This window comes from Marinobacter daqiaonensis (genome assembly GCF_900115285.1).
Lineage (GTDB): Bacteria > Pseudomonadota > Gammaproteobacteria > Pseudomonadales > Oleiphilaceae > Marinobacter > Marinobacter daqiaonensis.
In genome coordinates this window covers 171469-229139 of sequence record NZ_FOYW01000002.1, presented here as the reverse complement: position 1 = coordinate 229139, position 57671 = coordinate 171469, and the positions used below count along the sequence as shown (strand labels likewise).

The window sequence follows — 57671 nt, the reverse complement described above, 5'->3', positions numbered from 1 at the left end:
CGAGGAGATGGATATCGCGCCTGCGGCGATCTACAACGGTGATGCGGGTACGCGAAAGCTAACTGTCGCCGTCGTGCGGGAGATTCTGGCCCGGGACCTGCATCCCCCTGTCACGGCAGGGCTGTCTGACGAGGTGGTACGGCGGCAGATTCACGAAATCAACAACCCTCTTACGGTGGTAAGGCAATACCTATTCCGGCTTCGGGCACGACTCAGGGAGGGCGGCGATGACGATGATATCGATGTCATCGAGGAAGAGTTGGGGCGCGCCAGTGAATTGCTGGCTGAACTGGGACGCTCCGGGACAGAAAACCCGTACCCGGGCAGGGACCCCGGTCGCAGGGCAATCCTCAATTACGAGGTGACCGCCCTGGGCGAACTGCTGGATGAGGGGCTGTTCGCCGAACAGCAAGCCACCTGCGCCCTGGAACTGTGCGAGGAAGACACGGCTGTCCGGGTTCCGGCGGCCCAGGTTCGCCAGGTGGTGCTCAACCTGCTGCGCAATGCGGCAGAAAGCCGACCGGAGGGCGGGGTTCACATCGACGTACAGACCGCAGCTCCGGTATGGCAAGACGGGGAGCAGTGGGTGGAGCTGGTCATCCGGGATGATGGACCGGGACTGCCGGCCGCCGTCATGGCGCGCCTGTTTGAACCGGCCAGCTCCGGCAAGGGCGAGGGTCACAGCGGCCTCGGCCTGAGTATAGTCAAGCAGTTAATGGATGACATGGAGGCCATCATCAGTTGCCAGAGCACTCACTCCGGAACCCGGTTCCGGTTATTGTTTCCGGCAGATAAAAAAAACGAAGACCGGTAACGGTGCAGCTCCCATCGGGAGGCTGTATGCAGGAGGCCGGTGTTGGGCAACAGGTAGCGGGCGATGATCCAGGCATACACATCGGAACAGTTCCCGAGCCATCAGCGCATCCTGGTGGCAGATGACAATCCAAGGCTACTGGAAAGCCTCTCCGCCCTCCTGCGCCAGCAGGGCTACGAGACGTCGACCGCTGCCGATGGCAACGAAGCCTGCCGCCTGCTAAGGGAGCAGGACTTCACTCTCGCCATGCTGGACCTGAACATGCCTGGCCGTGATGGCTTCCAGGTGATGGACCTGGCCAGTCGCCTGCAACCGGACTGCGCCCTGATCGTGGTCAGCGGCGAAACCTCGTTCCGATCCGTCAGCCGGGCCCTGCGTCGGGGAGCCGCTGATTACATCCGCAAGCCCTTCGATCCCGACGAGGTGCTGGCAACCCTTGCTAATGTGCTGGGCAAGCAGTCGCTGTTGCGGGCCCATGAAGACATTCAGCGTCAGCTTCAGAAGTCTGAATCCCTGCACCGGTATATCGTCAACAACTCGCCGGACATCGTTTTCATGCTCGACGGTCAGGGCCGTTTCTGTTTCCTCAACAGCAAGGTGACCAATCTGCTCGGCCATGACCCGGCTGAACTGATCGGCCAGCACTTTCGATACCTGCTCAATGACGAGGAGGCCTCTCGCGGTACGGAAGCCCTCAAGGATCCCGACATCAGCGCCGACCGCCCGGTGACCTTTGAGGTCAGCCTGCGCACCAAGGGAACACTGAAAGCCACCCGACACTTCGAGATCACCGCTTTCCCCGTCGATCAGGCAGCCTGGCATGAATCCGGTGGCCCGGACGAACGCTACCTCAGCCGGCATGCCCACTATTATGGTATTGCCCGGGATATTACCGAGCGTAAGGAAGCCGAGGCCTTTATCAGCTTCCAGGCCTACCATGACCTGCTGACCCGACTCCCCAACCGGGCGCTGTTCAGGGACCGGCTGAACGTTGCCATGAGCCAGGCCCGGCGCAATCAGCACAAACTGGCGGTGATGTTCCTGGACCTGGACCGCTTCAAGATTATCAACGACACCCTGGGTCACGCCATGGGAGACCGGTTGCTGCAGGCGGTCACGCAACGTTTGGAGAAATGCCTGCGCAAAGGGGATACCCTGTCCCGCTTCGGTGGCGACGAGTTCACCCTGCTACTGCCGGCGGTGCCGGGCCGGGAAGAGGCCGCCGCCATCGCCGACAAGCTCATCGACACCCTCAAGGCGCCTTTCAGGCTGGAGAACCAGGAAATCTTCATCGGTGTCAGCATCGGCATCGCCATCTTCCCCGATGCGGGCCAGCACCTGGAGCAGCTGATTCGCAACGCGGACCTGGCCATGTACCAGGTAAAGTCCCGTGGCAAGGACGGCTACTGCTTCTTCGACAGCAGCATGACCGTGGACACCAGCAATCGCCTCGGTCTCGAACGCGACCTGCGCCGTGCCCTGGCCTGTGATGAGCTCGAGGTACATTATCAGCCCCAGATATGCCTTCGCAGCGGCCGCATGACCAGTGTCGAGGCCCTGGTTCGCTGGCGGCATCCGGAACGGGGCCTGCTGCTGCCGGGTGAGTTTCTGCCCCTCGCGTCCGAGACCAACCTGATGGCGGACATCAGCGACAAAGTGCTGACCACGGCCTGCCGGGAAGTGGGCCGATGGATTGCTGCGGGGCATCGGGACCTGAGACTGGCGGTCAACCTTTCACCCGCTCAGGTGGAGCACCCCGAGTTCGTCGAACGTCTTGTCGCACAACTGCGACTTCTCCATTTTCCCGCCCGTAACCTCGAGATCGAGATCACCGAAAATGTGATCATGAATGACCTGGCCCAGGTCAGCCAGACACTTCGGGAACTGGCCCGTCACGGAGTGAAGATCGCCGTGGACGACTTCGGAACGGGCTACTCCTCACTCAACTATCTTCATCACCTGCCCATTCATATTCTCAAGGTGGACCGCTCCTTTGTTCAGGGCGTTCGTGCCGGCAACGACGGCGCGTGCATCGTCAATGCCATCGTCGCCATGGCCCATGGTCTCAAACTTGAGATTGTGGCGGAGGGTGTCGAAAACCAGGACCAGCTGGACTACCTGTCGGAAATCGGCTGTCAACGTGTGCAGGGGTTCTTCTGTGGTCGCCCCCAGTCCGGGGCCGATATCGGGGCGCTTCTCGACCAGCCCCCCATCCATCTGGCAGTCTGATCACCTAGTGTCTCGTCCGGGTACTGACCTGCTGCTTGCTCTCAAGGCTTTCAGGGGCTCAGCAGGTCAGCGAATTACCCGGACGGGACACTAGTCCGGCGAAAGCCCTGGGAGGCAAGAAACCGGTCAATCTCCCCACCGACCGGCCCCGAGAACCGGCAGCCGTGCCCCGTTGCCTCATCTCCGGCGAGTTCGTGGTGGTCGAACCCGGCCTGCTGCAGCAGTGAGAGGGTGCGCCGGGCTATTGCCTCGCCGGAGTCCACCCAGAACAGGACGTCCGGTAACAGCCGGCGAAGTACAGGAGTGATCAACGGGTAGTGAGTGCACCCCAGAACAACGGTATCCACACCCGCGTCCCTGAAGGGCCTGAGGGCAATGGCCAGCGCCGGTTCCGGGAGGGGCCTCCCTCTGGCCCACTGTTCGATCCAGGTCACCAGTTCCGGATGGCCTATCCGCTCAATAACGCAGTCGCTGGCGAAGTCGGCGATCAGGGTTTCGAGGTAGGGCCGGCGAACCGTCGCGGGGGTCGCCAATAGGCCGATACGGCGATTGCCAGACTGTGCCGCCGCCGGCTTTATCGCCGGCACCACCCCCACCACCGGCACTGGCACCGCCGCTCTCAGGTCAGGCAGTGCGACGGTACTGGCCGTGTTGCAGGCAACCACCACCACGTCGTAGGACTGCCTGGCCAGCTGCTCTCGCACCAGCCCGATCGTTCTCTCGATCACCGTGGTTTCCGGCTGGTTTCCATAGGGAAAGCCGGCATTGTCTGCAAGGTGGGTAAGCCGTGCGCCCGGAATCTGCCTGTGTATGCAGCCGGCGATGCTCAGCCCGCCGATACCCGAATCAAACACGAGTATCTCCGGCGCTCGCCCCCTGCCCTCCTCGGCAGACCTGTGACTCAAGCCTTCAGCTCCGCCTTGACCCTGGCTATCAGCCGGCCGGCAATGGTGGTTTCCGGGGGTATCGGTGGATGGTCGTCCGCACTGAACCAGTCCGCTTCAGCCAGCTCGTCCTCCTGGAGCACCAGCTCACCGGATTCATAGTCCGCGAAGAATCCCAGCATCAGCTGGTGGGGAAAAGGCCAGGGCTGGGAGGTCCAGTAGCGGACGTTGCCGACCCGCAGCCCGGTTTCCTCCATGACTTCCCGGGCCACCGCTTCCTCGGCACTTTCGCCGGGCTCGACGAAGCCGGCGATAAGGCTGAAGAAATAACTTCTTGCCCGGCTTGAGCGGGCGAGCAGAAATCTTTCTCCGCGGCGGATAATGACGATCACGCAGGGGGCCAGCCGGGGGTAGAAGGGAATGCCGCAGGGCTCGCACCAGCGGGCACGCTCATCCGGATGAAAGCCGGTTTCCTGACCGCAGCGGCCGCAGAAGCGATGATCGATGAACCATTGCTGTACCTGGGCGGCGGTACCCAGTATCGCTGCCGGCGCATCGGGCGTGTTGAGCAGGGCTTCACGCAGGTGCACGGGAGAGCTCCGGTAGAGCAGCATGCCGGGATCGAGAGACGCGACATAGACCCGGCGACTGTTGAATTCGCCCACATGGACAGGTTCGGAGCCATCTACAAGAGCGCCCTCGGCGCTGCCCCATCGGTGAAACCAGTCATCGTCCGGCCGCCAGATCTCCTGGCCATTCAGTGCGATCAGAAGGTCGTCGGCCTGAGGCACTTTGCGGGTCCAGCCTGCGTTCCAGTTTTCCATGCTCTTCCCCACGTCGTGATAAAGGCAGAAATGTACCATACCCTGGGAACCGACGAGTATAAGGGAGTCGCCATCGCTGCGCGGACGAGTGGCAGGACGGCAACTCAATGCATTAGCCAGACAGCATTGTAAGCAGTAAACTTGTGCCCCTCCCCGCCTGTCCGGAGTGTACTGAATGCGACTGATCCCGGCCCTACACGGCGCCCTGACAACGCTGCTGCGAAAGATTCTCTACCTTTGGGTACGCACCGATGTGATCGGCGCCAGCGAAAAGGAACTCGGCCTGGATCCCGGCAAGCCGGTCTGCTATGTCATGCAGTACAGCTCCCTGTCGGCAAGACTGGTGCTGGAACAGGAGGTGGCCCGCGCAGGCCTGCCGTCCGCCCGGGCCCCCATGGCAATCCACGAAGGCCCGAAGCAGTCCTTCTGCTTTCTCTACCGACGCATCAGCAACCCCTTCAGTCCACGCAGGACGCCGGTCCTGACGCCTCAACTGGAACAGCTTGTCGCCCTGTCGGTGGAGGATCCCACACTCGATATCCAGCTGGTGCCGGTGTCCCTGTTCTGGGGTCGCTCCCCTGACAAGGAAAGATCCCTGCTGAAGCTGCTGCTTTCGGATACCTGGTCGGTGGCTGGCCGGTTTCAGAAGTTCCTGATCATCCTGCTCCACGGCCGCAGCACGTTTGTGCGTTTTGGTGAGCCGCTGTCACTGGCGGAAATCGTGCAGGAACACCGTAAAAGCCGCGCCCGTGCCAGCCGCAAGACCGCGCGCCTGCTGCGCACCCATTTCCGCAGGGTACGTCAGGCGGTGCTGGGCCCGGACCTGTCCCACCGCCGGACCCTGGTCGCTGACCTGATCCGCACGCCTGCGGTGCGGGACGCCATCCGGGAAACCGCCCGCAAGGAGGACCTGCCCCCTGACAAGGTCCGGGCGAAGGCCTACCGGTACGCCAACGAGATTGCCTCCAGCATGTCCATTGCCACCATCCGGATCCTGGAAGTGCTGCTGAGCTGGCTCTGGAACCGGATCTATAACGGTATCAAGATCAACAATATTCGCGAAGTGCAGGAAGTCGCCGAGAAAAACGCCGTGGTCTATGTGCCCTGCCACCGCTCCCACATCGACTACATGCTGCTGTCCTACGTGCTATACCGCAACGGCCTGATGCCGCCCCACATAGCGGCCGGCATCAACCTCAACATGCCGATGGTGGGGCCGATACTGCGCCGCGGCGGCGCCTTCTTCATGCGTCGCAGTTTCAAGGACAACCCCCTGTACGCCACCGTCTTCAATGAGTACCTGCATGTCATGTTCACCCGGGGCTATTCCGTGGAATACTTCGTGGAGGGCGGTCGCAGCCGCACCGGTCGCACCCTGCAGCCGCGCCCCGGGATGCTGTCCATGACAGTGCGCAGTTTCCTGCGGGATCACCAGAAACCGATCGTGCTGGTGCCGGTCTACATCGGCTATGAGAAAGTCATGGAGGGACGATCCTACCTGGGTGAACTCCGGGGCAAGAAAAAGAAACAGGAGAGCGTGGTGGGTCTGGCCAAGTCCGCCCGCAAGCTCCGTAGTTCCTTTGGCAAGGTATCGGTTAACTTCGGCACCGCGATTCCTCTGGCTGACGTGCTCGAGCAGGCCCGTCCGGGCTGGAAGATCGAAGCCGTCGGCCAAGATGCCCGCCCTCACTGGCTACCTGCGGCAGTGGACCGGCTGGCGGAGGAAGTGGCCACCGGCATCAATGCGGCAGCAGCGGTCAACCCCGTCACCATTGTCGCAACGGTACTGCTGGCCACCGAGCGTCTGGCCATGGATGAGCGCCAGCTGGCACGGATGATGGACGGCTATCTCGACCTGCTCAGAACGCATCCCTACGCAGACACCATCACCCTGCCCGAGGGCGACGGTCGCGAGTTCATCCACTACTGCGAGGGCATGGGCCTGGTGGGCCGCTATCCTCAGAAACTCGGCGATATCATTGCCCTTGACGGCACCAACGCCACCCTGATGACCTATTACAGGAACAATATCCAGCACCTGTTCGCCCTGCCTTCACTGATCGCCTGTCTGCTGGAGAACTGCACCTCCATGGCCCGGAGCAAGGTGGTCTTTCTCGCAGGCGCCATATACCCCTATCTGAAATCGGAACTCTTCCTGCGCTACAGCACTGACGGGGTGGACGCGGAGATCGACCGCTGGATCGACACGCTGGTCGAGAAAGGCATCCTGCGGATCGAGGGTGACCGGGTCATGGGAGCGGATGAGGGTACGGAGGCTCGTCTTCAGCTGCATACCCTGTCGCGCTTTATCATCCAGACCCTGGAGCGCTACTACATCGTCATCGCAACCCTTCGCAAGCATGGCCCCGGCATGCTCTCCGCCAGGGACCTGGAGGAAGAGAGCACGATGATGGCAGAACGGATGTCCATTCTTTTCGGCCTGAACGCGCCGGAATTTTTCGACAAGGCACTGTTCCGCAACTTCATTGGCAACCTTCAGAAGAATGAGGTGATCAGCCAGGATGAGACCGACCGGCTCAGTTACACCCGTGAGCTTGAGGATGTTGCCGAGGACGCCCGTCTGGTGCTGAACGTGGAAAAACGCCAGGCCATCGCCCAGGTGACCGGCGGAACGTCATAGGCATGCTCAGTTCCGGCTGGTGGGCAGCGCCCTGAGCGGATAGATGTCATAGCGACTGCTTTTGCCTTCCAGCTGGAGGGAAGGGGCGGGACCCGGTATCACCGGCGCCCGCCGCGACCGTTTCACAACCACCCGGTAGCGGGCACAGGCAAGGGCTGCCTCCAGCAGATTCGCCGCATCAGGGTCGTCTCCGACGATGGGTCTGAACAGCTGCATTTCCTTCTTGACCGCCGCGGACTTGTCCCGGTGAGGGAACATGGGGTCCAGGTGAATCACATCCGCAACCGGCTCTCCCCCAGCCCGGGCCCCCAGCCAGTCTATGCTGTCCGCCCGGATCAGGGTGATCCGCGCCGCCACGGCTGCGGTGGCCTCGTCCCCGGCGGCGCGAGCCAGGCCATCCGCCAGCAACGCATGAATCACTGGCGAACGCTCAAGCATCGTTATCCGCTGACCGAGACCGGCCAGAACGAAACCGTCCTGGCCCAGGCCCGCCGTGGCGTCCAGAACATGCAATGATTCACTGGTGCGCTTGAGACCCACCGCCTTGGCGATCATCTGGCCAGTGCCGCCGCCATGGGCAAGGCGATAACCGGCCTTGCCGGTGACAAATTCGGCCCTTACCGGCCCCGGTGCCCTTCGGCCTGTCACCTGGAGGGAGAGCCCCTGCCGGTCAAGATGGAGAACCAGGTCGGAATTACGGATATCGCGGGGCTCAACCACCCCCAGGCAGGCGCTGCCCAGACTGGTGGCCAGGGCTTGCGCCGGGGCCAGCAGCTCATTGGAGGCGGCAGCCACCGGGGGTATGGGAGACGAACAGGATTCGTTCAAAGCATCGGGCGTGAAGGTCATTAGGGGGGACGGGTCACACGCGGATGCTGATGCCCGTCAGCTCGGCGTCGTAGCCATCGAGGCCCTCACGCTGATTGGCGATTGCGGCAAAGGTCTGCACGGCTCTGGCGTTGGCAAGGGGAATATCGTCGGAGCGAAACGGCTCGAGACGCACATCCTCAAGGGCCGCACGGGCCTGCACCCGGCGCAGATAGGCCTGGGTATCCTGACCCTCGGGATTCTGGTCGCCCGCCGGCCTGGCGCGGGTATCGTTGCGGGCATCAACCAGCAGCTCGGGACGTGCCGCTGGCGCACGGTTGGCATCGGTGCGCTCCCGGGCAGGTGCACCATTGCCGATATAGGGATTGCCGGAATTGACGCCACCAATCATGGGAACAGGTCCAAACTGTCAGTCAATCAGTCAACGCCCCGGAAGTTTCTTCCAGGTCACTTCATCCCGCAGGTAAACCGGCTGGGCCTCCGAGGCGGAAACTCCAACCCCCCTCGCCCGTGCCTCCATTGCAAGGCGCGCCACATAGCGGGCATCGGGCACCCGATCCGGATCCGGCTGGCTCATCCTGCCGGTGACCTCCCGGGGCATACGATCAGCATAGCGCCATCCACTGCCACCTGCCACCCACCGAGTCACCCCTTCTGGCAGGGTCACGGCCTCAGGCGGGCAGACACGCTCGCTCTCCAGAAGCACAGGCATCCCCTGCTCCAGCTGGAAGCAGCCCCAGTATACTTCGTCCATCCGGGCATCAAAGGCAACAGCAATACCATCGCCCTCCCGGGCCTCCTGTCGTTCCGCCAGCTCCAGGGCTACAGCCTGAAGAGAGGATACCGGCACGACCGGCAGGTCCAGGCCCCAGGCCAGGCCCTGGATCACGCCGGTGGCGATCCTGAGTCCGGTGAAGGAACCGGGGCCGGCGGCAAAAGCCAGCCCATCAAGCTCCTTCATGGTGACACCCCGCTCCGCCAGAAGTTCACGGACCATGGGCATGATCAGCCGCGTATGACCACGGGGCTCTACCCGGCAGTGTCCGCTCAGCTGGCCATCCAGCAGCAGAGCGACGGAACAGGCGTCAGTCGAGGTATCAAGGGCTAGCAGGTTCAAGGTGTCGACTATCCGCCAAGCTTGGAAAGAATTTCACTGCGGATGTCATCGAGCGAACCCACACCATTCACACGAACATACTTCGGGGCCTTTTCCGGCTCCTTTTCAGCCCAGTCCTGATAGTAGCCGATCAGGGGCTCGGTCTGGGAATGATAGACTTCAAGGCGTTTGCGGACGGTCTCTTCCTTGTCATCTTCACGCTGCACCAGGGGCTCCCCCGTGACGTCATCCTTGCCTTCTTCCTTGGGCGGATCGTATTTCACGTGATAGATACGGCCACTGCCGGGATGAACACGGCGGCCAGACAGGCGGCGGACGATTTCCTCATCATCCACTGCGATTTCCACCACGTAGTCGATATCGATACCCTGATCCCTGAGGGCCTCGGCCTGGGGAATGGTGCGGGGAAAGCCGTCCAGGAGGAAGCCGTTCCGGCAGTCTTCCTGCTGCACCCGCTCCTCAATGAGGGCAATGATGATGTCGTCAGAAACCAGGGAACCGGAGTCCATGACCGCCTGCACTTTCTTTCCCAGTTCGGACCCGGATTTCACCGCAGCACGGAGCATGTCGCCCGTGGAAATCTGGGGGATTCCAAACCGTTCCGAGATGAACTGCGCCTGGGTGCCCTTACCGGCCCCCGGCGCACCCAACATGATGATTCGCATACGTTGTGCTCCCATTTCCTGGTTATTTGTTTGAAAAGCTGTTGCCAAACCCCGCCAACACGGCCGGTTCCCAAGGCTTGGCGACAGCCTCTCATGCCCCGAGACAGGGCAGAAAAGCAGGCATTATACGAAGTCGGAACCGCAAGAGAAAGTCGACGTCCGTCGCAGTCGCCGGACATGCATTGCCTTCCGCCAGCGGCAGACAGCCGCTCAGGATGACAGAGCCTGGGCCAGACTGTCCAGATCGTCGGCCACCTCGTCAACCTCGGCGCGAAGCCTCTCGAGCCGGGCGCCGTCCAGGCCGAGCTCCGCTGCCAGGGCATCGACATTGTCAGGGTTGAATTCGTCACCAACACCCTTGTCCTTGAGAAGGCCATTGGCAAGCTGGACCATCCTCACATAGACCTTGTGATCACCCTCGTAGTCGAGCTGCTGATGGACTCCCGCCGACTTGACCACCTCATCCGGCATCTGCCAGAGCTTGTGCAGGATGCCGCCGATCACTCCGTGACCCACCGTCAGCATTTCCCTCTCGCCGCCGCCACCGAACACCTTCTGCTCCAGTGTCCGCATGCTGACCTCGGGGTTGGCGGCCCGCAAGCGGTTAAGCTCGCTGAATTCCGTGGGAAACAGATGCCCCACCAGCAGGAGACCGAAATTGTGGAGGAGCCCGCACAGGTACGCCAGGGAGGTATCGGCATCACACAGGGGCGCCATGCGCTGACAGACGAACGCACAGTATAGGGAGTGGCGCCAGAACTGATCCATGCCCAGGGGGCCCGAGCGGGGGATATCGAACGCGCGGACCGAGGCGATGCCCAGGGCGATGTGGGCAACCCGCTCAAAACCGAGCACCCGTGTCACCGCTTCCTGTACCGACTGGATCTGGCCGGGATAATTGAACAGGGCTGAACGCGCGTAGCGGATAATCTGGGCCGTCAGGCTCGGGTCGAATTCGATCAGCTCCGCCAGGTCTTTGGCAGACGCTTCGGAGTCGCTGGTAAGCCTGAGAATCCGCAGTGCCAGTGCCGGCATAGGCGGCAGACGATAGAGTTTCTGCAGTTTCCCGGCCACCTCCTCAAGGGTTACTCCACTTGCGATATCGCCGCTGTGGCGGATGGTCACATGCCCCTTGCCCGCGTCCCCCAAGGCCAGACGGAAATCGCGACCGTCCAGCACCATGAGGCGGGAGGATGAGCCACAGGCCATGATCACCCGGGCGGCACTGTACAGCGACTGCTCCACAACGACAGGAATGCCGTAGGCGGAGCCGAAGGGCGGTAGAAAACCCGGCGCGCAGTCGGAGAACAGCCGCCCTGCCTGAGTCGCCGTCAGGGGCTGGAAACGACGGCCCACGAGGGCTTCGATGGCATCGAGATCCGGCGAACTGTCGAACGGATGGACCACCAGCAGAACACCCTTGAGATCAATCAGCGCCGTGCTCCGGATGACCTGTCGGCGGTCCACCGCGGCACCAAGCACGGCGGATTCCAGTCCGCCCCGGGAACTGGGGGTGACGGGCACCAGCTCGAAGGCCAGACCCTTGCGATTGAGATACTGCTCGACTCTGGCTGCCGCTGCCACGGACATCTCCTTGAAGATCAATTACTGCGCCGGGTAGGGCGACAGAGGGTACCACATCCACTGGGATGATACCCCCTGCCGATGGCGCCGTCAGCCAGTGTTGCGCATCCCGGCCGCGATGCCCGCCATGGTGACCTTCAGGGCCTGTTCCACCAGTTCAGGCATGGGCACGACTTCTGCGTCCGCGCCCTCGGCGGCAACATTCGCCTCCGCCTCGCGATTGCGTCGAAGAAGTTCCGCCTGGAGGTAGTGCAAGGGGTCCGTGTAGGGGGTGCGGACTTTCATGGAGTGGGCAAACACAGGCTCCTCCTCCAGCAGGACCTTCTGGTTTTTGAGAGCCTTGACCTGCCTGATACAGCCGGCAAGACGCTCCCGCAACTCCTTGCCCAGCGGGCGTAGTTCTGGTTGCACCAGGGTTTCGTCATAATAACTGGCAATCTGCAGGTCAGCCTTTGCCAGCACCATTTCCAGCATGTCGATGTAGGTGCGAAAGAAAGGCCAGTTCTGGCGCATCTCCTGCAATACCGGCATCTGACCGGCCTTTTCGGCTTCCGCCAGGGCGACATCACTGCCCAACCAGCTGGGCAGCATGAGCCGCATCTGGGTCCAGGCGAAAATCCAGGGAATCGCCCGCAGGCTTTCCACGCCTCCGCTGGGCTTGCGCTTTGCCGGCCGGCTGCCCAGGGCGAGTTTGCCCAATGCCTGCTCGGGGGTGGCCTGGCGGAAATAGGGCACGAAATCCGGGTCCTCGCGGACCACCGCCCGATAGGCCTTCAGGGAACGTTCCGTGAGCCAGTCCATGGCTTCCCGCCACTCTGGCTCCGGTGCCCGCGGGGGCGCCAGAGTGGCCTCGACAACCGCCGTGGTGTAGAGGGTCAGGCTCTGTTCCGCCAGCCGCGGCAGACCAAACTTGAAGCGGATCATTTCACCCTGCTCGGTGATCCTGAAACTGCCGTTCACGGAACCGGGAGGCTGCGACAGGATGGCCCGGTTCGCCGGTCCGCCGCCACGACCCACGGTGCCCCCCCGGCCATGGAAAAGGGTCAGGTGCATATCGAAGCGGCCGGCGACCTCGGTCAGTTTCTCCTGGGCCTGGTACTGGGCCCAGGCGGCCATCATCTGGCCTGCGTCCTTGGAGGAATCGGAATAGCCGATCATTACTTCCTGGGCGCCATTGCAATAGTCCCGGTACCAGTCCACGGAATAGAGCGCCTCCATGGCCGCGGGAGCGCCCTGCAGGTCACTCAGGGTCTCGAACAGGGGTACGATGCGCATCGGATGCTTCATGCCGGCTTCCCTCAGCAGCAGGATCACACTGAGTACATCCGAAGGTTTGCTGGCCATGGAGATGACGTAGGAGCCCAGTGCCTCAGGGGTTTGCGCCGCCACCACTTCGCAGGTATCGAGAACCTCACGGACAGGGTCGGAAGGCTCCCAGTTCCGTGGTACCAGTGGACGCCGGCCCTTGAGCTCATCCACCAGGAACGCCTGACGCTCCTCCTCGCTCCAGCTGAGGTAATTACCCAGGCCCAGGTAGTCGACCATTTCCGCAACCGCTTCGGCATGGCGGGTGGACTCCTGGCGGATGTCGAGGCGGATCAGCGGCAGGCCGAAGGTATGGGCCCGTCGGAGAGTGTCGAGCAGAGGACCGTTGGCGATGGTCTCCAGCCCGCATTCCACCAGTGAGCGGTAGCAAAGTTCCAGGGGCCCGGTCAGATCCTCGTTTTCGAAGAGGATATCGGCACTGTCCGCCGACTCACCGTTCACCCGGGCCTCCGCCCAGTCCCTGGTACGGATCAGGCGTTCCCGCAGCCGGCCCAGCAGCTCCCGGTAGGGCTCCCGACAGTCGCCCACCCGGGCACGAAGCTCTTCACTGGCCTGCCACATGGACAGCTCGCCGCGCAGTGACTGGATATCTCTCAGGTACAGGTCGGCAGCCATCCAGCGGCCGAGCAGGAACACCTGTCGGGTGACCTGGTGAGTCACATTGGGGTTGCCGTCCCTGTCGCCACCCATCCAGGAGGCAATGCGGACAGGAGTTGCGTCCAGGGGCAGGCCGGTCCCGGTGCAGTTTTCCAGGGCCTGATCGAGACTTCTCAGAAAACGGGGTAACGCCTCCCAGAGGCTGTTCTCGATGACCGCGAAGCCCCATTTCGCCTCATCCACCGCCGTCGGGCGCTCGTGACGAATTTCATCGGTATGCCAGGCCTCTGCAACCAGCAGGCGCAAACGATCGAGAATCTCGTCCCGCTCGGCCGGTAGCAGATCATCATGATCAAGGGCGGCAAGAGCCGCCGACATCTCGTCGTATTTCATGATCAGGGTCCGGCGGGCCACCTCAGTGGGATGAGCGGTAAGCACGAACTCCAGCCGCATGTCGGAAACCCGTTGGTGAATCTCGCCGGCAGCCACACCGCTGTCCCTGAGCCGGCTGAACGCCGCATCCAGGGACTCCACCATCAGGTCGGACTGATGACCCCGCTTGCGTCGCACGCTATGGTACTGCTCGGCAAGATTGGCCAGGTTCAGGAACTGATTGAAGGCTCGGGTGACCGGCAGCAGCTGGTCGTCCCGCAGGTTACGGAGAAGCCGGATCAGACGCTGGCCGGAGCCGCTCTCCTGGCGCCGGTCGGCCTTGGCGGCGGCACGAATTTCCTCTATCAGCTGGTAGATTTCCTCGCCAGGGTAGTTACGGATGTTCTCACCCAGCAACTCACCCAGCAGCCGCACGTTCTCTCGCAATTCGGGATGCAGTTCTGCCACAACGGGGTCCTTATTGGTTGGTGTCAGGATTGACGAACACTCAAGGCTATACTGATACTAATAACGACGTCGCGTCACATCCGCAAGGGTGTTTGTTCAAGAGCAAGGAGATTCCATGAAAGTAACCGACCTACCCAGCCACTGGCAGGAAGCGAAAAAGCCCACCGACCGGACCCGGGACTACAACCTGCGGCTGCCGCTGGAGGACGCGGCCCGGGTAGCAGCCCTGGCGGAAATGTACCCTGATCGTTCGGAAGCGGACATTCTCAATGACATGATTGCCGCGGCCCTGGACGACCTCGCCGAGAGCTCACCGCTGAAGGAGCGACTGAAGAAGAAATAGCGGAAGGGGTTCCGGCGGCGCTGTCCGCCTGAAGAATGGCGTCACCCCTTCCCCGAGCGGGGATGGGGTGAGCTTCAGGGCAGAACCGGACAATCGCTTTGCCCGGGCGACCGTCCGTCGGGCGTGGATCTCGAGGTCAGGCCACTGAAACCAGCTGCTGCTCCTTGAGCTCCTCCATATGCTTCTGGCTCAAGGCAACAAATTTGGGTGTCATGCCAATGTCTTCATAAATCTCGAAGCCATCCTCATCGTAAGCAACGACCCGATCGCCTTCGACATAGGGAAAGGAGGTTTCAATCTCATCAAGGGCGGCCGAGATCAGATCCCGCATCAGATCCTGCGGCGACTTCATGGGATACAGTGCCGCCAGTCGCGACAATTCCTCATGATGCTTCTCTGCAAGGGCAACAAAATACGCATCTCGGGCGAGACGGCCCTGCGCATGCTTGTCCCAGTGAGCGACGAGATCGCGGATCTTCATAAAACACTTCTCCTGCCTGTAACCAGTGCCCGATTCTTTTGCATGGGAGACTACGAAGGTAACACAACAGCCCGTTGTACCCTTCCCCCTATTAACCGCAGTGTAGATGAATCGTGCAGAATACAAGGCTGGAAATCGGTAACGAATTGTACTTATTTGTGATTTCCGGAACCGCTTATCAGCGCTGCCGTGACCGTTCCACCCCTTTGACGCTGTTCCAGATCTCGTCCAGCTGCTCCAGTGACTCGTCTTCCATCTGTCGCCCCTGCTCCTCCAAGACGTCTTCAATGGCCCGGAAACGGGCTTCAAACTTGCGATTGGTTCGCCGAAGGGCCTGCTCCGGATTCACCTTGAGAAAACGGGCCAGATTGATGCAGACGAACAGCAGATCGCCCAGCTCATCCTCCACGTCATCCTGGGCGGCGGGATCCTGTCGCGCGTTCTGCCAGGCCTCCTTGAGCTCGCCAATCTCCTCCTCCAGCTTGTCGAACACGGGTCCGATCTCATGCCAGTCGAAGCCGTAGCGGCCTGCCCGGCGCTGTAGCTTGTCGGCGCGCGCCATGGCCGGCAGGGAGGCCGGGATATCATCCAGCCGACTGCCTCCCGCGGTTCTGGTACCGCCCTTCCGGGCCCGCTCCTCAGCCTTGATCCTCTCCCAGCTGGCGGCGATCCACTCGTCGTCCGGCCGGTTATCCGGGTCGACCCGGCTTTCCAGTGCTCCGTCGGGAAACACGTGGGGGTGCCGCCGCAGCAACTTGCGAACCAGCGTGTCGACCACACCGTCGAAGTCGAAGAGATCCTGTTCCCTTCCCATCTGGCTGTAAAAGATCACCTGGAACAGCAGATCCCCCAGCTCTTCCTTCAGATGCGGATAGTCTTCCCGCTCGATGGCGTCCGCCACTTCATGGGCTTCCTCCAGGGTATGGGGCACGATGGTCCGGAAGGTCTGCCTGGTATCCCAGGGGCAGCCGGTCCGGGGGTCCCTCAGCCGGGCCATCAGTGTCTTCAGGTCCTCAACGGAATAGCTCATGACCGCTTGCGCCTCACGTCGAGAATGTTCGACAGGTTGCGTATCTGGGCCAGCAGCCTGGCAAGTTGCTCAAGGCTCGAGATTTCCACGGTCACCATCATGGTGGCGGTGTTGTCATCGGGGTTGGTCTGGGTGTTCAGGGACAGCACGTTGCTGCGGGAGGCTGTCAGCACCTGGGTGATATCCCGCAGCAGGCCGGGCCGGTCGTAGGCCTGGATTTCGATATCCACCGGATAGGTCGCCTCGGGCCGTCCACCCCAGCTCACCTCGATAATCCTGTTGGGCTCGTACTCCTTGTGATGGAGGAAGGTCAGGCAATCCTGCTGATGCACGGTGACGCCCCGCCCCACCGTAATATAGCCGCCAATGGCATCACCTGGCAGGGGCTTGCAGCACTTGGCCACCTGGGTCTTGAGCTTGCCGACGCCACGAATCTGGATGTCGGACTCCGTGTCATACTTGCGGTTGCGGCTGCCCAGAAGCTTCAGATCAAGCTGTTTTTCCTGGGGCTCGATCATCTCCTGAGCCACATTGGCGACATGGGCGGGGCGAAGATCACCGGCACCTATGGCAGCGAACATGTCGTCCGCCGCCGGATAATTGACCTTCCGCGCCAGGTCATTGAGATCCACGTCGTAAAGGGAAAGCCGTTTGAACTCATCCTCAAGAATCGCCCGACCGTCCACAATATTCCGGTCCCGGTTCTGCTGCTTGAACCAGTGGACCACCTTGGCGCGGGCCCGGGATGTCTGGATATAACCGAGGCTGGGGTTGAGCCAGTCGCGACTGGGCGCCTGGTTGTTCGAGGTTAGGATATAGACCTGATCTCCGGTCTTCAGGGGGTAGGTCATGGGCACGATACGCCCGTTAACGCGGGCCCCACGGCAGGCATGACCCACCTCGGTGTGCACCCGGTAGGCGAAATCGACGGGCGTGGCCCCCTGGGGCAGGTCGACGACATGGCCCTCGGGAGTGAACACATAAACCCGGTCGGATGCGATGTCACCGGTCAGATGGTCGGCCAGACCCGACAGGTCACCCAGTTCGTCCTGCCACTCCAGCACCTGACGGAGCCAGTTGATCTTGGCTTCATAACCGGTGGAACGGTTACCGCAGTCAGTGCCCTTGTACAGCCAGTGGGCACACACCCCCAGCTCCGCCTCCTCGTGCATCTTGCGGGTGCGGATCTGAACCTCCATGACCTTGCCTTCCGGACCGATTACCGCCGTATGCAGCGACTGGTAGCCGTTCTCCTTGGGATTGGCGATGTAGTCATCGAATTCATTGGGAATGTGGCGCCAGAGGCTGTGAACAATACCCAGGGCGGCATAGCAGTCGCGCACCTCCGGCACCAGAATCCTGACCGCCCGCACGTCGTAGACCTGGGAAAAGTCGATTCCCTTGCGACGCATCTTTCGCCAGATGCTGTAGATATGCTTGGCCCGTCCGGCCAGCTCGGCCTCGATACCGGCCCCCCTGAGCTCATCGCCCATCTCTTTCAGTACTTTCTGGATGTAACCTTCCCGGTCCAGCCGCTTCTCGTCCAGCTGCCTGGCGATTTTCTTATAGGCGGTTTCATGCAGGTACCGGAAGGACAGGTCCTCCAGCTCCCATTTGATATGGCCGATGCCCAGCCGGTGCGCGAGCGGCGCGTAGATATCGAAGACTTCCCGGGCCACCCGCATGCGTTTCTCGTAAGCCGCGTTTTTCACGGCCCGCAGGGCACAGGTCCGCTCCGCCAGCTTGATCAGGGCCACCCGGACGTCGTCCACCATGGTTACCAGCATCTTGCGGACATTGTCGATCTGGCCTTCGCTCTGACCGAGCACATTGCCCTTGAGGGGATGGTGAATGGCGGATATGGCAGCCATCTGGGCCACACCCTGAATAAGATCAGCCACCTCGTTACCGAAATCCTTGCGGATTTCCTCCAGGGTGACACGGCCTTCCCGGACCGCACGGTAGAGGATGGCCGCCACAAGACTGGTCTGGTCAAGGTGAAGCTCCACCAGCACCTGGGCCATCTCTATGCCAGTGCGGAAACTGCTGGCCCCGGGTGCCCACAGGCGGTCCTCCTCAACTGCCCGGCGGTCGATCTGGGCACTGACCTCACAGGCACGGCGAAACTGATCCACGTTCTCCAGCCGGGTCTGCGCGGCGATGTGCCGGACCCAGCTTTCGATATCCACCTGCCCGTCCGCGGTAACCGCGTAGTCTTCCCGAACTTTTACCATGTCCTTCCCGCTGTCTCTGATCGATTCAAGGCGCTGCTGGCCGCCGGACCGGTTTCACACCCGCTCAAACAGGGCAATGGATTCCACATGGGTGGTGTGGGGAAACATATCCATCACTCCGGCCTGCTTCAGGCGATAGCCCTTGCTGACAATCACTCCGGCATCCCTTGCCAATGTGGCGGGATTGCAGGAAACATACACGATACGCTTGGCTCCGAATGCCGTCAGGTGCTCGCAGATCTCTTCCGCACCGGAGCGGGGCGGGTCGATGAGCACGCGATCGAAGCCTTCCGAAGCCCAGCTCTCCCGGGTGAAATCACCCTGAAGGTTGGCGCCATGGAAAGTGACGTTGTCGAGGCCATTTAGTTCCGCATTTTCACGACCCCGGACCACCATGGCCTCGTCCCCTTCCACACCCACCACCTGGCCGGCCTGGCGGGCCAGCGGCAGGGTAAAGTTACCGAGGCCACAAAACAGATCCAGCACCCGGTCACCCGGCTGAACATCCAGCCATTCCAGAGCACGTTCTACCATGCGCTGGTTGATGTCGGCATTGACCTGGGTAAAGTCCATGGGATGAAACTTCATGGTCAGGTCAAAGGCCGGCAGCCGGTAGCTCAGGCGCTCTTCTCCCCTCTCCTCTGGCCAGATCCGGTGAACGGTTTCCGGGCCCTTGGGCTGAAGATAGATATGCAGGTCATGTGCCTTGCCGAACTCCAGAAGGGCGGCGTAGTCCCCCGGGCTCAGGGGCATCATGTTGCGGAACACCATCGCGGCCTCGTCATCGCCGCAGGCCACTTCCACCTGGGCGATATGCTGGTAGGCGTCGAGCCGGTAGATCAGCGCGCGCAGGTCGTCAATCCGCTCGCCGATGCGGGGATCCAGGACCACGCAGCGGTCGATGTCCGCCAGGAAACTGTTCCGCTTTTCACGGAAACCCACCAGCACCGAGTCCCGCTTATTCACGAAGCGCACACCCAATCGGGCCTTGCGGCGATAACCCAGAGGCGGAGACCGCATGGGTTCGATCCACCGGTCGGGCTCGATGCCTCCGAAGTGGGCAAAGTGGTCCCGCAGGGTGTTCTCCTTGAACCGGATCTGGGCGTCCGGTTCCATGTGCTGCAGACTACAGCCGCCGCAGAGGTCGGCAAAATCGCAGGGTGGCCGGACCCGCTCCGGCGATGCCTCCAGCACCTCCTCTGCGCGCAGTTCGTCGAACCTGCTGCGGGTATTGATCATCTTTGCCATGACCCGTTCCCCTGGCAGGGCGCCATCCACGAAACGGGTCTTGCCCTCTTCCCGGGCGATGCCCCGGCCGTCGTGGCTCAGGGTCTCGATAGCGCACAGAAGCGGCTCTTTGGGCAGGGGTTTCCTGCGTCTTCGACTCATATAGCAAGATCTCTGGAGGAATATCAGGGTCAGGCGCCGGGGAACACCCCGGTGGAGAGGTAACGGTCGCCCCGGTCACAGATAATGGCCACAATCACCGCGTTTTCAACCTGGTCCGAAAGCGACAGCGCGGCGGCAATGGAGCCACCGGAGGAGACACCGCAGAAAATACCCTCTTCCCGGGCAAGGGCCCGCATGGTGTTTTCGGCATCCTCCTGACTGACATCCAGCACCTGATCCACCCGGGTGGCATCATAGATCTTTGGCAGGTATTCCTGCGGCCAGCGACGGATGCCAGGAATCGAGGAGCCCTCTTTCGGCTGAAGGCCAATAATCCGGATGTCCGGATTGCGCTCCTTGAGATAGCGGGAAACCCCCATGATTGTGCCGGTCGTGCCCATGGAACTGACAAAATGGGTCACCCGGCCCTGGGTCTGCTCCCAGATTTCGGGCCCGGTGGTGCGATAATGCGCGAGGGGGTTGTCCGGATTGGCGAACTGGTCAAGCACCACGCCCGCGCCCTCGGCCTGCAGGCGTGTGGCCATGTCGCGGGCCCCTTCCATGCCCTCTTCCTTTGACACGGTAATGATCTCGGCGCCATAGGCCCTCATGGACGCACGACGCTCTTCGCTCATGTTGGCTGGCATGATGAGTTTCATGCGATAGCCCTTGATGGCCGCAGCCATCGCCAGGGCAATGCCGGTGTTGCCGCTGGTGGCCTCGATCAGAGTGTCGCCGGGCCTGATTTCGCCCCGTTTCTCGGCTTCCTGGATCATGCTGACGGCCGGACGGTCCTTCACGGAACCGGCGGGATTGTTGCCTTCCAGCTTGGCCAGAATGACATTACTGGTCTTGCCGGGCATGCGCTGCAGCCGCACCAGGGGGGTGTGACCTACATGGTCCTCGATGGTCGGGAATTGCATGGTATGTCTCGCTCCTCATCCAGATGCGCTGCCACTGACCTGTTCACAGCTTTTTATACCGCCTGTGTTACACTTCATAAGCCTCTCGGCAGGGCTTGCGGCCCACCCGGAGGCTCCTTAGCTGCGCATGATACGCATAATGGGTGTGATCGCCCAATAGAGGAACCCGCTATTTCCATTGCCAATGGCTATAAGGGCGTATAATGCGGTGCGAGAACAGTGCAGGAACGCGGGCAGGCCACTGACGAAGGCAAACGGTCAGCGGGCTCCGGAACCAACCAGGGAAACGGACAGAGGGAATGGCGAGGCCTATGCGTCGTTGGGGTATTCGCAAGAAAGTACTGGTGGTTACGCTTGTTCCCACCCTGGTGACCACCGTACTGCTGGGGCTGTTCTTTACCTGGAGCTGGGTCCAGAACATCAATCAGCTGCTGGACGACCGGGGCGATTCCCTGTCCCGGCAACTGGCGGCAGCGGCGGAGTACGGCATGTTCACCGCCAACCGCAGCCTGCTCAGCAGCCTTTCCAATGCGCTGCTCGAAGAGCAGGACGTTCGCTCCATCACCTTCTATGACGCCAGCCGGGAGCGACTGCTTCATACCGGGCCCGCAAGCACTTTTAAGCGGCCAGAGGGCTTTCCGGAAGGCTCCTCCATATTCCGCCGGCCCTCCGCCGGCAACACGGTATTCATGGCACCGGTCTACCTTCAGGACCTGATGCTTGAAAACCTGCTTGACCTGCAGGCCCGGGACTCTTCCGCCAACGCCATGGAACCCATCGGCTGGGCAGCGGTGGAAATGTCCCACGTGCGCACCGAGAAGGAAACCTGGAAAGCGCTGTTCATCTCGCTGCTGGTGATTGTCACCGGTGTACTGCTCAGTCTCGTCATCGCCCTGCGCCTGAGCCGGTCCTTCACCGACCCTGTGTTCGAGCTGAACCGGGCGGTTGCCAAGCTCAAGGAAGGCCACCTGGATACCCGCGTTCACACCGGTGCCGGCCCCGAGTTCGAGCAACTGGAGTCCGGTCTCAATGCCATGGCCGAAGAACTGAGCCAGGCCCAGGCGGAAATGCAGCAGAACATCGATCAGGCCACGGAAGACCTCAGGGAAACCCTCGAGACCATCGAAATCCAGAATATCGAACTGGATTTCGCCCGCAAGGAAGCCCTGGAAGCCAGCCGTATCAAGTCAGAGTTCCTGGCCAACATGTCCCACGAAATCCGCACGCCTCTCAACGGCATCATCGGCTTCACCGAACTGCTGCTCAAGAGCCCGATGCAGAAGCAGCAGGCGGAGCACCTGAACACCATCCGCAAATCCTCGGAAATCCTGCTGACCATCATCAACGACATCCTCGACTTCTCCAAGATCGAGGCCGGCAAACTGATCCTCGACCGGGTGCCCTTCCAGCTGCGGGACATTATCGAGGACGTCATGGTCATGCTTGCACCCGCGGCCCATGGCAAGAACCTGGATCTGGTGCAACTGGTTTACGCGGATGTTCCCGACAACATCATGGGGGACCCCCTGCGGGTAAAACAGGTCATCACCAATCTGGTGAACAACGCCATCAAATTCACCCAGACCGGTGAAGTGGTGCTTCGGGCGAGTCTCGAGGAGGAAGATACCGAACATAATCAGGTGACCCTCCGCCTGAGCATTACCGACTCCGGCGTCGGCCTTTCCCGGGCCCAGCAGCAGTCGCTGTTCAATGCCTTCAGTCAGGCGGATGCCTCAACCGCCCGTCAGTACGGCGGTACCGGGCTTGGTCTGGTGATTTCCAAACGTCTGGTGGAAGAAATGGGCGGCACCATAGGACTGGAAAGTGAGCTGGGCAAGGGCTCCACCTTCTGGTTTACCCTTACCGCGGAGCTCTCCGCCAGCACCGAGGCACCCATTCCTCATGACGCCCTGCGTGGTGAAAGGGTCATTTATCTGGAACAACAGAAAACCACCGGCCTGGCAGTGGAACACATCCTGCGGGATTGGGGCATCGCGATCACCCGGGCCAATTCTCCCGGTGAGTTGCTGGAACAAGTGGAAGAGGCCCAGCAGGAGCAGTCCGGCTACGCTCTGGCTATGGTGGGTATCACCCGGCACCTGCTGAACTCAAGCCAGTATCGCGACCTGATCCGGACCCTGGAAGTGGACCGTGACTGCCGGACCCTGCTGCTCACCCCCACCCTGGAAACCCACGACACTGTCCTGACCGGGCTCGCCAGTGGTCACCTGATCAAGCCCATCTGCCGCGGCCCCCTTTACGACGAGCTCCTGATGCTGGTACACGGCATTGATACCCGAAACACCGTTGTCGCCGCGCCTTCCCGCCAGATGGCCCTGCCGGAGCCCGGTAACCGTCCCGGCGCCCCCGCCAGGCCAAGGGTCATGGCGGTGGACGACAACGAGGCGAACCTGAAGCTGGTGCTCACGCTGCTCAAAGACTGCGGAATTCCGGCGGAGGGCGCCGCCAACGGCTTCGAGGCCCTGAGCAAGGCCCGTAGCCAGACGTTCGACCTGATTTTCATGGATCTGCAGATGCCCGGCATGGACGGGGTGGAAACCACGGCCCGGCTGAGAGGACTCGACGACAACCACCACCGCACTGCCGTTATCGCGCTCACCGCCCACGCCCTGGCCGACGAACAGGACCGACTGATGCAGCAGGGGTTCGATGGCTATCTGGCCAAACCGGTGAACAGTCGCCAGCTGCTGGAAACCCTTACCGACTTCACTGGCTATCGCCATGCCGGCCAACAGGCGGGCGAGGGCTACGCCGAAATCGCTGAATTCCGGGATACCCGGCGCCCATTGCGGCCTTCCACCCGACGCCGCCAGAAAACCTGCGTGGATGTGGATGAAAGCATCCGCCTGGCCGCCGGCAAACCGGACCTGGCGGAAGAGTTGTTCAGCATGCTTCTCGAGCAGCTGGGGCCAGACCAGGAAACCATTCGCGCCGCCTGGTCCGCCGGCGACCTCGACACCGTGCTGGAGTGTGTGCACAAGCTTCACGGCGCTACCCGATATTGCGGTGTCCCGGAGCTGCGTGACGCCTCCGCTCAGTTCGAGACTGCCCTGAAACGCCAGTCCGATGGCATGGAAACCCTCTGCCAGAATCTGCTGGCCGCCATGGAACGCCTGCAGGTCTGGGGCGACCAGACCGACTGGCAGGCGCTGTTCCGTGCCAGCGAACAGATGAACCCGGTCAACCCCTGAGAAACAACAGGGCTCAGGCCCGCGCCTGGTCCAGGATCTGCCGCATTTCCCGGACGGCCTCTTTAAGCCCGGTAAACAGCGCCCGCGCAACAATGGCGTGACCGATGTTGAGTTCGTTGATACCGGGAATGGCCGCAATCCGGAGGGTATTGTGGTAATTGAGTCCATGACCGGCATTGACCACCAGCCCCTTGCGGCGGGCATACCGAACCGCCTCTTCCAGCACCTGGAAGGTGCGATCCTGCTCGGATGGCGTTTCGGCCTCGGCGTACTCCCCGGTATGCAGTTCAATCACCGGTGCCCCGCAGCGAATGGCGGCATCGATCTGGGCGGGGTCCGGATCAATGAACAGGGACACTTCCGCGCCAATGCGGGCCAGCCGTTCGCAGGCCCGGGCGACGCGCTCCTCATTACCGTCCACATCAAGCCCACCCTCGGTAGTGAGCTCCTCACGTTTTTCCGGCACCAGACAGGCGCAGTGGGGCCGGACGTTTTCGGCAAACGCGAGCATGGCATCCGTTACCGCCATTTCCAGGTTCATGCGGGTGTTCAGGGTCTGCCGCATCAGCAGCACGTCCCGGTCCTGTATGTGGCGCCGGTCTTCCCGGGGATGAATGGTGATACCGTCGGCACCTGCCTCCTCGGCGATCATGGCGGCCTGGACAGGATCGGGATAGCGGGTGCCCCGGGCCTGGCGGAGGGTGGCCACATGGTCGACATTGACGCCCAGTAACACTCTTTCTTTCATCGGTTTCTCTCCTGATGTCCTGCCTGATTGTTCCATCGATGGAGCAACCGGACAGACAATACGCTTGTATTCATGGTCGGACTTGTGGGGCAAACAGGGCCCGACTGTTAAGGGGCTTTCCCTGTAACAGAAAATCCGTGAGTGAACGCATGACCTGTTTGGCGAGGCGGCGTGACCGGGGACTGCTGAGGTCACCCTGCGCCAGATCCAGCAGGATTTGGCCGGAAAGACCGGTCAGCCTGGCCTGGTCGGTGGGGGTCGCCAGAATGCCCTGCTGGGGATCATAGCAATAGTAGGCCATCGCCTGCACCGGCTCGCCGGTATCCATGGCCTGATCCCAGGCAAAGCCATAACCGAGACCCCTGGCCAGGCTCATTTCGAAACGCCGGAGAACCGGCTCCACGTCGTCCGGGTTGTCGGCCAGGTCCGCCAGGGCATCGATGTAGGCGGCAAACAGCACGGGTGACGGGTCATTGGGGGACAGCAGCTTCTGCAGTAATTCGTTCAGGTAAAAACCGCTGTAGAGAGACCTGCCGTGGCCGAGCCGCACCCCGGAACGGGGATCGGCCTGGGTGAGGGTCTTGAGGTCGGAGCGACCGGTCCAGTCCACCAGCAGTGGCTGGAATGGCTGGAGCTGGGCCTTCAGTGCGCTCTTTGGACCACTGGCACCCCTGGCCACGACGCCGATCCTGCCGTGATTGAGGGTAAAAAGGTCCACCAGCAGACTGGTTTCCCGAAAGGGCCGCCGGTGTAGAACGTAAGCGGGCTCCTGCTGGACCGGACCCGACATGCCAGGCCTCAGCTGTCGTTCATGCCCAGGCTTTTCAGGGCCCGGTCACTGTCGGCCCAGCCCCGGCGGACCTTGACCCAGAGGCGCAACATCACCTTGGACTCAAACATCCGCTCCATGTCGGCACGGGCTTCCTGGCCAATGCTGCGCAGCCGCTCCCCCTTGTCGCCGATCACGATCTTCTTCTGGCCTTCCCGTTCCACCAGAATCAGCGCCGAAATGTGCAGGGTCTTGCCGTCGTGCTTGAACTCCTCTATTTCGACCGCCACCGAGTAGGGCAGCTCCGCCCCCAGCTGCCGGGTGATTTTCTCGCGCACCATCTCGGAGGCAACGAAACGCTCGCTGCGATCGGTGATCTGGTCATCCGGATAGAAATGCACACTCTCGGGCAGGAACCGGGCCACCGCCTCTTCCAGGGGTGCGAGGTTCTGCTCCTTGAGGGCCGACATGGGAATGATCTCTGCGAAGTCACGCTTGCGGGCGAGCTCCTCCAGCACCGGCAGCAAAGTATCCCGCCGCTCCAGCTTGTCCACCTTGTTGACCGCCAGGATCACCGGACATTTCAGGTGTTCCAGTTTTTTCAGGACCATTTCGTCCGCCGGGGTCCAATGGTGGCGATCCACCACGAACACCACCACATCCACGTGCTTGAGAGCCGATGAAGCGGTCCGGTTCATGTAGCGGTTAAGCGCGCGGGGCTCGTCCTCATGCATACCGGGAGTATCCACGTATATCGCCTGGACATCTCCCTCTGTCTTGATGCCGAGGATCTGGTGGCGCGTGGTCTGGGGCTTGCGGGAGGTTATGCTCAGCTTCTGGCCGAGCACGTGGTTCAGCAGGGTCGACTTGCCGACGTTGGGACGGCCCACGATGGCCACGAAACCACAACGGCTGTGAGGGTTCTCGGATTGGGTAACATCATTCATCAGTTGGTCTCCACACCCAGCTGTTTGAGGGCAGCCCTGGCGGCCTGCTGTTCGGCGATGCGACGGCTGCTGCCGGCCCCCGTGGTCTTCCGGTCCAGGGATGGCAGGGCACAGGACACATGGAAGGTCTGGGCGTGGGCCTCACCGTCCACCGAGATCACCTCATAGAGGGGAAGCGGGAATTGACGCGACTGCAGGTACTCCTGCAGCCGGGTCTTTGGGTCTTTCTGGGTATCCTGGATATCCAGACGCTGCAGACGCTTATCGAACCACTCCAGCACCCGCTCGCGGCAGGTCTCGAACCCGCTGTCGAGGTAGATGGCCCCGATAATGGACTCCACAGCATCGGCCAGTATCGAATCCCGGCGAAATCCGCCACTTTTCATTTCACCCGACCCGAGGCGCAGGTACTGACCCAGCTCGAACTCCCGGCCGATTTCCGCCAGGGTGACCCCCTTCACCATCCGCGCCCGCAACCGGCTGAGCTGCCCCTCGCGGGCGCGCTCAAAGTGGTGATACAGGTACTCGGCGATAATCATGTTCACCAGGGAATCGCCCAGGAACTCCAGACGTTCGTTGTTCTGGTTGCTGTGACTGCGATGGGTAAGCGCCAGCATCAGCAGTTCCGGGTCATGGAACTGGTAGCCGATGCGGCGCTGTATTCGATCCAGGTCGGGGCGGTTATTCACTTTCCTGTAAGCTCATAGAAGTGACTGAAGTTCATCACTGCATCCACGTTATAGGCCACGTGGCTCCGTACCTCGTACTCGAGACTGATGATCACGGTCTCGCCATCCTTCTCCACCTTGATATCCTTGGCATTGAAGCCGTCGACGTTATTCACGCTCAGGCGCTTGGTGATAAGCCGTCGCACATCGGCTGGCGTCATCCGTGAGAGACCTTCTTCGCCGTCCAGGCCTTCCAGGGCGCCCTGGACAGTGTAGTCATCCAGGTAGGCGGGGCCCAGCTTGATCACCAGTGTCAGCAGACTGGCGAAGAACAGCACGATTATAAGAATGCTCAGGGACGAGGCGCCACGCTGGCGGAAGGGTTGTTTCATACGCACGTACCTCATGAGAAAGGCCTTTTGAGCCCATTATCGTTCGTAATCAGTCGATGGGACCTACCCGCTCGAAGGACGGCAGACTGGTAATGGATGGCCACTGCATCCAGATCAGGAAGGCCTTCCCCACGACCATTTCATCGGGAACCATACCCCAGAAGCGGCTGTCGTTGCTGTTATCCCGGTTGTCTCCCATCGTGAAGTAGTGCCCATCTGGAACAACCCATTCCCCTTCTCCAACGCCGACCATGCCTTCAAGATTACGGTAGATGAAGTGCTCGACTTCGCCCAGCTTCTCTTCCAGCAGCTCCACCGGTGGCAGGCTGGCGATAAAGCGGGTAGGCACTTCCCGTCCATTGATGTAGAGGGTTTTGTTCCGGTAGCGGACCCGGTCACCGGGAAGACCCACCACCCGCTTGATGTAGTTTGTTTTCCCATCTTCAGGGTAACGGAAAACCATGACGTCACCCCGCTCGGGATCGCCGATGGGAACTATCTTGGTTCCGACCACCGGCAGCCGCAGACCGTAGGCGTACTTGTTCACCAGGATAAAGTCCCCCACCTCCAGGGTGGGCAACATGGAGCCCGACGGAATCTGGAACGGTTCAACCAGAAAAGAGCGCAGCACCAGAACAATCGCCAGCACCGGAAAGAAGGATCGGCTCAGATCAACAAGGTACGGTTCCTTCGGGCCCGCTTCCTGCTCCTCATCCCCATGAACCCCGCCTGCGGCATGCCCCCCTTCGGCGAGGGCACCACCGGATTCTTCCCATGCGGCCTCACGCCGGGGCTTCAGAAACAGTCGGTCAGCCAGCCAGATCAGACCGGTCGCGAAGGTCAGCACCACCAGAACCAGCGGAAAATCAATGTCCATTTTTTATTCGTCCTAGCTATCCACTTTCAGCACCGCCAGGAACGCTTCCTGAGGTACCTCGACATTGCCCAGCTGCTTCATCCGCTTCTTGCCTTCCTTCTGTTTCTGCAGCAGTTTCTTCTTGCGGCTGACGTCGCCACCGTAACACTTGGCGGTCACGTTCTTGCGCAGGGCCTTCACCGTCACCCGGGCCACCACGTGGGTACCGATGGCTGCCTGGATGGCGATATCAAACATCTGCCGGGGTATCAGCTCTTTCATCTTCTCGATCAGGGCCCGGCCTTTGTGATGGGCCTGATCCCGGTGCACGATCAGCGCCAGTGCATCCACGCGCTCGGCATTGATCAGCACGTCCAGGCGCACCAGATTGGCGGGCTGGAAGCGCTTGAAATGATAGTCGAGCGAGGCGAAACCCCGACTGGCGGACTTGATGCGGTCGAAGAAGTCCAGCACCACCTCCGCCATGGGCAGTTCGTAAGTGAGCTGCACCTGGTTGGCCAGGAACAGCATGTTGCTCTGGACCCCCCGCTTTTCCTCACACAGGGCAATGACGTTACCCAGATGTTCCTGGGGCACCAGGATGCTGGCCTCCACGATGGGCTCCCGCATCTCCTCGATGGAACCCACATCCGGAAGCCTGGAGGGGTTGTCCACGGAGATAACCTCACCGGTGCGGGTCACCACCTCGTAGATAACCGTGGGTGCCGTGGTAATGAGGTCTATGTCGTATTCCCGCTCCAGTCGTTCCTGGATGATTTCCATGTGCAGCATGCCCAGGAAACCACAACGGAAACCGAAGCCGAGGGCGTCGGAATTCTCCGGCTCATAAAACAGGGAAGCATCGTTCAGGGTCAGTTTTTCCAGGGCGTCCCGGAAATCATCGTAATCGTCAGCGCTTACCGGAAACAGGCCGGCATAGACCTGGGGCTTCACTTTCTTGAAGCCCGGCACCGCCGCGGTCTCGGCGGCATGCTTGTTGGACACAATGGTGTCCCCTACAGGCGCGCCGTGGATATCCTTGATTCCCGCGACGACGAAACCCACTTCGCCGGTACCCAGTTCACCCGTCTCCGTGGGCTTGGGGGAAAAGATACCAACCTTGTCCGCATTCCAGGCCTTGCCGGTGGACTTGATCTGGATCTTGTCGCCCTTGCGCAGAACGCCCTGGCGGACCCGCACGAGGGATACCACCCCAAGGTAGTTGTCGAACCAGGAGTCAATGATCAGGGCCTGGAGTGGAGCGTTTTCCTCCCCCTGGGGTGGTGGGATGCGCCGGATCAGATCCTCCAGGACATCCTCCACACCCAGGCCGCTCTTGGCGCTGCAGCGGACCGCGTCCGAGGCCTCGATGCCGATGATGTCCTCGATTTCCTGGGCAACGCGCTCCGGCTCCGCCTGTGGAAGGTCCATCTTGTTGAGAACCGGTACCACTTCGAGCCCCTGCTCAATGGCAGTGTAGCAGTTGGCTACGGACTGGGCCTCGACCCCCTGCCCCGCGTCAACCACCAGCAGCGCTCCTTCGCAGGCGAAGAGCGAGCGGGATACTTCGTAGGAAAAATCCACATGTCCCGGGGTATCAATGAAGTTGAGCTTGTACTCGATCCCGTCCCTCGCCTTGTAGTTCAGGGTAACGCTCTGGGCCTTGATGGTGATGCCCCGTTCACGCTCAAGATCCATTGAGTCCAGCACCTGTTCCGCCATTTCCCGGTCGGTCAGTCCCCCGCAGACCTGAATAAACCGGTCCGCCAGGGTGGACTTACCATGGTCAATGTGGGCGATGATCGAAAAATTCCGGATGCGGCTAAGTTCAGTCACAGACAAATGGTTACCCGTAGAAGACTTGGTCACCTGACGCCGTGGTGTCCCGACTGGACCCCGGATGACGCCGTTCTGGTGGAGAATTTCAGGATGGACACCGCAACTGGGGGCCGGTTCCTGCAAAGGCGGGATTTTACCGGTTGTCCGGGCTTATTACCATGATCAAGGCATGAGCGCCCGCTCATACTGATTCACCAGATAACTGATAAGGGCATCTTCATCCAGCGGGTAGCTGAACAGGTTGCCCTGGCACTGGGCACAGCCGGACTGCTCCAGGAAGCGTAGCTGGTGAGGGGTTTCAACGCCTTCCGCCACTACCGTCAGGTGCAGCTTGCGGGCCAGTGCAATTACTGCGGCGGCGACATCGGTCGCATTGGCGTTGTAAGGAATATCCCTGATAAAGCGGTCATCGATCTTCACCGCATCCAGCGGTAGTTGCTGAAGGGCGGTCAGGGAACAGGCACCGCTGCCAAAATCGTCCAGAATGAGGCGGGCCCCGGTGTCATGGAGAGCACCCAGCAATACCCGAAGTGTCCGGGGGTCTTCATTGAGCAGGGCCGCGGGCAACTCCAGCTCAAGCCGCTCTGGTACGACACCGGTTTCCGTGATGATCCGCCGGAACAGGTCCAGGAAACCCGGGTCGGTCACCTGCCGCACGGAAAGATTCACCGCCACCTGGAGACGCTCGAACCCTGCCCGCTCCAGTGCCTGTATCTGGATGCAGGCCTGGCGCAACGCCATTTCCCCCAGCCGCACGATCAACCCGGACTCTTCCGCCAGGAAAATGAACTGCTGGGCCGAAACCAGTCCGCGCTCGGGATGCTGCCAGCGAAGGAACGCCTCGACCCCCACCACCCGTTGCTGGGCCAGGTCTACCTTGGGCTGGTAGTGCAGCACGAACCGGTCTTCATCCAGGGCATTGGCCAGTTCCTCCTGCTGCAGGAGGCGCCGCGCCGCCTGAAGATTCATGGCAGGCGTAAAGAACTGGTAGTTGTTACGGCCCCGTTCCTTCGCCCGGTACATGGCCAGATCGGCGTACTTCATCAGCACACCCGTATCTTCGCTGTCGTGGGGAATCATGGTAATGCCAATGCTCACCGTGATCCCCACTTCGTGTTCGTTGAGCCTTACCCGCTGGCAAAGGCGACGCAGGATCGTCTCCGCCACTTTCGCCGTGGCCTCGGGGCCGCTGATCCGCGACAGCAGGACCACAAACTCGTCACCGCCGAGGCGGGCCACGGAATCCTCTTCCCGGACACAGCCGGTCAGCCAGTGGGCGACGTGCTCAAGCAACCGGTCTCCCGCATCATGGCCCAAGGTGTCGTTGATTCGCTTGAAACCGTCCAGGTCAAGGAACATCAGTGCCGCCGGCTCCTGACTGCGTCGACTGCGACGGACCACATGAGCCAGTCGGTCGCGGAACAGCTGCCGGTTCGCAAGGCCAGTGAGGGGATCATAGAAAGCCAGGCGGTGAAGCTCCGACTGGGCCGCCCTTAACTGGGTCAGATCCCGAAGACTGAGTACCACGCCATTGACACCGGGAACATCCAGCATGGAGGTGAATGAGCCTTCCATTTCCCGCCACTCCCCCGCTGCGTCCCGCACACGGGCCCGCACCACCGGCACGGGCTCTCCCGGCCTCGCCACCGCCTCATCAAAGCCGGCCTGCAGCCGGGGCCAGTCGTCACTGTGGATTCTGGGCTCCGGGTTCAGCGACCGCACATCCTCAGGGTCATAGCCAAGAATGGCCTGACAGGAAGGGCTGATATAGCTGGCTCTGCCCTGGCGATCCATCACCACGGTAATGTTGCTGGCGCCCTCGGTAATCGCCCGATAGCGGCCACCGCTCATCTGGGCAAGTATCCGGGAGCGGATAAGCGAGAGGGAAAAGGCGAACAGAAGTACGCTCACCAGGACGCCGGAGCCAAGAACGATGGGTGGACGCGGGTCAGATGCAAGAAAGTCAAAGGCTGGCGTGGAGCGGGTCTGTATCACCCAGGCCCGCCCACCGAACTCAATCTGCTGGCTTTTCTGGAAACTGAAGTTCTCGTCCAGGGATCCCAGGTTGGAGGCATACATGAGGGTTTCGCGGCCAAGGCTGCTTCCGTCGAAAATGCGAACGTCCTGGAAGGGGGCAATAAGGCCGACAATGCCATCGAGCAGATTGTTGGTTCTGAAGGCACTGAAAACGAAGCCCTTGAGCAGCATCCGCCGTTCACCCAACGAAGACGGGATGAGCCCTCCATGATAGACGGGGTAGTACATGAGGAATCCTGCCTGGTCCTCGGCCACCTCCTCCTGGACCAGCACCACTTTACCGGTGACGACGGGGCGGCCTGTGTCACGGGCACGCTCCATTGCCCGTCGATGGACCGTGTCCTGAAAGGCATCATAGCCGAAGGCAAGGCGGTTTCGATCAGTGACGGGCTCAAGAAAGACAATGGGGTGGTATTGCGCTCGCAAGCCGGGGGGGCGAACCGTGTAATCTGCCAGGCCCTGTGCCCGGGTCTGGTCGAGGTGTTGCCGTAATTCCTCGCTTTCGACTCTCTGGGTGTAGCCAATGCCCTGGATGCCAGGGTAATAACGGTCAATATTGACCTTTTCGATATAGGTCTTCCAATCGTCCCGATTCACCTCCCTGGCCACTGAAAACAGGCCGGCGCTACCCGCCAGTACCTGTTCATAATTGAGAAGGCGCTCCTCAATGGCGGTTCGCAGCTGCAGGGCCTGGGCGTTGAAACGGGCTTCAGTGCGATCTTCCACCAACCGCATCGACAGAACCCACAGTGCCGCGGTCACGCCCAGGGCGATCGTGAGAACGAGCCAGGCCGTGCGGGCGTTACGCAACCGCAAGAGGTCTGTGAGGGCAATATCCTTTACATTGATCATTGTCCAGGGTCCGTTCCTTGGCCTCGTCCTTGGATAACCAGACATTCAGTGTGGCGAAGGGTCGTCGAAAACGCCAGAGAAACGCGTCCGCGCCTTTAAAACCCAGCCATCTGTCGCCTTCTTCAACAGATGACGATATCAGAAGTCGGGTTCCCGAGACAGACAGCAAGTAACGAAAAAACCGCCAACTGATTCACAGATGACGGTTCTTAATAAACATCAAGATAGTATCGGGGCCCTTTAATGGGCCCCGAACGCTCCGGTCAGGGTTTCATCACCAGGTAGGTGGCCCGGCCTTCACGAATGATCCGGACAGAGACGGCCTTGTCGGATGGCAGGCTGTTAACCGCCTCGCGGAACGAATTCATATCGGTGATGGGCTTCCGGTTAAGTTCGGTGATCACATCGTTGGGGCGGATACCTGCCTCAAACGCCGGACCCCGACCCACCTGGGTCACCAGAACCCCGCCCGGTACGTCGAGCTTTTCGGCCACTTCTTCCGGCAGGGGTTCCACAGACATTCCCAGCGGCCCTGCGGAGGGCTGTGACGGTTCCGCCGAAGTAGCACCGGCACCTTCGTCGGCCGGAAGCCGGCCAATCTCCACTTTAAGGGTCTTTTCCTCACCGCCGCGGAGAATGGTCATGGTGGCCTCCTCTCCCACCGGCGTGCGGCCAACCCTGGGTGGAAGATCCGCGGACAACTGGATCGGTTCACCCTCGTAGGAGAGTACGATATCACCAGACTGGAGTCCGGCCTCCTCGGCTGGCGATCCGGGCATCACTTCGGCGATCAGCGCGCCTCTGGGCCGGCTCAGGCCGAAGGATTCGGCCAGGTCGCGATTCACTTCCTGGATCAGCACTCCCAGCCATCCGCGGGAGACCTCGCCCTCGTCCCGCAACTGCCGGAACACGTTCATGGCATCGTCAATGGGGATAGCGAAGGAAACCCCCATGAAACCACCGGAACGGGTATAGATCTGGGAGTTGATGCCCACGACCTCGCCGTCCAGGTTGAACAGCGGGCCACCGGAATTACCGGGGTTGATGGCGACATCGGTCTGGATAAACGGAACGTAGTTTTCACTGGGCAGTGACCGGCCCACGGCACTGACAATACCCGCGGTCACGGTATAGTCGAAACCGAACGGCGAACCGATGGCCAGCACCCACTCACCGGGTTCGAGCTCGGAGGAGTCACCGATCTTGACCACCGGCAAGGGCTCGTCGTCTTCGATCTTCAGTACGGCCATGTCGGACCGGGGGTCAGTGCCCACCAGCTTTGCCTGCAGTTCGCGGCGGTCGCTCAAACGAACCATGATCTCATCGGCACCCTCGACCACATGGTTGTTGGTCAGTACGTAGCCGTCTTCAGAGACGATAAAACCGGACCCCATGGAACGGCGGGGCCGGGCGGATCCGCCACCGTATGGGGACTGGGGGCCGCCGAAAAAGTGCTGGAAGAATTCCGGTAGCTGCTCGAACTCCCGCTGACTGAAGGGCGCGCCGCGAGCGCCGCGCGGATCTGGCTCGGAAACCGTGCTGATATTCACCACTGCGGCGGAGTTATCCTCCACCAGCTCCGTGAAATCGGGCAGAGACTGAGCCTTTGCCGAGAGACTCAGAAATAACAGCGTGGCGAGACACAAGGCCATCGTCGATAGTCGGAGGACCGTTTTGGCGGGTTGGAAAGATACCGCTACTGGAGACATTGCCGTCATTGTTTCACTCCGTGTAAGTGAGTAGTTCCTTGGTAAGGTGGCGCCGCCAGCCCCGGATTTCAACTTACAAAGCCGTAGGATTTCGCGACACATACATTTCGTCAGAGCGCGGCACCAGTCGCCCCATTACCGGCTGCCACCCATCCGCACCGCGCCGGGACAGCGCTCGTGCTGACAGCAGTCCGACGGTCAACCCGGCGGCTGCCATCATGATGGCAATCAGATCCTGACCAGGCAGGAACACCCCTGCCATCACGGTGGCCAGAACCATGAGCAGAAGCGGAAGCGCATAAACCAGGAGCGAGGCCTTCAGGAGCGCGGCCTCCTCGATCGCCACCGTGACCTGATCTCCCGCCTTCGCACCCAGCGTATTGGTTACCCGGAGCTGGCGGGACTGCCCCCCACTGAGGCTCGCCAGGGCTTTCTGGCCACAGCCATGGCGGGCCCGACAGGTCTGGCAGGCACTCTGACGGATGGTCTGCACCCAGGCCTGATCACCCGAGGTGGAAATGACGGTTCCGGTTTCGTGGATCATTTCAGTCCCGCTGGGATTGCGTCAGGGCTCGCCGGTCGTTCACGACGACGGACTGGGCCACTCGCATGGCGGTGGGCGGCGGTATCTCACCGACCACCGTCACCAGAAAGCCGTCAGCCCCATCCTCACGTCCCGTGTAATGCATGTAAACCGTGGTGGCACCGATTCGGGAGGCCCCCTGGGGCATATCCAGAGCCTCTGCAGGCTCCACGAATACGGAAAAGGTTGCCAGGCCATCGGAGAAGGCTGCAGCCTGACCGCGCCTGGCCATCGGAGCCGCCGCTGGCATGAAGCCGTCAGGCCGCCAGCCAAGGCTCCACCCTTCCATACGGCCTTTGTCGCCGAAACCGGGTAATGCAGACTTGAAGGTTTTGGTGGCGGCGTCCGACCGGATCTCGAACTCAGAATCCGGTAGCTCGTCGGTTATTTCCAGCATGGTGAACTGGAACCGCTCCAGCACCTCGTCTCCCAGGCGAACGTGGCTTTTGAGGAGCAACCCGGTCTCCTTCTCCAGCCATAGCCGGTAACTGTAACGGTTTTCGTCCCGGGGCTGCAGGCCGATAACCATGGCGGGATAGCCTGCGACACGGTCCTCACCCAGGATTTCAGGCTGATACCAGGCACCCACCGGAACCTGCGGGCTGGCGATGGCTTCGGCAAAGGGACCCGAGGGAATAATCCGGTCAAGCTGAATACGCCCTTGGTCCGGCAGCACGCAGATAACGCGGTTGCCCTTGCGCAGGATCTCTCCACTGGCACCGTCCTGCGGCACCAGCCGCTCCTCCACCTGGCCATTGCGGTACCGGTGGGCAATCATCATCGAGTTTACCTGGTCGCCACGGGAGTAGACGAAAATACCGCGATAGGTGGTCATGTTCAGTGCGGGACCCAGTTTTAACAGCCAGGCCTCGGCCGTTTGCTCCCTGGCAGCGTGGGCCGGCCACGACGCCAGCAGGGTCGCAGCCAGCACCAACACCATCAGGTATCCAAAATCGGCGGGCATGGCCCAGCTTCGTACCCTCAAGACATCCCCCTCCGATGACAATCGACCACCACGGCGTCTGTTGACGCCAATCACTGCACACTCAACCCGAAGGGTCAGTAATCTTGGCCTGAAACGCTGGTCAGGCGGGCATACCCGACAGCACCCTGACCCGCCGCCACACTGTTGTTCTGGGCGTGCTCCAGCAGATAACGGCTGAGCTGCTCCCATTGACGCTCATCCAGCCCCTGCAGGGCCACTTCCGGAACCACCCCGTTCTGCCCGGGCGGAACCTGTGCCTGAATGGGCACCAGGGTGTCGGAACCGGCTCCGGTAATACTGTCCCAGCCACTACCGGCACCAAATCCGAGGGCAACGCCCAGCCCGATCATCGCCACCGCCGACCACCGCCAGGGTGCATGCCGGCGACGCAGTTCCTCATCAGCTGTCCGCGTCTGTACCGGCGCCTGATCCAGATTTTTCCGGACCGCGGCGCCGACATCGATGCCATGATGGCTGGAGGGCGCGTCGTGAATCACATCGCGAATCCGCTGCCAGCGCCGCCACTGATCCCGCACCGCCTCCTGATCGTCGTGGGACAGGACGCGGCGTACCGCCAGCTCGTCCGCCTGATCGTCCATCATCGCAGACAAGGTTTCCCGAAGCCGATCATCCATTGTCTGTACCTCGTAAATGGTCGTTGTTCATGCGTTTTCCAGCATCGGGCCCAACTGCCGGTCGATGGCATCCCGGGCCCGGAAAATACGTGATCGAACCGTGCCGATTGGGCACTCCAGTATGCGGGCGATATCCTCGTAGGAAAGCCCTTCGTACTCCCGCAACAGGAACGCCGAGCGCAACTCCTCCGGCAGCTCGTCTATGGTCGCCTCCAGCACTTCCCGTAGCTGGTCCCGCTGCAGATGACGTTCCGGCGATGCCACATCCCGAAGGCGGCTGGCGTCGTCGAAACTCTCGGCGTCAGCCACATCAACCGCTCCCTGGGGACGGCGCCCCCGGGACTCCAGATAGTTCTTGGCGGTGTTCACCGCAATCCGGTAAAGCCAGGTATAGAATGCACTGTCACCACGAAAGCGCTCCACCGCCCGATACGCTTTGACAAACGTTTCCTGGGTCAGGTCGAGCACTTCCTGGTTGTCGTAGACGTACCGGCTGATGATGGAAGCGACACGGGACTGGTATTTGAGCACCAGAAGGTCAAAGGCCGAGCGGTCGCCATTACGGGCCTTGCGCACCAGTTGCAGGTCTGTCTGCCCCTCGGGGGCAGTTGGCCGGTTATGTTCCTCGTCCGGTTTCATGGGCTGGCCGGCGGGCACCTCCTCTGATTGAGCCGCGAATCGAGCCGCTGAGCCTGTCTGCTGCCTTTCCCTCATGATCATATGCGCTTCTTCCACATGTTGACGGCGGGCTTACCGGAACCTCTGATGAGGAGCCGACAACGCTTTTCACTGTGGGCAAATAGACAGCAGCCAGAAAGTTTAGTTCAATACTCGCCACATTATGGCCCGCGACGACGATGACATGCCACAGTCTCACGAATATGACGTTCTTATTATCGGCAGTGGCGCTGCCGGACTGACGGTTGCCCTGAACCTGCCGACCCACCTGAGTGTTGCCGTGGTCAGCAAGGCGGAGATCACCAGCGGCGCCACCCTCTGGGCCCAGGGCGGTATTGCCGCCGTCCTTGACAGCGAAGACTCCCTGGAAAACCACATATCCGACACCCTGGATGCCGGCGGCGGCCTGTGCCATGAGGATGCCGTGCGCTATACGGTGGAGAATGCTGCCGACAGTATCAAGTGGCTGGTGGACAGTGGCGTCCAGTTCACCCGGGATGAAAACGAACAGCTTCACCTCACCCGGGAGGGCGGGCACAGTCACCGGCGCATTATTCATGCCGCCGATGCCACGGGCAACGCGGTCTCCACCACCCTCAGCGAGCAGGCCCAGGCCCGACCCAACATCAATCTGCTGTCACGCCGTGTGGCAGTGGATCTGATTACCAATCGCAAGCTCGCGCTGCCCGGAAACCGCTGCGTGGGGGCCTATATCCTGAACCTGGAGGACAACCATGTGGAGCTGTTCCGGGCCAGGTTCACGGTGATCGCCACCGGCGGTGCCAGCAAGACCTATCGCTACACCACCAACCCGGACGGCGCCTCCGGCGATGGCATCGCCATGGCCTGGCGTGCGGGCTGCCGGGTGGCCAACATGGAGTTCAACCAGTTTCACCCCACCTGCCTGTACCACCCCCACGCCAAGTCGTTCCTGATCAGCGAGGCAGTCCGCGGGGAAGGCGGGGTACTGCTGCTGCCGGACGGCGACCGATTCATGGAGCGCTTCGACAGTCGGGGCGAACTGGCACCACGGGATATCGTGGCACGGGCCATCGACCACGAGATGAAGCGCCTGGGGGCGGATCATCTCTATCTGGACATCAGCCATAAACCGGCGGACTTTATCCGCGAGCACTTTCCCACCATCCACGACAGGTGCCTCGCCTTCGGTATCGACATTACCCGGGAGCCCATTCCCGTCGTCCCCGCGGCCCATTACACCTGCGGCGGCGTCATGACCGACGAGCGTGCCCGTACCGACATCAACCAGCTATACGTCGTGGGAGAGGCCGCCTTTACCGGTTTGCACGGTGCCAACCGGATGGCCAGCAACTCTCTGCTGGAATGCCTGGTCTATGGCCGCGCCGCGGCGGCGGACATCGCCCGGCGCGAGCATGACATTCCGGCCCCGCCGTCGGCGCCGGACTGGGACGAATCACAGGTCCGGGACTCCGATGAGGACGTAGTCATTTCCCACAACTGGGATGAACTGCGCCACTTCATGTGGGACTATGTAGGCATAGTACGCACCACCAAGCGGCTGCAGCGGGCCAAACACCGGGTTGATCTCCTGTCGCGGGAGATCAGCGAGTTCTACAGCAATTACCGGGTCAGCAATGACCTGCTCGAACTTCGGAACCTGGTGATGGTGGCGGACCTGATCATATGCTCGGCCCTGCAGCGCAAGGAAAGCCGAGGCTTGCACTTTACCCTGGATTACCCGGGGTTACTGAACGAACCGGAGGACACTGTCCTGGTACCGACAACGTACCGGATCGCCTCGCCCTGAGGAGTCCTCTGACAAGCACTTTACCTTCACGTGAGCCCTGATCCGATGTCTGACAACCCCAACGCCGAGTTCAACCGTCTTCGCTGGCACAGCCGTCGTGGCATGCTGGAGCTGGACGTCCTGCTGCTCCCGTTCCTGGAAGAGGCCTATGGCGACCTGCCCAGGGAAGACCAGGAGCGCTTCCATAAGCTGCTGAACACCGAAGACACCGACATGTTCGAATGGTTCATGCAACGCAGTGAACCGGAAGACCCGGATCTGCGACGCATCGTTCGCATAATGCTGGATCGTGTACAGCCGGATTGAGTTAACGCTTGCCGCCTCACCCCGGGCGGGGCTGGTTGCGGCCGGCCCCTGGCTGCTGTTACTGGCCGCCGCGGTGGCGCTTGCGGCAGCGGTTCATCCCATGATACTGGTGACCGTGCCGGTCCTGATTAGCGGTGGGATCAGCCGCTGGCGCCGATGCGGTTCCCAGCGTCACCCCCAGGCTGTGATCAAACTCACGGTAAATCAAAAGAACCTGTTCGCCACCCTTGCCGACGGTCGCGAGCTGCAGGTCTCCGTTGCGTCAGACAGCCGTGTTGGTGGCGAATGGCTGGTGCTGACCCTCCGTGCGGTGGAACCGCGGCAGGATCTGCCTGTCGTTCTCGCACCGGGGCCCGGCCCGGGCAACGCCGACACCACCGCCCTGCGACGCCTGCGGGTGTGGCTGCGGTTGATGCCGGATGCCGCCACCCCCATACAGTCAACACCCTGGTACCGAAACCCATTGCAAGCCCTACGGCCCGGAGGCAACCCCAATGTCCGCGATGCCCGATAACACCGCCCTGGCCCACTCCCGGCTGGAACTCCCCGCCGTGGTATTTCTCACTGACCGGAAAATCTACCGGGTCAGCGGCCCCGGGACCGACCAGTTCCTTCAGGGACAGGTCAGCCAGAGCCTGGACAAGGTCACGGCAGGTCATGCACCGAGAGCCGCCATCAGCACTCCGAAAGGCCGTGCCTACCTGCTGACCCGCCTGGTGCGCGACCGCGAGGACGTCCTGCTGAGCATGCCGGCGGCCATCGCGGACGGCGTGACCACCCAACTCAACAAATATCTGATGCTGTTCCGGGGCACCGTTATGACCCACCTGGACACTGCCGAACTGGTGGGGCTGCTCGGGCGCCAGGCCGCCGTCGCCGTTGCCGGCAGCCCGGAATCGCTCCCGGCCGAGTCAAATGATTCCGTTGCCGTGGAAGGAGGCTTCCTGATCCGGACCACCCCCGCTGAAGATGGCACCGAACGTTTTGAACTCTGGCTCCCGGACGGCTGCCCTGAAAGGCTGCGAGCTGTCCTCAGCGGGCTGCGACAGGCGTCCACCGACGACTGGCTGGCCACCGAGATAGCCGCCGGCATCGCGGAGCTGAGCCCGGAAACCCAGGAAGCCTGGGTGCCCCAGATGCTGAACTGGCAACATCTTGAGGGCATTCATTTCAAAAAGGGCTGCTACACGGGGCAGGAAGTCATCGCCCGCATGCACTACCTCGGCCAGCTCAAGAAGAGCCTCTTCCGGCTTTCCGCCAAGACCAGCGAAATACCGGCTCCCGGCACGGGCATACTCGGCACCGGCAAGTCCGTCGGTGAAGTGGTGCAGGCGGTCGGCCTTGATGATGGCTCGGTACAGTTGCTTGCGGTGCTCCGTCACAGCGCAGCCGGAGAGACCCTCACCCTGGCCGAAAACGGGGCGGAGCTGACTATCCGCCCATTACCCTACGCCGTGCCGGAGCGGGAAACGGAAGAAAACAGTGGACCAGATACATAAGGTGACAGGAAAATGTGTCGCCTTCTGTTATAAAAGAGTCCATCAGTGAGTTTATTACTACGATCAGGGACCTGAATCACTATGTCCAACATTGTCGATACCATTCGCGACGACATTCTTTCTGCCATTGAGAGTGACAGGCTGATCCTCCCGACCTTACCGGAGGTGGCGCTGCAGGTACGGGATATTGCGGAAGCCGACGACTCGTCGATCATGGACCTGGTCAAGGTCATCAGCAATGATACCGCCCTTTCCGCCCGGTTGATCCGGGTCTGCAACAGCCCCCTGTTCCGGGGCAGCCGTGCCATAGAGAATCTCAATATGGCGGTCAGTCGCCTGGGCATGGCCTACACCAGCAACCTGGCCATGGGCCTGGCCATGGAGCAGATGTTCCAGGCCACCTCCGACATGATCGACAAGCGTCTTCGCGCCAACTGGCAGACCAGCACCGAAGTGGCCGGCGTCTGCCATGTGCTGGCGCAACAATACACCCGCCTGAAGCCCGACCAGGCAACGCTGGCCGGCCTGGTGCACCTGATTGGTGTCCTGCCCATCCTGCGGTACGTGGAAGACCAGGACATACAGATCAGCAGCGTCATGCTGGACAACGTGATTGACGAACTCCATCCCAGGATCGGCGCCACTATCCTCAAGCGCTGGGACTTTCCGGAAGAGTTGCAGCTGGTTCCCCTGGAATACCAGAACTACCGGCGCCAGGTTGCCTCGGCGGACTACGCGGATCTGGTCATGGTGGCCAATCTGCAGCTTCTTGCCGGCACCGGGCACCCGGTCAACGAAATGGACTGGAGCACCATATCCGCCTTTGACCGCCTGGGCCTGGATCCGAACATGAACATGAGCGAAGAGGAAGACCTCAACGCCCAGATGGAAGCGGCAATGGCGTTGCTTAAGTAGGGCAAATCACCGAAGTTGCCCACCAGAACACGGCCCCATGGCGGGAGACACCGTAGTTACCCTCAGGCCGGTGCCGGGGCCGCCTCACTTCTTTTTATAGCGTTCGATCAGTTCTGCTTTATCTGGCAGGGACCAGTCCACGGGAGGAAGGTCCTGCTCTTCCAGCCATTGATTGGCCCGGGAGAAATGCCGGCAGCCGAAAAATCCCCGGTAGGCACTCAGGGGCGAGGGGTGAGGCCCCTCCAGCACCAGGTGCCTGTCACGGTCGATTACGCGCCCTTTTTTGCGGGCATAGCTACCCCACAGCAGGAAAACCACCCCTTTTCGGTGCCGGTTGATGGCTTCAATCACCCGGTCGGTAAAGGTTTCCCAACCCTTGCCCTGATGGGCGCCGGGGTTGCCCTCCTCCACCGTAAGTACCGCATTGAGCAGGAGCACACCGCGATCGGCCCAGGGCTGCAGACAGCCATGATCCGGTGGCGCGATCCCCAGATCATCCTCAATCTCCTTGAAGATGTTCTTCAGTGACGGAGGAACCGCGACGTGGGGTCGCACGGAGAAGCAGAGGCCGTGGGCCTGGCCGGGACCGTGGTACGGGTCCTGGCCGAGGATAACCACTTCCACCTGATCCAGCGGCGTGCTGTTAAGGGCATTGAAACAATGACGTCGTTCCGGGTGCAGGACCTTACCGGCCTTCTCTGCATCTGCCAGGAATTCCGCCAGTTGCCGCATGTAAGGCTGGCGAAATTCCCCGCCAAGTATCCGGTCCCAGCCGCGGCCGGGCCGGAGCTGTTGTGCCAGGGCCTCGGCCGGATGCATCGGACTACTTCTCCTCGTGCCTGTGTTCGGGACGCATCGCGGGGAACAGTATGACGTCCCGGATGGACGGCGAATCTGTCAGCAGCATGGCCAGGCGGTCAATGCCGATGCCCTCGCCCGCGGTCGGCGGCAGGCCGAACTCCAGGGCGGTGACAAAATCCTCGTCATAGAACATGGCCTCGTCGTCGCCGGCATCCTTTTCAGCCACCTGGGCCTGGAAGCGCTCAGCCTGGTCCTCGGCATCGTTAAGCTCGGAAAAGCCATTGGCAATCTCACGCCCACCCACGAAAAATTCGAAGCGCTCGGTGACGAACGGATCGCTGTCCTTGCAGCGGGCCAGGGGCGAGACTTCCTTCGGGTAATCCGTAATGAACGTGGGCTGCATCAGGCGATGCTCGGCGGTGGCTTCGAAGATTTCCACCTGCACCTTGCCAAGACCCCAGCCATCCTTCAGCCGGATCCCGAGGTCTTTCGCCACCCGGCGGGCGCTGGTCTCGTCCAGCAGCTGGACCCGGGAAATGTCCGGGTTGTAACGCAGGATGGCATCCACCACCGTCAGGCGCTCAAAGGGTTTGCCGAAGTCGTATTCCAGTGCCTCCTCGGTGCCGTCAGCAAGCACGCGGGTATTCACCACCATCGTGGTTCCCAGCACCTTGCCGGCGATAGTGCGCAGCATGTCCTCGGTGAGGTCCATCAGGTCATTGTAATCCGCATACGCCTGGTAGAACTCCACCATGGTGAATTCCGGGTTATGACGGGTCGACAGGCCCTCGTTACGGAAATTGCGGTTAATCTCGAATACACGCTCGAAGCCGCCCACAACCAGCCGCTTGAGGAACAGTTCGGGGGCGATACGAAGATACATGTCGATGCCCAGGGCGTTGTGGTGGGTGATGAACGGACGTGCCGTGGCACCACCCGGAATCACCTGTAGCATGGGGGTTTCCACCTCCATGAAATCCCGCTCGGCAAAATACTGGCGCATGGTATTGATGATCTTGGAACGGGCGTAGAAAACCCGGCGACTGTCCTCATTCACCATCAGGTCGACATAGCGCTGGCGGTAGCGGGCCTCGGTATCGGTCAGACCCTTGTGCTTTTCCGGCAGGGGGCGCAGCGACTTGGTCAGCAGCACATACTCTTCCATGGTCACATACAGGTCGCCCTTGCCGGATTTCGACAGGATTCCGCGAACGCCTACGATATCCCCCAGATCCCAGTGCCGGGTGTCCTTCTGAACATCCTTGGACGCGTAGATCTGGATCCGACCGGTCATGTCCTGAACCACCTTGAACGCCTTGCGATCAAGCATCATGCGGCCGGCGATGGCTACACGAATGCCGAGGGACTCGAGCTCTTCCTTGGACTTGTCACCGTATTTTTCCTGCAGCTCGGCAGCGGTGGCATCACGGCGAAAATCATTGGGAAAGGGATTGCCCTGCTTGCGAAGGTCCGCCAGTTTGGCGCGGCGCTCGGCAATCAGTTTGTTGTCCTCGGGGTGAGTGGCATTCGGGCTGTGATCGGTCATGTTGGCTCACAAAAAGAAGTCGGAATTTCCGGATTGACGCGATAAAGGATGGCGCTGTCTACAGCGCCATCTTCAGGCTGGCTTCGATGAACCTGTCGATATCACCGTCCAGCACGTTCTGGGTGTTACTGGTTTCCACCTTGGTGCGCAGATCCTTGATACGGCTGTCGTCCAGCACGTAGGAGCGGATCTGACTGCCCCAGCCAATGTCGGACTTGGCGTCTTCCTGTTTCTGCTTCTCGGCATTGCGCAGCTGCATCTCCCGCTCGAAGAGCTTGGCCTTGAGCTGCTTCATGGCCTGGTCCTTGTTCTGGTGCTGGCTCCGACCAGCCTGGCAGGCCACCACAATGCCGGTAGGGTTATGGGTCAGCCGTACCGCGGACTCGGTCCGGTTGACATGCTGGCCACCGGCGCCGGATGCGCGATAGACGTCCACCCGAAGGTCAGCCGGATTGATCTCGATCTCGAAGCTGTCATCCACCTCTGGTGAAACGAACACCGAGGAGAACGAGGTATGACGACGGTTGCCGGAGTCGAACGGTGACTTTCGCACCAGCCGGTGAACACCGGTTTCGGTCCGCAGCCAGCCATAGGCATAATCACCCTGGATATGGATGGTGGCACTTTTGATACCGGCCACCTCCCCTTCCTGCAGTTCGATGATCTCGGCCTTGAAGCCGCGTCGCTCGGCCCAGCGAAGATACATGCGCAGCAGCATATTGGCCCAGTCCTGAGCCTCGGTGCCACCGGAGCCGGCCTGAAGGTCCAGGTAGGCGTTGTTTGCATCCATCTCCCCCGAGAACATGCGACGGAACTCAAGTTTTTCCAGTTCCTTGTCGAGGCCTTCCAGGTCGTTCTCGATGTCGGCGACCGCGCCTTCATCCTCTTCCTCGGCGGCCATCTCCAGCAGGCTTTCGGCGTCGCCAAGACCACTGGACAGGTTATCGATGGTGCGCACGATGAGTTCCAGGTCTGAACGCTCCTTGCCAAGAGCCTGGGCCCGCTCAGGGTCATCCCAGACAGAGGGCTGCTCAAGCTCGCGTTCGACTTCGGTCAGGCGCTCACTGCGCTGGTCATAGTCAAAGATACCCCCTGAGCGCTTCAGTGCGCTCACGAAGTTCCTTGATCTTCGTAACAATGGGATTGATTTCCATAAGAGCGTTACTCGCTGTGGCGAATGGAGAGTAAAAACAGAGGCGGAATTCTACCGGAAATCCGTCGCCGGTTCAGCCCCGCCTGATTGATTGGCCGCGGAATCCGCGGAAGTACGCGGAAAAAGACAAAATGCAGGGTTAGCCACGGAATCCACGGAAGAACACGGAAGAACACGGAAAAAAGAAAGAGAAAAAAATGATGGCAGGTAAGACTCGGCAATACCTGCTATGGAGGCCGCTCACTTATCTCTGTTTTTATCTTTTCATTCCGTGTTCTTCCGTGGTTTCCGTGGCAAAATTTCTTTTTTTTGCGTTCTTCCGCCGATTCCGCGGCAAACACAAGCCTCTCAGCAAGGCTCCAGGTAATCGATCAGCAACTGCAGGCTGGTGCGCCCCCGGAAGGTGTTGGCGTCGGGTTTGTAGACCACGCGGGCGCCGGTGCGGGTGTAGTCAGGTACTTCCGGACCGGTATTGAAGGCAATGCCGTCCACGATGTTACGACCATCCGCCGGCTGGAGTACCAGCTTGAGGTGATTTTCGCCGACGATGCGCTGGCTGATCACCCGGAACTCACCATCGAATACCGGCTCAGGGAAGTGCTGTCCCCAGGGGCCGGCACGTTTGAGAAGGTGGGCCGTCTCCAGGCAAAGCTCTCCGATCTCAAGGGGACCATCGGTAACAATGGCCGCTTCGAGATCCTCGGGCCTGAGGGCATCCCGCACTGCCTGATCGAAGGCATCGCTGAACCGTTCAAGATCACAGCGGAGGATGGTCATGCCTGCTGCCATAGCGTGGCCACCGAATTTTTTCAGCAAGCCGGGATGGCGGGCGTCCACCACCGCCAATGCATCGCGAATGTGAAAGCCCGGAATGGAGCGGGCGGAGCCCTTGATGTGTTCGCCGTCGTCGTCCGGCGCGAAGGCGATGGTCGGGCGGTGAGTCTGCTCCCGGATGCGGGCCGCGAGAATGCCGATCACGCCCTGGTGCCACTCGGGATCGAACAGGGCGAGCCCCCACGGGAGGCCTTCGATGTCCAGCGACATGGAGGCCAGCAGCTCCTGGGCCTGGGCTTTCATGTCGCGCTCAATGGTGCGGCGTTCCCTGTTAAAGGTGTCCAGCTCCCGGGCAAGGCGACGGGCCTCCTCCGGATCATCGGCCAGCAGACACGCGATGCCGATGCTCATATCGTCCAGCCTGCCGGCGGCATTCAGGCGCGGCCCCACCACAAAACCCAGGTCGGTGGCACCGATGGTGGTGTGTTCCCGGCCGGCCACCTCCAGTAGCGCCAGGATGCCCGGCCTCGCCAGGCCCTGCCTGATGCGACGCAGGCCCTGTTCCACGAATATCCTGTTGTTATGGTCCAGGGGCACCACGTCCGCGACTGTCCCCAGAGCCACCAGATCCAGCAGACTGCCCAGATTGGGCTCCGGTTGCGGCAACCTGCCACACTCCCGCAAATGCTTTCTCAGGGCGGTAAGAACGTAGAACATGACTCCCACGCCCGCGGCATTCTTGCTCAGGAAGGGACATTCCGGCTGGTTGGGGTTCACAATGGCGTCCGCGTCCGGAAGGCTCTCACCCGCCAGATGATGATCGGTGACCACCACTTTCATGCCCGCAGCACGTGCGGCCCGGATACCCTCGTGGGCGGAAATACCGTTGTCCACGGTCACCAGCAGGTCCGGTACCTCGCCCTCTTCCGTCAGCCGGTGGATGATACCGGGGGTCAGGCCGTACCCATCGGAGAACCGGCTGGGCACGCGAAAATCCACGTTCGCCAGTCCCAGCATCGACAGCCCCAGCATGGCCACCGCTGTGCTGGTGGCACCATCAGCGTCGAAATCCCCCAGCACCAGGACTTTCTGCTGCTGCGCAATGGCGCCGGCCAGCAGTTCCACGGCCCGGTCGATGCCACGAAGCTGCAGGGGAGAGGCCAGGTGTTTCAGGGTATAGGTCAACTCATCGTCAGAGGTGACGCCCCGGGCGGCATACAACCGCCGGAGCAGCGGAGAGAGGTTTTTGCCCCAGGCGGGATCGGCGCTCACCCCCGGGCGGCGAAGAATCTTCTTCTGCGTCATGGCCGGACCGGGAGCCGGCAGCCGGCTCCCTTCATTGAGGCTTCAGGCATGTTTCCAGTGCTTTGCCATGAAATCCTGTACCGAGGCCAGGTCGTTCTCCAGCACCGTGTAGCGCTCCTCCCGCTCGAACAGGTCCGCCATGTGGGCCGGCAGTTGCGGCTTCACGGAAAGACCCGCTTCGGCAATGGCATCCGGGAACTTGGCGGGATGGGCCGTACCCAGGGTGATCATGGGTACGCTCCTGTCCCGGCGACAGGTTCGCGCCGCCTTCACGCCAATGGCGGTATGAGGGTCGAGGAGGTATTCGTTCTCGTCGTATATCTGGCGAATGGTTTGGCAGGTGGCGCGGTCATCCACCGCGTCACTGTCAAACAGCTTGCGGGCATGGCGCCAGCGGTAATCCTCAATACTCACCGGGCCCCTGGCAGCGTTCTCCAGAAGCTCCTTGACGGCGGCTCCATCCCGTCCATGCAGATCGAACAGCAGACGCTCGAAGTTGCTGGACACCATGATGTCCATGCTTGGTGACAGGGTATGCTCCAGCTGATGCTGCTCATACCGGTTGCCGCTCATGAACCGGTGCAGAATATCGTTGCGATTGGTGGCAATCACCAGCTGGGAAATGGGCAGCCCCATCTTCTTCGCCAGATAGCCCGCGAAGATATCCCCGAAGTTACCGGTGGGCACCGAGAAGGCCATGGACCGGTCAGGACCACCCAGGGCCAGGGATGCCTGAAAGTAATAGACGATCTGGGCCATGATGCGCGCCCAGTTTATGGAGTTCACCGCCGCCAGGCGGACCTTGCCCCCCAGGAAGGACTGGTCACCAAAGCTGGCCTTGACCATGCGCTGGCAGTCGTCGAAGTTGCCCTTGACGGCGATGTTGTGGATATTGTCCCCGGCCACCGTGGTCATCTGCCGGCGCTGCACCTCCGATACCCGCTCGTGGGGGTGGAGGATGAAGATATCGACGTGCTCACAGCGACGACAGCCCTCGATAGCGGCGGAGCCGGTATCGCCGGAGGTGGCACCCATAATGACCGCGTGCTGGTTACGCTTCTCAAGCACATAATCAAGCAGACGACCCAGCAATTGCAGGGCGAAATCCTTGAAGGCCAGGGTCGGGCCGTGGAACAGTTCCAGAACCCACTCGTTGGTGTCCAGCTGGACCAGCGGAGCAACCGCCTTGTGGACGAAGCCGTCGTAGGTTTCATCCAGCATCCGGCGGAACGCATCCTCCGGGATGGCATCATCCACAAACGGGTACATGACATTGAACGCCAGCTCGCTGTAGGGCAGCCCGCGCCAGCTGCGGATTTCCTCCAGGCTGAAATGGGGAAGGGACTCGGGCACATACAGGCCGCCATCAGAGGCCAGGCCAGTCAGAAGAACGTCCTCAAAGCCCAGAGCGGGCGCTTCGCCCCGTGTACTGATGTATCTCACGTGCTTACCTGTCAGTTGAAGTTTTCAGCGCGGATGCGAATCACCTGGTCATCCACCTCGTCCAGGGCTTCCAGGTCCTCGATGGCCAGGTTCACCTGACGCTCCTGGACCGTATGGGTCAGGATGATCACCGGAATCTTGCCGTCGAAGACTTCGGATTCCTTTTGCATGATGGATTCGATGTTGATGCCGTGCTCACTGAGGATGGAAGCCACCTTGGCGAGAACGCCCGGGCGATCCATGGCCTGGATGCGGAGATAGTAGGCGGACTGGGTGAATTCCATGGGCAGCACTTCCAGGTCCTCGATGGAATCCGGACCAAACCCGAGATACGGCACCCTGCCCTGACCACCGGCCTGGATGTTGCGTGCAACGTCCACGATATCGGCGATCACTGCGGAACCGGTGGCCTCGTCACCGGCGCCCGGGCCGTAGTACATGGTCTGGCCGACCGCGTCGCCATCCACCAGGATGGCGTTCAGAACACCATCCACCTGGGCGATCAGGTGACTTTGAGGCACCAGGGTGGGATGGACACGAAGCTCGATACCACCTTCGCGGCGGCGGGCGATGCCCAGGTGCTTGACCCGGTAGCCAAGCATCTCGGCGTGGGCGATATCGTAGGGGGTCAGACGGGAAATCCCCTCGGTATAGGCGCGATCAAACTGGAGGGGAACACCAAAACTGGCGGACGCCATGATGGTCAGCTTATGGGCGGCATCAACCCCCTCCACGTCGAAGGTGGGGTCGGCTTCTGCATAGCCCAGGTCCTGGGCTTCCTGAAGGACCTCGTTGAATGGCCGGCCCTTGCGCATTTCGGTGAGGATGTAGTTGCCGGTGCCGTTGATAATACCGGCCAGCCAGTCGATGCGGTTGGCGGCCATGCCTTCACGGATGGCCTTGATCACCGGAATGCCGCCGGCAACACCGGCTTCATAGGCCACGACCACGCCTGCCTTGCCGGCGGCTTCAAAGATCTCGTTGCCGTGAACGGCGATCAGCGCCTTATTGGCGGTTACCACGTGCTTGCCTTTGTTGATGGCGGCCAGCACCAGTTCCCGGGCGGTCTCGTAGCCGCCGATCAGTTCCACCACAACGTCCACGTCAGGGTCGTTGACGACGTCCATGACATCGGTGCTGAACGGAATATCGCCCAGGTCGATGTCATCCCGCCAGGTCCGGGTTGCCACCCGCACCGTGCGGATAACACACCCGGCGCGACCGGCGATCAGACTGGCGTTCCGGGCCAGCACATTGAACGTTCCGCCACCGACGGTCCCTAACCCGCAGATTCCGACCCTGACTTCTTTCAAGCTTCCACCTCGACGCCCGATGAATGATATGGGCCGCATAGTATACCGATTAGGCGCCTCCGGAACACCACCGCGAACTCACGACGTGATCTTTGTCAGAGCAGTCCGAGGCCTTCAGCCAGCTGCTCGGCGGGTACGTAGCCGCGCACCACGTTGCCGTCTTCGAGAACGATTGCCGGCGTGCCGGTGACTCCCACCCGGCGTCCCAGGTCGTACTGCGCCTCGACGGGGTTGTCGCAGGAGCGGTCAGCGATCTTCTCGCCGGCCTTGGCCTTGTCCATGGCAGCCTGCTGGTCATCGGCACACCACACCGACTCATACTTGGCAAAGGAAGGTGTGCCGGGGCCAGAGCGCGGGAAGGCGTAGTAGTCCACGGTAATGCCGAGTTCGTTGATCCGATCCATTTCATCATGGAGTTTACGGCAGTAGGGACAGTCGATGTCGGTGAAGACACTCACTACCGCCTTCTGCTCGCCATCCGCCGGGTAGCGGATCACACCGTCGTCACCAAACTCGGCCATGGTGTCAGCACGCTCGCCGGCCCGGGCCCGCTCGGTGACATTGACGATACCCTTGTCAGTGAGCTGGAGCAGTTCGCCGGCCAGAATGTACTCGCCGTCCTCGGTGGCATAGATCATTTCGCGGTTGTTCGTCCTGACCTCATACAGGCCTGGCACCTCCGACTCCGACACGCCACTGACGACGAGACTGGGGACGGTTTCAGCGAGGCGGCGGGTAATGGTCTCCTCGGGCGTTTCCGCATAGGCCGGGATAACCACCATTGCCACCATCACGGCGAGGCCGGCAGCGAGTATACGGGGAATGCGGGCAAAAGATCTGATCATGGGTAGTCCTGCAAGCTGGATGAGTTGAGTCGTTGTATCCCGGGCGGATCAGTAAACCAGAGGGGCACAGCCGAGGCAATTGCCCACTGATGGGAATGTGACTGAGACCAGCGGGAAAAGTTCAGCCGGCGACCCTCACCCCCGCGGATGATGGCTCTGGTGAAGCTCCTGCAGGCGTTGCCGGGCGACATGGGTGTATATCTGGGTTGTGGAAAGGTCCGCATGGCCCAGGAGCATCTGCACCACCCGAAGGTCCGCCCCGTGATTGAGCAGGTGCGTGGCAAAGGCGTGACGAAGGGTGTGTGGCGACAGTTTCTTTTCGATTCCGGCCCGCCGGGCATAATGGCGCACCCGGTACCAGAACGCCTGACGGCTCATGGCCCGGCCCCGGTTACCCGGAAACAGGTCGTCGGACACATGCCCCCGTAGCAACTCGGCACGACCGCTGTTCATATAACGCAACAGCCAGTCCAGGGCTTCCTCGCCCAACGGCACCAGCCTCTCCTTGCTGCCCTTGCCGGTAACCCGTACCACCCCCTGGCGGACATTGACCTGATCGACCCTCAGCGACACCAGCTCCGACACCCGCAGCCCACAGCCGTAAAGGATCTCCAGCATGGCCCGATCCCGCATCTCCAGAGGCTGATCCACGACGTCACTGCCCAGAGGTTCGGTGAGCAGGGCCTCCACATCCGCTTCGGACAGGCTGTCGGGCAGGCGCCGCTTCAGACGAGGGCTTTCTATACGAAGCGTGGGATCTTCGGAAATCAACTGTTCACGCAGCAGATAACGATAAAAACGCCGAATACCCGACAGGCGCCGGGCAGCCGTGGCATTTTTCCGGCCCTCCATGAACGCCGCCGAAATCCAGCCCAGCAAATCTGTCCGTCCCGCATCCTGCAGGTGAGGCGTCCCCGGACGCTCTGCCAGCCATTGGGACAGCTTTCGCAGGTCACTGCCGTAGGCGGCCCGGGTTTTATCCCCCAGCCCATCCTCAAGCCAGACAGCATCCAGGAAGCGCTGAATCAGACGGTCATCTCCTTCCCTGACCGGCTCACCCTGCATCAATCTACCCATAGCTGCCTTTCCTCCGCCGCCTGAAAGGACCTTCGACACCCGGGAATCCGCAGCAACGCCCATCCAAACGCAGAAAGGGCAGCCTCAGGCTGCCCTTTCCACATACTGAACGTTGTCTGTCGGACCAGTTGCCACCGCCAATCCTGTGAAACAGGCAGGCAACGGCCAGGCTCCGAACCGATCTCAGCCCAGCTTTTCCTTGATCCGCGCGGCCTTGCCGGACAGATCGCGGAGGTAGTAAAGCTTGGCCTGACGCACGTCGCCGCGACGCTTCACGGAAACGCTGTCAATCAGCTTTGAGAAGGTTTGGAAAGTACGCTCAACACCAACGCCGTAGGAAATCTTGCGCACGGTGAAGGAGGAGTTCAAACCACGGTTACGCTTGCCGATAACCACACCCTCAAACGCCTGCAGACGCTCACGGTTGCCCTCGGTTACACGAACCTGGACAACCACGGTATCGCCCGGCGCAAACTCGGGGACTTCCTTGGCCATCTGTTCCGCTTCAATCTGACTGATGATGTTATTCTTGCCACTCATCGTAATGTGCTCCTGATACCCAATCTCTCAATGCCCTGATTCAATCAGAGGCACCCGGTTCGTTTAAAATCTCGTCCAGCAGCTCACGCTCTTCGTCCGTAAGCACCCGCTGCTCCAGCAGGTCGGGGCGTCGCTCCCGGGTCCGCCTCAGCGACTCTTTCAGCCGCCAGCGCCGGATCTGTTCGTGGTGACCGCCTAACAATACATCCGGCACCGCCTGACCTTCGTAAACCTCGGGCCGGGTGTAGTGCGGACAATCCAGCAGACCGTCGGCAAAGGAGTCCTGCTCCGCCGACTGCGCATGACCCAGCGCTCCGGGGATGAGGCGTGTAACCGCATCAATGACGGCCATGGCCGCCAATTCCCCACCGGAGAGTACAAAATCCCCCAGTGACACTTCCCGATCGACTTCCGTCGAGATCAGGCGTTCGTCCACACCCTCGTAGCGACCCGCCACAAGGATCAGGCTATCCTGCGAAGCCAGTGACTCCACCACCTGCTGATCCAGCCTCTCACCCTGGGGCGAAAGGTAAATCACGCAGGCCCGGCCCGGCGCATCCTGTCGGGCGGCATGTATGGCATCCCGCAGGGGCTGAATCTTCATCAGCATGCCGGGACCACCGCCATAGGGCCGGTCATCCACGGTGCGGTGCCGGTCGTGGGTGAAATCCCTCGGATTCCAGCTCCGGAACGTCAGCAATCCGTCACGGACCGCTCTTCCGGTAACCCCCACATCCGTTACCGCGCCGAACATCTCCGGGAACAGACTGACTGCACCAATCCACACCCGTCAGAACTCCGGATCCCAGTCCACCACCATACGCCTGGTGGGAATCTCCACTGTCCGGACCACCTGATCCGGAAGGTAGGGAATCAGGCGCTCGCGCTGGTCAATGGAGGCTTCGTTCGCCCTGACAACCAGCACATCGTTGGCGCCGGTTTCCATCAGGTGGTGTACGTAACCCAGGCATTCGCCCTCGACCGTAAACACGTCCAGGCCTTCCAACTGGTACCAGTAATACTCCCCTTCGGGAAGCTCCGGGAGCTCAGCCAGAGGTACCCGGATCTCTGCGCCGCCGTAAGTCCGGGCCAGATCACGGTCGTCAACATTCCTGAGCTTGACAACGATTCCCTGCCCCTGGCGGCGACCGTCCTCAAGCTCCGCGGCTATACGCTTACCGTCCTGGACCAGGGTCCAGTTGCGGTAATTCAGTATGCCTTCCACGGGGTCGGTGTAGGAGTAAACCTTGAGCCACCCCTTGACCCCGAAGACCGAGGTTACCTGGCCGATCACAGTTTCCTGCGAATGCTGTGTCATGCCCTGCCCCGGTCCGAAACGCGATATTTCCTTACTCAGCAGCCGTCTTCAGCAGCTGGGCAACGCGGTCGCTGGTCTGGGCGCCCTGTCCCAGCCAGAAGTTGACGCGGTCGCGATCTACACGCAGACGCTCTTCCTGGCCACGGGCAACCGGGTTAAAGAAGCCAACGCGCTCAATGAAACGGCCATCGCGGGCCTTACGGCTGTCGGTGACTGTCAGATGATAGAACGGGCGCTTCTTGGAGCCGCCGCGAGCCAAACGGATTGTTACCATTTCGACCAATATCCTGTTCTGTTGTACGAACTTTGTACGCCTCATGCGCGCCGCAATGGCTGTCGCACGAAGACCCATACTCGAAAGGGGCGCTATTCTATGCTAATTCCCCGGCAAAGAAAACAGCCAGAACGTCCCGATTTCTACATACGCCCAAACGGCGGCATACCACCACCGCCTCCGGGCGGCATCATGCCTTTCATGCCACGCATCATGTTGGTCATGCCACCTTTTTTGCCAAACTTCTTCATCATTTTCTGCATCTGCTTGTGCTGCTTGAGCAGGCGGTTGATGTCCTGAATCTGGGTGCCTGAGCCAGAGGCGATACGGCGCTTGCGTGAGTTATTGATGGTGTCCGGATAACGGCGCTCTTTCGGTGTCATGGAGCAGATGATGGCCTCCATCTGACTGAAGGTTTTGTCATTGACCTGCTTCTGGGCCATTTCCGCCATCTGCCCCATACCCGGCAGCTTATCGAGAAGCCCGCCAATACCACCCATATTCTTCATCTGCTGAAGCTGGTCACGGAAGTCTTCCAGATCAAAGCTCTTTCCCTTCTTGATCTTCTTGGTGAGCTTCTCCGCTTTCTGCTTGTCCAGCTTGCGTTCGGCTTCCTCAATCAGGGAAAGCACGTCCCCCATTCCCAGGATCCGGGAGGCAACCCGGTCCGGGTGAAACGGTTCAAGGGCGTCCGTCTTTTCGCCAACGCCCATGAACTTGATCGGCTTGCCGGTTATGTGGCGCACCGAAAGCGCGGCACCACCACGGGCGTCACCGTCCGTCTTGGTGAGAACCACGCCGGTCAGCGGAAGTGCGTCATTGAACGCTTTGGCGGTGTTGGCGGCGTCCTGACCGGTCATCGCATCAACCACGAACAGGGTTTCCGCCGGGTTGACCGCCTTGTGGAGGCGACTGATCTCGCCCATCATCGTTTCATCCACGTGCAGCCGGCCCGCGGTATCCAGGATCACCACATCGGAATGCTTCTTGCGGGCAGCGTCAATGGCACCCTCGGCGATGGCCACCGGGTCCTGATCGGCGCTGCTGGGGAAGAACTCCACCCCCACTTCGCCGGCCAGGGTTTCAAGCTGCCGGATCGCGGCGGGACGATAGACATCCGCACTCACCACCAACACGTTTTTCTTCTCCCGCTCCTTCAGGAAGCGGGCCAGCTTTGCCACGGTGGTGGTCTTACCCGCACCCTGCAGGCCGGCCATCATGATGACCGCCGGCGGGCGCACCGACAGGTTGAGCTTCTCATCGCCGGAGCCCATCACCTGTTCCAGCTCCTGCTGGACAACCTTCACGAACGCCTGGCCCGGGGTCAGGCTGCGCTGTACTTCCTGGCCCAGGGCCCGCTGCCGAACACCCTCGACAAAGGACTTCACCACGGGCAGGGCGACGTCCGCCTCCAGCAGTGCCATGCGAACTTCGCGCAGGGTTTCCTTTATATTGTCATCAGTCAGCCTGGCCTGGCCGGAGATTTTTCTGAGACTCCCCGAAAGCCGGTCTGTCAGGTTTTCAAACATGGTGGTATTCCGTAGCCCTGAAAATTGAAAAGGTGTTGCGCGGCCGGACAAAAGCGATCGGAAATTCCAACCAAGTACATGACGGCGCACGCAAACCGGTTGATTCCGGTTGCACAATCGCGACATTATAACCAGACTAACGCGCTGAGACGACCAGGCCGGCAAATTCCGTGGCCTTTAGTCAGAGAAGTCCCGACCTCATCACATGACCATCTACCAGGAATGACATGGGAACGCTGATTCTCGCTGTAACCACCCTGTTCCTTTACAGCATTGGCACAACCCTCCAGGCCCTCAGTTTCCGTGGCCGCATAAGTATCAGCAAGTCGGTGGTTACCGTGATCGGAGGCCTTGGCCTCGTGGCCCACACGTTACTCCTTTGGCAGATCCTGCTGGTGGACGGGGCGGTCAATCTGGGCTTTTTCCAGAGCTCGCTGCTGATTTCGTGGCTGGTGGTGGCACTGCTGCTGGCAATGAACCTTACGCGACCACTGGACAGCCTGTTCCTGGGAGCCTACCCGCTGGCCTGCCTGACCGTGGTGTTCGCGCTGATGACCCACACCCCACCGCGCTTCATTGAACGGGACGAATGGGGCGTTCTTTCCCATATCGCGTTATCGGTCACGGCCTACAGCCTGTTCACCCTTGCCGCAGGGCAGGCGCTGCTGGTCTACCTGCAGAATCGTCAGCTCAAGCACAATTACAACAGCCCCCTGGTCCGCAACCTGCCACCCCTGCAAACCATGGAGTCGCTTCTCTTTGAGCTGCTCTGGGCGGGCGTCATTCTGCTGGTTCTCGCGATTGTGACCGGTGCCATATTCGTCAGCGACCTTTTTGCCCAGGACCTGGCCCACAAGACCGTTTTCTCACTGATCTCCCTGGTCGTATTCTCCGCACTGCTGGTGGGTCGTCAGATCCAGGGCTGGCGCGGAATCACCGCCAGTCGCTGGACGCTCGCCGGCTGTGTCCTTCTGATGATCGCGTACTACGGCAGCAAGTTCGTCCTGGAACTGGTGTTCCACCGGGCCGGCTGACCGTTTTCTATTGACACCGCGACCTCACCCCCCTACTTTTCCCATTCATAGGCAAGACAAGGAAACTTCTTTTGAACGATGCCTCGCTGACGGCGCTGTCCATTCTCCTGGCGTGCCTGATCGTTCTCTCCGGATTTTTCTCCAGTTCCGAGACCGGGATGATGTCCCTCAACCGGTACCGCCTCAAGCACATGGCGAAAACCGGCCACCGGGGAGCCCGCCGTGCCCAGGACCTGTTAAAGCGCACTGACCAGCTGATCGGCGTCATCCTGATTGGCAACAATTTCGTCAACATCTTTGCCTCGGCCATTGCTACGGTGATCGCGATGAGGCTCTGGGGTGACGCCGGTATCGCGATTGCCACCGTCATGCTGACCATCGTGATCCTGATTTTCGCTGAAGTTACACCCAAAACCCTGGCCGCACTGTTCCCGGAGAAGATCGCCTTTCCTGCCAGCTACATCCTCAAGCCACTGCTGAAGATCCTGTATCCGGCGGTGTGGGCCGTCAACCTCTTTACCGGGGGCATCCTCCGGATACTGCGCATTTCG

51 protein-coding genes (2 of these 51 only partly in view) are annotated in these 57671 nt (G+C 61.1%); 12 read left to right on the top strand and 39 right to left on the bottom strand.

Annotation, left to right across the window (positions count from 1 at the left end):
• Both BM346_RS13800 and BM346_RS13795 read left to right on the top strand, forming a co-directional pair.
• Nucleotides 1-814: the 3' portion of an HDOD domain-containing protein gene (locus BM346_RS13800; protein WP_092014276.1), read on the top strand. Its footprint begins 731 nt before the window's first position; 814 of the gene's 1545 nt are visible here — the last part of the coding sequence; its start codon lies off the left edge, out of view; its stop codon occupies nt 812-814.
• 63 nt (nt 815-877) lie between these two features.
• Entirely contained in the window at nt 878-3043 is a 2166-nt protein-coding gene (locus tag BM346_RS13795) for an EAL domain-containing response regulator (RefSeq protein ID WP_092014273.1), read from the top strand.
• A gap of 74 nt (nt 3044-3117) precedes the next feature.
• Here the strand turns inward: BM346_RS13795 and murI are convergent, their stop codons facing one another.
• Together murI and nudC are read right to left on the bottom strand one after the other, a co-directional pair.
• Nucleotides 3118-3948: a glutamate racemase gene (murI, locus tag BM346_RS13790; protein WP_227663003.1), complete on the bottom strand. Its 831-nt coding sequence runs from the start codon at nt 3946-3948 to the stop codon at nt 3118-3120.
• Nucleotides 3945-4751 (bottom strand): NAD(+) diphosphatase, encoded by an 807-nt coding sequence (gene nudC / locus BM346_RS13785; protein ID WP_092015031.1) that lies wholly within the window; start codon nt 4749-4751, stop codon nt 3945-3947. The genes murI and nudC overlap by 4 nt, the downstream gene beginning before the upstream one ends.
• 175 nt (nt 4752-4926) lie before the next feature.
• Between nudC and plsB the strand changes: the two genes are divergently transcribed.
• Nucleotides 4927-7392: a glycerol-3-phosphate 1-O-acyltransferase PlsB gene (gene plsB, locus BM346_RS13780; protein ID WP_092014267.1), complete on the top strand. Its 2466-nt coding sequence runs from the start codon at nt 4927-4929 to the stop codon at nt 7390-7392.
• A 6-nt stretch (nt 7393-7398) separates the two neighbouring features.
• Here the strand turns inward: plsB and BM346_RS13775 are convergent, their stop codons facing one another.
• The 6 genes from BM346_RS13775 to ppc all read right to left on the bottom strand — a co-directional run bounded on the left by BM346_RS13775 (nt 7399) and on the right by ppc (nt 14349).
• Nucleotides 7399-8241, bottom strand: coding sequence for a class I SAM-dependent methyltransferase (locus BM346_RS13775; protein WP_092014264.1), 843 nt, complete (start codon nt 8239-8241; stop codon nt 7399-7401).
• Nucleotides 8242-8254: 13 nt separating this feature from the next.
• Entirely contained in the window at nt 8255-8611 is a 357-nt protein-coding gene (locus tag BM346_RS13770; RefSeq protein ID WP_092014261.1) for a hypothetical protein, read from the bottom strand.
• A gap of 30 nt (nt 8612-8641) precedes the next feature.
• Nucleotides 8642-9337, bottom strand: a complete 696-nt coding sequence (tsaB, locus tag BM346_RS13765) for a tRNA (adenosine(37)-N6)-threonylcarbamoyltransferase complex dimerization subunit type 1 TsaB (protein WP_092014258.1) — start codon at nt 9335-9337, stop codon at nt 8642-8644.
• An 8-nt stretch (nt 9338-9345) separates the two neighbouring features.
• Entirely contained in the window at nt 9346-10002 is a 657-nt protein-coding gene (adk, locus tag BM346_RS13760) for an adenylate kinase (RefSeq protein WP_092014255.1), read from the bottom strand.
• Nucleotides 10003-10212: 210 nt separating this feature from the next.
• Nucleotides 10213-11592: an HDOD domain-containing protein gene (locus BM346_RS13755; protein WP_323807482.1), complete on the bottom strand. Its 1380-nt coding sequence runs from the start codon at nt 11590-11592 to the stop codon at nt 10213-10215.
• An 84-nt stretch (nt 11593-11676) separates the two neighbouring features.
• Entirely contained in the window at nt 11677-14349 is a 2673-nt protein-coding gene (gene ppc, locus BM346_RS13750; protein ID WP_092014252.1) for a phosphoenolpyruvate carboxylase, read from the bottom strand.
• 115 nt (nt 14350-14464) lie between these two features.
• On the opposite strand from ppc, the gene BM346_RS13745 reads away from it, so the two are divergent.
• The gene (locus tag BM346_RS13745; RefSeq protein WP_092014248.1) at nt 14465-14692 is read left to right on the top strand and encodes a hypothetical protein; all 228 of its coding nucleotides are present in this window, start codon (nt 14465-14467) and stop codon (nt 14690-14692) included.
• Nucleotides 14693-14828: 136 nt separating this feature from the next.
• On the opposite strand, the gene BM346_RS13740 is transcribed toward BM346_RS13745, so the two are convergent.
• The 5 genes from BM346_RS13740 to cysM all read right to left on the bottom strand — a co-directional run bounded on the left by BM346_RS13740 (nt 14829) and on the right by cysM (nt 20749).
• Nucleotides 14829-15173 (bottom strand): pilin assembly protein, encoded by a 345-nt coding sequence (locus BM346_RS13740; protein ID WP_092014245.1) that lies wholly within the window; start codon nt 15171-15173, stop codon nt 14829-14831.
• 178 nt (nt 15174-15351) lie between these two features.
• On the bottom strand, nt 15352-16203 hold the full coding sequence (gene mazG / locus BM346_RS13735; RefSeq protein ID WP_092014242.1) for a nucleoside triphosphate pyrophosphohydrolase: 852 nt from the start codon (nt 16201-16203) through the stop codon (nt 15352-15354).
• The gene (gene relA / locus BM346_RS13730; protein ID WP_092014239.1) at nt 16200-18437 is read right to left on the bottom strand and encodes a GTP diphosphokinase; all 2238 of its coding nucleotides are present in this window, start codon (nt 18435-18437) and stop codon (nt 16200-16202) included. The genes mazG and relA overlap by 4 nt, the downstream gene beginning before the upstream one ends.
• 54 nt (nt 18438-18491) lie before the next feature.
• The gene (gene rlmD, locus BM346_RS13725; protein ID WP_092014236.1) at nt 18492-19826 is read right to left on the bottom strand and encodes a 23S rRNA (uracil(1939)-C(5))-methyltransferase RlmD; all 1335 of its coding nucleotides are present in this window, start codon (nt 19824-19826) and stop codon (nt 18492-18494) included.
• A 29-nt stretch (nt 19827-19855) separates the two neighbouring features.
• The gene (gene cysM / locus BM346_RS13720; protein ID WP_092014233.1) at nt 19856-20749 is read right to left on the bottom strand and encodes a cysteine synthase CysM; all 894 of its coding nucleotides are present in this window, start codon (nt 20747-20749) and stop codon (nt 19856-19858) included.
• 311 nt (nt 20750-21060) lie between these two features.
• Between cysM and BM346_RS13715 the strand changes: the two genes are divergently transcribed.
• Nucleotides 21061-23961: an ATP-binding protein gene (locus tag BM346_RS13715; RefSeq protein WP_092014230.1), complete on the top strand. Its 2901-nt coding sequence runs from the start codon at nt 21061-21063 to the stop codon at nt 23959-23961.
• 13 nt (nt 23962-23974) lie between these two features.
• Here BM346_RS13715 and pdxJ read toward each other — a convergent pair whose 3' ends face one another.
• The 13 genes from pdxJ to rpoE all read right to left on the bottom strand — a co-directional run bounded on the left by pdxJ (nt 23975) and on the right by rpoE (nt 37620).
• Nucleotides 23975-24709: a pyridoxine 5'-phosphate synthase gene (pdxJ, locus tag BM346_RS13710; protein WP_092014227.1), complete on the bottom strand. Its 735-nt coding sequence runs from the start codon at nt 24707-24709 to the stop codon at nt 23975-23977.
• Between the two features lie 70 nt (nt 24710-24779).
• Nucleotides 24780-25499, bottom strand: coding sequence for a DNA repair protein RecO (gene recO, locus BM346_RS13705; protein WP_092014224.1), 720 nt, complete (start codon nt 25497-25499; stop codon nt 24780-24782).
• A gap of 8 nt (nt 25500-25507) precedes the next feature.
• Complete coding sequence (era, locus tag BM346_RS13700; RefSeq protein WP_092014221.1) at nt 25508-26425, bottom strand: GTPase Era; 918 nt, start codon at nt 26423-26425, stop codon at nt 25508-25510.
• Nucleotides 26425-27114: a ribonuclease III gene (gene rnc, locus BM346_RS13695; RefSeq protein WP_092014218.1), complete on the bottom strand. Its 690-nt coding sequence runs from the start codon at nt 27112-27114 to the stop codon at nt 26425-26427. Before rnc ends, era begins: the two co-directional genes overlap by 1 nt.
• Nucleotides 27111-27485 (bottom strand): DUF4845 domain-containing protein, encoded by a 375-nt coding sequence (locus tag BM346_RS13690; protein WP_092014216.1) that lies wholly within the window; start codon nt 27483-27485, stop codon nt 27111-27113. Before BM346_RS13690 ends, rnc begins: the two co-directional genes overlap by 4 nt.
• 49 nt (nt 27486-27534) lie before the next feature.
• Nucleotides 27535-28362 (bottom strand): signal peptidase I, encoded by an 828-nt coding sequence (lepB, locus tag BM346_RS13685; RefSeq protein WP_092014213.1) that lies wholly within the window; start codon nt 28360-28362, stop codon nt 27535-27537.
• Nucleotides 28363-28374: 12 nt separating this feature from the next.
• Nucleotides 28375-30177, bottom strand: coding sequence for a translation elongation factor 4 (lepA, locus tag BM346_RS13680; RefSeq protein WP_092014210.1), 1803 nt, complete (start codon nt 30175-30177; stop codon nt 28375-28377).
• Between the two features lie 165 nt (nt 30178-30342).
• Nucleotides 30343-33069: a bifunctional diguanylate cyclase/phosphodiesterase gene (locus BM346_RS13675; protein WP_092014208.1), complete on the bottom strand. Its 2727-nt coding sequence runs from the start codon at nt 33067-33069 to the stop codon at nt 30343-30345.
• Nucleotides 33070-33332: 263 nt separating this feature from the next.
• Complete coding sequence (locus BM346_RS13670) at nt 33333-34721, bottom strand: DegQ family serine endoprotease (protein ID WP_092014206.1); 1389 nt, start codon at nt 34719-34721, stop codon at nt 33333-33335.
• 130 nt (nt 34722-34851) lie between these two features.
• Nucleotides 34852-35322, bottom strand: coding sequence for a SoxR reducing system RseC family protein (locus tag BM346_RS13665; protein ID WP_092014203.1), 471 nt, complete (start codon nt 35320-35322; stop codon nt 34852-34854).
• Nucleotide 35323: 1 nt separating this feature from the next.
• Nucleotides 35324-36325 carry a MucB/RseB C-terminal domain-containing protein gene (locus BM346_RS13660; protein ID WP_227663006.1) on the bottom strand — a complete coding sequence of 334 codons (1002 nt, stop codon included), beginning with the start codon at nt 36323-36325 and terminating at the stop codon, nt 35324-35326.
• A 95-nt stretch (nt 36326-36420) separates the two neighbouring features.
• Nucleotides 36421-36981, bottom strand: coding sequence for a sigma-E factor negative regulatory protein (locus tag BM346_RS13655; RefSeq protein ID WP_092014200.1), 561 nt, complete (start codon nt 36979-36981; stop codon nt 36421-36423).
• 27 nt (nt 36982-37008) lie between these two features.
• The gene (gene rpoE, locus BM346_RS13650) at nt 37009-37620 is read right to left on the bottom strand and encodes an RNA polymerase sigma factor RpoE (protein ID WP_092015022.1); all 612 of its coding nucleotides are present in this window, start codon (nt 37618-37620) and stop codon (nt 37009-37011) included.
• Nucleotides 37621-37843: 223 nt separating this feature from the next.
• On the opposite strand from rpoE, the gene nadB reads away from it, so the two are divergent.
• The 5 genes from nadB to BM346_RS13625 all read left to right on the top strand — a co-directional run bounded on the left by nadB (nt 37844) and on the right by BM346_RS13625 (nt 42168).
• On the top strand, nt 37844-39448 hold the full coding sequence (gene nadB, locus BM346_RS13645; RefSeq protein WP_175510257.1) for an L-aspartate oxidase: 1605 nt from the start codon (nt 37844-37846) through the stop codon (nt 39446-39448).
• Nucleotides 39449-39493: 45 nt separating this feature from the next.
• A complete protein-coding gene (locus BM346_RS13640; protein WP_092014195.1) occupies nt 39494-39754 on the top strand; it encodes an FAD assembly factor SdhE in 261 nt (86 codons plus the stop codon).
• Nucleotides 39738-40268 (top strand): hypothetical protein, encoded by a 531-nt coding sequence (locus BM346_RS13635; protein WP_092014191.1) that lies wholly within the window; start codon nt 39738-39740, stop codon nt 40266-40268. The genes BM346_RS13640 and BM346_RS13635 overlap by 17 nt, the downstream gene beginning before the upstream one ends.
• Nucleotides 40249-41253 carry a CAF17-like 4Fe-4S cluster assembly/insertion protein YgfZ gene (ygfZ, locus tag BM346_RS13630; RefSeq protein WP_227663007.1) on the top strand — a complete coding sequence of 335 codons (1005 nt, stop codon included), beginning with the start codon at nt 40249-40251 and terminating at the stop codon, nt 41251-41253. Before BM346_RS13635 ends, ygfZ begins: the two co-directional genes overlap by 20 nt.
• An 81-nt stretch (nt 41254-41334) precedes the next feature.
• Nucleotides 41335-42168 carry an HDOD domain-containing protein gene (locus BM346_RS13625; RefSeq protein ID WP_092014188.1) on the top strand — a complete coding sequence of 278 codons (834 nt, stop codon included), beginning with the start codon at nt 41335-41337 and terminating at the stop codon, nt 42166-42168.
• Nucleotides 42169-42252: 84 nt separating this feature from the next.
• Here BM346_RS13625 and ung read toward each other — a convergent pair whose 3' ends face one another.
• From ung to ffh, 13 genes are all read right to left on the bottom strand, one after another.
• Nucleotides 42253-42987, bottom strand: coding sequence for a uracil-DNA glycosylase (gene ung / locus BM346_RS13620; protein WP_092014186.1), 735 nt, complete (start codon nt 42985-42987; stop codon nt 42253-42255).
• Nucleotides 42988-42991: 4 nt separating this feature from the next.
• Nucleotides 42992-44515, bottom strand: a complete 1524-nt coding sequence (lysS, locus tag BM346_RS13615; protein ID WP_092014183.1) for a lysine--tRNA ligase — start codon at nt 44513-44515, stop codon at nt 42992-42994.
• A 58-nt stretch (nt 44516-44573) separates the two neighbouring features.
• A protein-coding gene (prfB, locus tag BM346_RS13610) for a peptide chain release factor 2 (protein ID WP_139229940.1) occupies nt 44574-45669 on the bottom strand; the annotation gives its coding sequence in 2 pieces (ribosomal slippage) (nt 44574-45596 and nt 45598-45669; 1095 coding nt in all).
• Between the two features lie 347 nt (nt 45670-46016).
• The gene (gene recJ / locus BM346_RS13605; RefSeq protein ID WP_092014178.1) at nt 46017-47747 is read right to left on the bottom strand and encodes a single-stranded-DNA-specific exonuclease RecJ; all 1731 of its coding nucleotides are present in this window, start codon (nt 47745-47747) and stop codon (nt 46017-46019) included.
• A gap of 42 nt (nt 47748-47789) precedes the next feature.
• Complete coding sequence (gene thrC, locus BM346_RS13600; protein ID WP_092014176.1) at nt 47790-49190, bottom strand: threonine synthase; 1401 nt, start codon at nt 49188-49190, stop codon at nt 47790-47792.
• Nucleotides 49191-49201: 11 nt separating this feature from the next.
• Nucleotides 49202-50503 carry a homoserine dehydrogenase gene (locus tag BM346_RS13595; protein WP_092014174.1) on the bottom strand — a complete coding sequence of 434 codons (1302 nt, stop codon included), beginning with the start codon at nt 50501-50503 and terminating at the stop codon, nt 49202-49204.
• A gap of 95 nt (nt 50504-50598) precedes the next feature.
• Complete coding sequence (locus BM346_RS13590; protein WP_092014172.1) at nt 50599-51348, bottom strand: DsbC family protein; 750 nt, start codon at nt 51346-51348, stop codon at nt 50599-50601.
• Nucleotides 51349-51483: 135 nt separating this feature from the next.
• Nucleotides 51484-52425 (bottom strand): site-specific tyrosine recombinase XerD, encoded by a 942-nt coding sequence (gene xerD, locus BM346_RS13585; RefSeq protein ID WP_228704336.1) that lies wholly within the window; start codon nt 52423-52425, stop codon nt 51484-51486.
• 183 nt (nt 52426-52608) lie between these two features.
• On the bottom strand, nt 52609-52965 hold the full coding sequence (rplS, locus tag BM346_RS13580) for a 50S ribosomal protein L19 (protein WP_092014167.1): 357 nt from the start codon (nt 52963-52965) through the stop codon (nt 52609-52611).
• 40 nt (nt 52966-53005) lie between these two features.
• Nucleotides 53006-53752, bottom strand: coding sequence for a tRNA (guanosine(37)-N1)-methyltransferase TrmD (gene trmD, locus BM346_RS13575; protein WP_092014164.1), 747 nt, complete (start codon nt 53750-53752; stop codon nt 53006-53008).
• Between the two features lie 3 nt (nt 53753-53755).
• On the bottom strand, nt 53756-54283 hold the full coding sequence (rimM, locus tag BM346_RS13570; protein WP_092014161.1) for a ribosome maturation factor RimM: 528 nt from the start codon (nt 54281-54283) through the stop codon (nt 53756-53758).
• A gap of 31 nt (nt 54284-54314) precedes the next feature.
• Nucleotides 54315-54557, bottom strand: a complete 243-nt coding sequence (gene rpsP / locus BM346_RS13565) for a 30S ribosomal protein S16 (RefSeq protein ID WP_092014158.1) — start codon at nt 54555-54557, stop codon at nt 54315-54317.
• A 143-nt stretch (nt 54558-54700) separates the two neighbouring features.
• Nucleotides 54701-56086, bottom strand: coding sequence for a signal recognition particle protein (gene ffh, locus BM346_RS13560; protein WP_092014155.1), 1386 nt, complete (start codon nt 56084-56086; stop codon nt 54701-54703).
• Nucleotides 56087-56313: 227 nt separating this feature from the next.
• Between ffh and BM346_RS13555 the strand changes: the two genes are divergently transcribed.
• Together BM346_RS13555 and BM346_RS13550 are read left to right on the top strand one after the other, a co-directional pair.
• Nucleotides 56314-57120 (top strand): cytochrome C assembly family protein, encoded by an 807-nt coding sequence (locus BM346_RS13555; RefSeq protein WP_092014152.1) that lies wholly within the window; start codon nt 56314-56316, stop codon nt 57118-57120.
• Nucleotides 57121-57191: 71 nt separating this feature from the next.
• Nucleotides 57192-57671, top strand: the start of a protein-coding gene (locus BM346_RS13550; protein ID WP_092014149.1) for an HlyC/CorC family transporter. The gene runs 804 nt beyond the window's last position; 480 of the gene's 1284 nt are visible here — the first part of the coding sequence; it begins with the start codon at nt 57192-57194; its stop codon lies beyond the right edge, outside the window.

Bases quoted from the DNA above. Each gene is read 5' to 3' on its own strand.
- BM346_RS13795 (WP_092014273.1), top strand. From the start codon at position 878: ATGATCCAGGCATACACATCGGAACAGTTCCCGAGCCATCAGCGCATC.
- nudC (WP_092015031.1), bottom strand. From the start codon at position 4,751: ATGGAAAACTGGAACGCAGGCTGGACCCGCAAAGTGCCTCAGGCCGAC.
- plsB (WP_092014267.1), top strand. From the start codon at position 4,927: ATGCGACTGATCCCGGCCCTACACGGCGCCCTGACAACGCTGCTGCGA.
- BM346_RS13775 (WP_092014264.1), bottom strand. From the start codon at position 8,241: ATGACCTTCACGCCCGATGCTTTGAACGAATCCTGTTCGTCTCCCATA.
- BM346_RS13770 (WP_092014261.1), bottom strand. From the start codon at position 8,611: ATGATTGGTGGCGTCAATTCCGGCAATCCCTATATCGGCAATGGTGCA.
- adk (WP_092014255.1), bottom strand. From the start codon at position 10,002: ATGCGAATCATCATGTTGGGTGCGCCGGGGGCCGGTAAGGGCACCCAG.
- BM346_RS13755 (WP_323807482.1), bottom strand. From the start codon at position 11,592: ATGTCCGTGGCAGCGGCAGCCAGAGTCGAGCAGTATCTCAATCGCAAG.
- BM346_RS13745 (WP_092014248.1), top strand. From the start codon at position 14,465: ATGAAAGTAACCGACCTACCCAGCCACTGGCAGGAAGCGAAAAAGCCC.
- BM346_RS13740 (WP_092014245.1), bottom strand. From the start codon at position 15,173: ATGAAGATCCGCGATCTCGTCGCTCACTGGGACAAGCATGCGCAGGGC.
- mazG (WP_092014242.1), bottom strand. From the start codon at position 16,203: ATGAGCTATTCCGTTGAGGACCTGAAGACACTGATGGCCCGGCTGAGG.
- relA (WP_092014239.1), bottom strand. From the start codon at position 18,437: ATGGTAAAAGTTCGGGAAGACTACGCGGTTACCGCGGACGGGCAGGTG.
- rlmD (WP_092014236.1), bottom strand. From the start codon at position 19,826: ATGAGTCGAAGACGCAGGAAACCCCTGCCCAAAGAGCCGCTTCTGTGC.
- cysM (WP_092014233.1), bottom strand. From the start codon at position 20,749: ATGCAATTCCCGACCATCGAGGACCATGTAGGTCACACCCCCCTGGTG.
- BM346_RS13715 (WP_092014230.1), top strand. From the start codon at position 21,061: ATGCGTCGTTGGGGTATTCGCAAGAAAGTACTGGTGGTTACGCTTGTT.
- pdxJ (WP_092014227.1), bottom strand. From the start codon at position 24,709: ATGAAAGAAAGAGTGTTACTGGGCGTCAATGTCGACCATGTGGCCACC.
- recO (WP_092014224.1), bottom strand. From the start codon at position 25,499: ATGTCGGGTCCGGTCCAGCAGGAGCCCGCTTACGTTCTACACCGGCGG.
- era (WP_092014221.1), bottom strand. From the start codon at position 26,425: ATGAATGATGTTACCCAATCCGAGAACCCTCACAGCCGTTGTGGTTTC.
- BM346_RS13690 (WP_092014216.1), bottom strand. From the start codon at position 27,485: ATGAAACAACCCTTCCGCCAGCGTGGCGCCTCGTCCCTGAGCATTCTT.
- lepB (WP_092014213.1), bottom strand. From the start codon at position 28,362: ATGGACATTGATTTTCCGCTGGTTCTGGTGGTGCTGACCTTCGCGACC.
- BM346_RS13675 (WP_092014208.1), bottom strand. From the start codon at position 33,069: ATGATCAATGTAAAGGATATTGCCCTCACAGACCTCTTGCGGTTGCGT.
- BM346_RS13670 (WP_092014206.1), bottom strand. From the start codon at position 34,721: ATGGCCTTGTGTCTCGCCACGCTGTTATTTCTGAGTCTCTCGGCAAAG.
- BM346_RS13665 (WP_092014203.1), bottom strand. From the start codon at position 35,322: ATGATCCACGAAACCGGAACCGTCATTTCCACCTCGGGTGATCAGGCC.
- BM346_RS13660 (WP_227663006.1), bottom strand. From the start codon at position 36,325: ATGCCCGCCGATTTTGGATACCTGATGGTGTTGGTGCTGGCTGCGACC.
- BM346_RS13655 (WP_092014200.1), bottom strand. From the start codon at position 36,981: ATGGATGATCGGCTTCGGGAAACCTTGTCTGCGATGATGGACGATCAG.
- rpoE (WP_092015022.1), bottom strand. From the start codon at position 37,620: ATGAAACCGGACGAGGAACATAACCGGCCAACTGCCCCCGAGGGGCAG.
- nadB (WP_175510257.1), top strand. From the start codon at position 37,844: ATGCCACAGTCTCACGAATATGACGTTCTTATTATCGGCAGTGGCGCT.
- BM346_RS13640 (WP_092014195.1), top strand. From the start codon at position 39,494: ATGTCTGACAACCCCAACGCCGAGTTCAACCGTCTTCGCTGGCACAGC.
- ygfZ (WP_227663007.1), top strand. From the start codon at position 40,249: ATGTCCGCGATGCCCGATAACACCGCCCTGGCCCACTCCCGGCTGGAA.
- BM346_RS13625 (WP_092014188.1), top strand. From the start codon at position 41,335: ATGTCCAACATTGTCGATACCATTCGCGACGACATTCTTTCTGCCATT.
- ung (WP_092014186.1), bottom strand. From the start codon at position 42,987: ATGCATCCGGCCGAGGCCCTGGCACAACAGCTCCGGCCCGGCCGCGGC.
- lysS (WP_092014183.1), bottom strand. From the start codon at position 44,515: ATGACCGATCACAGCCCGAATGCCACTCACCCCGAGGACAACAAACTG.
- recJ (WP_092014178.1), bottom strand. From the start codon at position 47,747: ATGACGCAGAAGAAGATTCTTCGCCGCCCGGGGGTGAGCGCCGATCCC.
- BM346_RS13590 (WP_092014172.1), bottom strand. From the start codon at position 51,348: ATGATCAGATCTTTTGCCCGCATTCCCCGTATACTCGCTGCCGGCCTC.
- xerD (WP_228704336.1), bottom strand. From the start codon at position 52,425: ATGGGTAGATTGATGCAGGGTGAGCCGGTCAGGGAAGGAGATGACCGT.
- rplS (WP_092014167.1), bottom strand. From the start codon at position 52,965: ATGAGTGGCAAGAATAACATCATCAGTCAGATTGAAGCGGAACAGATG.
- rimM (WP_092014161.1), bottom strand. From the start codon at position 54,283: ATGACACAGCATTCGCAGGAAACTGTGATCGGCCAGGTAACCTCGGTC.
- rpsP (WP_092014158.1), bottom strand. From the start codon at position 54,557: ATGGTAACAATCCGTTTGGCTCGCGGCGGCTCCAAGAAGCGCCCGTTC.
- ffh (WP_092014155.1), bottom strand. From the start codon at position 56,086: ATGTTTGAAAACCTGACAGACCGGCTTTCGGGGAGTCTCAGAAAAATC.
- BM346_RS13555 (WP_092014152.1), top strand. From the start codon at position 56,314: ATGGGAACGCTGATTCTCGCTGTAACCACCCTGTTCCTTTACAGCATT.